Source organism: Flavobacterium sp., assembly GCF_031409475.1.
Lineage (GTDB): Bacteria > Bacteroidota > Bacteroidia > Flavobacteriales > Flavobacteriaceae > Flavobacterium.
This window is the reverse complement of sequence record NZ_JANNXH010000062.1, coordinates 115,344-161,123: the sequence shown is the minus strand read 5'-3', so window position 1 is coordinate 161,123 and position 45,780 is coordinate 115,344. Positions and strand designations below refer to the sequence as shown.

At 32.6% G+C, this 45,780-nt stretch carries 45 protein-coding genes and 1 tRNA gene (1 of these 46 cut by a window edge); 18 read left to right on the top strand and 28 right to left on the bottom strand.

Annotated elements, in window-relative coordinates:
• The 6 genes from RMO53_RS11570 to groL all read left to right on the top strand — a co-directional run.
• Positions 1 to 1,092, top strand: a 1,092-nt coding sequence (locus RMO53_RS11570; RefSeq protein ID WP_310380827.1) for a sigma 54-interacting transcriptional regulator, incomplete at its 5' end; no start/stop codon positions are given.
• A 93-nt stretch (positions 1,093 to 1,185) separates the two neighbouring features.
• Positions 1,186 to 1,689: an LptE family protein gene (locus RMO53_RS11565; protein WP_310380824.1), complete on the top strand. Its 504-nt coding sequence runs from the start codon at positions 1,186 to 1,188 to the stop codon at positions 1,687 to 1,689.
• A 78-nt stretch (positions 1,690 to 1,767) separates the two neighbouring features.
• Positions 1,768 to 2,616, top strand: a complete 849-nt coding sequence (locus RMO53_RS11560; protein WP_310380823.1) for a tetratricopeptide repeat protein — start codon at positions 1,768 to 1,770, stop codon at positions 2,614 to 2,616.
• Between the two features lie 3 nt (positions 2,617 to 2,619).
• Entirely contained in the window at positions 2,620 to 2,961 is a 342-nt protein-coding gene (gene secG, locus RMO53_RS11555) for a preprotein translocase subunit SecG (RefSeq protein WP_310380820.1), read from the top strand.
• A 108-nt stretch (positions 2,962 to 3,069) separates the two neighbouring features.
• A complete protein-coding gene (gene groES / locus RMO53_RS11550; protein WP_310380817.1) occupies positions 3,070 to 3,345 on the top strand; it encodes a co-chaperone GroES in 276 nt (91 codons plus the stop codon).
• A gap of 136 nt (positions 3,346 to 3,481) precedes the next feature.
• Entirely contained in the window at positions 3,482 to 5,110 is a 1,629-nt protein-coding gene (gene groL / locus RMO53_RS11545) for a chaperonin GroEL (protein WP_310380815.1), read from the top strand.
• A 90-nt stretch (positions 5,111 to 5,200) separates the two neighbouring features.
• Here the strand turns inward: groL and RMO53_RS11540 are convergent, their stop codons facing one another.
• From RMO53_RS11540 to xrtF, 6 genes are all read right to left on the bottom strand, one after another.
• Positions 5,201 to 5,881: a VTT domain-containing protein gene (locus tag RMO53_RS11540; protein WP_310380812.1), complete on the bottom strand. Its 681-nt coding sequence runs from the start codon at positions 5,879 to 5,881 to the stop codon at positions 5,201 to 5,203.
• Positions 5,882 to 6,013: 132 nt separating this feature from the next.
• Positions 6,014 to 6,358: a cation transporter gene (locus RMO53_RS11535; RefSeq protein WP_310380810.1), complete on the bottom strand. Its 345-nt coding sequence runs from the start codon at positions 6,356 to 6,358 to the stop codon at positions 6,014 to 6,016.
• Positions 6,359 to 6,414: 56 nt separating this feature from the next.
• Positions 6,415 to 8,442, bottom strand: a complete 2,028-nt coding sequence (locus tag RMO53_RS11530; RefSeq protein ID WP_310380806.1) for a TonB-dependent receptor domain-containing protein — start codon at positions 8,440 to 8,442, stop codon at positions 6,415 to 6,417.
• A gap of 74 nt (positions 8,443 to 8,516) precedes the next feature.
• Entirely contained in the window at positions 8,517 to 8,918 is a 402-nt protein-coding gene (locus RMO53_RS11525) for an HYC_CC_PP family protein (protein ID WP_310380803.1), read from the bottom strand.
• Positions 8,919 to 8,963: 45 nt separating this feature from the next.
• Positions 8,964 to 9,413 (bottom strand): exosortase F system-associated membrane protein, encoded by a 450-nt coding sequence (locus RMO53_RS11520; RefSeq protein ID WP_310380801.1) that lies wholly within the window; start codon positions 9,411 to 9,413, stop codon positions 8,964 to 8,966.
• The gene (xrtF, locus tag RMO53_RS11515; protein WP_310380798.1) at positions 9,388 to 9,936 is read right to left on the bottom strand and encodes an exosortase family protein XrtF; all 549 of its coding nucleotides are present in this window, start codon (positions 9,934 to 9,936) and stop codon (positions 9,388 to 9,390) included. Before xrtF ends, RMO53_RS11520 begins: the two co-directional genes overlap by 26 nt.
• Before the next feature lie 73 nt (positions 9,937 to 10,009).
• On the opposite strand from xrtF, the gene RMO53_RS11510 reads away from it, so the two are divergent.
• The 7 genes from RMO53_RS11510 to rpe all read left to right on the top strand — a co-directional run bounded on the left by RMO53_RS11510 (position 10,010) and on the right by rpe (position 17,970).
• Positions 10,010 to 10,465 carry a GAF domain-containing protein gene (locus RMO53_RS11510; protein ID WP_310380796.1) on the top strand — a complete coding sequence of 152 codons (456 nt, stop codon included), beginning with the start codon at positions 10,010 to 10,012 and terminating at the stop codon, positions 10,463 to 10,465.
• 36 nt (positions 10,466 to 10,501) lie between these two features.
• A complete protein-coding gene (locus tag RMO53_RS11505; protein WP_310380793.1) occupies positions 10,502 to 11,446 on the top strand; it encodes an energy transducer TonB in 945 nt (314 codons plus the stop codon).
• Between the two features lie 149 nt (positions 11,447 to 11,595).
• The gene (locus tag RMO53_RS11500) at positions 11,596 to 13,194 is read left to right on the top strand and encodes a hypothetical protein (protein WP_310380791.1); all 1,599 of its coding nucleotides are present in this window, start codon (positions 11,596 to 11,598) and stop codon (positions 13,192 to 13,194) included.
• Between the two features lie 114 nt (positions 13,195 to 13,308).
• Positions 13,309 to 13,575, top strand: coding sequence for a 30S ribosomal protein S15 (rpsO, locus tag RMO53_RS11495; protein ID WP_310380790.1), 267 nt, complete (start codon positions 13,309 to 13,311; stop codon positions 13,573 to 13,575).
• 141 nt (positions 13,576 to 13,716) lie between these two features.
• A complete protein-coding gene (locus RMO53_RS11490) occupies positions 13,717 to 15,843 on the top strand; it encodes a polyribonucleotide nucleotidyltransferase (protein WP_310380786.1) in 2,127 nt (708 codons plus the stop codon).
• A gap of 157 nt (positions 15,844 to 16,000) precedes the next feature.
• Positions 16,001 to 16,864, top strand: a complete 864-nt coding sequence (locus RMO53_RS11485; protein ID WP_194312649.1) for an RNA polymerase sigma factor RpoD/SigA — start codon at positions 16,001 to 16,003, stop codon at positions 16,862 to 16,864.
• A gap of 443 nt (positions 16,865 to 17,307) precedes the next feature.
• Positions 17,308 to 17,970 (top strand): ribulose-phosphate 3-epimerase, encoded by a 663-nt coding sequence (rpe, locus tag RMO53_RS11480; RefSeq protein WP_310380782.1) that lies wholly within the window; start codon positions 17,308 to 17,310, stop codon positions 17,968 to 17,970.
• Between the two features lie 83 nt (positions 17,971 to 18,053).
• On the opposite strand, the gene RMO53_RS11475 is transcribed toward rpe, so the two are convergent.
• The 8 genes from RMO53_RS11475 to murC form a co-directional block, all read right to left on the bottom strand.
• Positions 18,054 to 20,447 carry a T9SS type A sorting domain-containing protein gene (locus RMO53_RS11475; RefSeq protein ID WP_310380780.1) on the bottom strand — a complete coding sequence of 798 codons (2,394 nt, stop codon included), beginning with the start codon at positions 20,445 to 20,447 and terminating at the stop codon, positions 18,054 to 18,056.
• 6 nt (positions 20,448 to 20,453) lie between these two features.
• Entirely contained in the window at positions 20,454 to 20,927 is a 474-nt protein-coding gene (locus RMO53_RS11470) for a hypothetical protein (protein WP_310380778.1), read from the bottom strand.
• Between the two features lie 172 nt (positions 20,928 to 21,099).
• Positions 21,100 to 21,173: transfer RNA gene (locus RMO53_RS11465), tRNA-Arg, on the bottom strand.
• A gap of 72 nt (positions 21,174 to 21,245) precedes the next feature.
• A complete protein-coding gene (locus RMO53_RS11460; protein WP_310380775.1) occupies positions 21,246 to 21,695 on the bottom strand; it encodes a GatB/YqeY domain-containing protein in 450 nt (149 codons plus the stop codon).
• A 369-nt stretch (positions 21,696 to 22,064) separates the two neighbouring features.
• Positions 22,065 to 23,993 (bottom strand): cell division protein FtsZ, encoded by a 1,929-nt coding sequence (gene ftsZ / locus RMO53_RS11455; protein WP_310380773.1) that lies wholly within the window; start codon positions 23,991 to 23,993, stop codon positions 22,065 to 22,067.
• Between the two features lie 58 nt (positions 23,994 to 24,051).
• Positions 24,052 to 25,422: a cell division protein FtsA gene (gene ftsA / locus RMO53_RS11450; protein WP_310380771.1), complete on the bottom strand. Its 1,371-nt coding sequence runs from the start codon at positions 25,420 to 25,422 to the stop codon at positions 24,052 to 24,054.
• 6 nt (positions 25,423 to 25,428) lie between these two features.
• Positions 25,429 to 26,151, bottom strand: coding sequence for a cell division protein FtsQ (locus RMO53_RS11445; RefSeq protein WP_310380769.1), 723 nt, complete (start codon positions 26,149 to 26,151; stop codon positions 25,429 to 25,431).
• Positions 26,138 to 27,487 carry a UDP-N-acetylmuramate--L-alanine ligase gene (murC, locus tag RMO53_RS11440; protein ID WP_310380767.1) on the bottom strand — a complete coding sequence of 450 codons (1,350 nt, stop codon included), beginning with the start codon at positions 27,485 to 27,487 and terminating at the stop codon, positions 26,138 to 26,140. Before murC ends, RMO53_RS11445 begins: the two co-directional genes overlap by 14 nt.
• Before the next feature lie 28 nt (positions 27,488 to 27,515).
• Between murC and RMO53_RS11435 the strand changes: the two genes are divergently transcribed.
• A complete protein-coding gene (locus RMO53_RS11435) occupies positions 27,516 to 27,701 on the top strand; it encodes a hypothetical protein (RefSeq protein WP_310380764.1) in 186 nt (61 codons plus the stop codon).
• A gap of 271 nt (positions 27,702 to 27,972) precedes the next feature.
• Here RMO53_RS11435 and murG read toward each other — a convergent pair whose 3' ends face one another.
• The 10 genes from murG to mraZ form a co-directional block, all read right to left on the bottom strand.
• Positions 27,973 to 29,088, bottom strand: a complete 1,116-nt coding sequence (murG, locus tag RMO53_RS11430) for an undecaprenyldiphospho-muramoylpentapeptide beta-N-acetylglucosaminyltransferase (RefSeq protein WP_310380761.1) — start codon at positions 29,086 to 29,088, stop codon at positions 27,973 to 27,975.
• Between the two features lie 48 nt (positions 29,089 to 29,136).
• Positions 29,137 to 30,450 carry an FtsW/RodA/SpoVE family cell cycle protein gene (locus RMO53_RS11425; protein WP_310380757.1) on the bottom strand — a complete coding sequence of 438 codons (1,314 nt, stop codon included), beginning with the start codon at positions 30,448 to 30,450 and terminating at the stop codon, positions 29,137 to 29,139.
• An 80-nt stretch (positions 30,451 to 30,530) separates the two neighbouring features.
• On the bottom strand, positions 30,531 to 31,868 hold the full coding sequence (murD, locus tag RMO53_RS11420; RefSeq protein WP_310380755.1) for a UDP-N-acetylmuramoyl-L-alanine--D-glutamate ligase: 1,338 nt from the start codon (positions 31,866 to 31,868) through the stop codon (positions 30,531 to 30,533).
• A 120-nt stretch (positions 31,869 to 31,988) separates the two neighbouring features.
• Complete coding sequence (locus RMO53_RS11415) at positions 31,989 to 32,342, bottom strand: four helix bundle protein (RefSeq protein WP_310380752.1); 354 nt, start codon at positions 32,340 to 32,342, stop codon at positions 31,989 to 31,991.
• Positions 32,343 to 32,383: 41 nt separating this feature from the next.
• On the bottom strand, positions 32,384 to 33,613 hold the full coding sequence (gene mraY, locus RMO53_RS11410) for a phospho-N-acetylmuramoyl-pentapeptide-transferase (RefSeq protein WP_310380749.1): 1,230 nt from the start codon (positions 33,611 to 33,613) through the stop codon (positions 32,384 to 32,386).
• Positions 33,614 to 33,693: 80 nt separating this feature from the next.
• Complete coding sequence (locus tag RMO53_RS11405; protein WP_310380745.1) at positions 33,694 to 35,157, bottom strand: UDP-N-acetylmuramoyl-L-alanyl-D-glutamate--2,6-diaminopimelate ligase; 1,464 nt, start codon at positions 35,155 to 35,157, stop codon at positions 33,694 to 33,696.
• Positions 35,154 to 37,160, bottom strand: coding sequence for a penicillin-binding protein (locus RMO53_RS11400; protein WP_310380742.1), 2,007 nt, complete (start codon positions 37,158 to 37,160; stop codon positions 35,154 to 35,156). Before RMO53_RS11400 ends, RMO53_RS11405 begins: the two co-directional genes overlap by 4 nt.
• A complete protein-coding gene (locus RMO53_RS11395) occupies positions 37,151 to 37,498 on the bottom strand; it encodes an FtsL-like putative cell division protein (RefSeq protein WP_310380740.1) in 348 nt (115 codons plus the stop codon). The genes RMO53_RS11400 and RMO53_RS11395 overlap by 10 nt, the downstream gene beginning before the upstream one ends.
• Positions 37,499 to 37,511: 13 nt before the next feature.
• Positions 37,512 to 38,420 carry a 16S rRNA (cytosine(1402)-N(4))-methyltransferase RsmH gene (rsmH, locus tag RMO53_RS11390; protein WP_310380737.1) on the bottom strand — a complete coding sequence of 303 codons (909 nt, stop codon included), beginning with the start codon at positions 38,418 to 38,420 and terminating at the stop codon, positions 37,512 to 37,514.
• Entirely contained in the window at positions 38,395 to 38,868 is a 474-nt protein-coding gene (gene mraZ / locus RMO53_RS11385; protein WP_310380735.1) for a division/cell wall cluster transcriptional repressor MraZ, read from the bottom strand. Before mraZ ends, rsmH begins: the two co-directional genes overlap by 26 nt.
• A 375-nt stretch (positions 38,869 to 39,243) precedes the next feature.
• Here mraZ and RMO53_RS11380 point away from each other — a divergent pair, with 375 nt between their 5' ends.
• On the top strand, positions 39,244 to 40,017 hold the full coding sequence (locus RMO53_RS11380; protein ID WP_310380732.1) for an alpha/beta hydrolase: 774 nt from the start codon (positions 39,244 to 39,246) through the stop codon (positions 40,015 to 40,017).
• Positions 40,018 to 40,039: 22 nt separating this feature from the next.
• Positions 40,040 to 40,660, top strand: a complete 621-nt coding sequence (gene yihA, locus RMO53_RS11375) for a ribosome biogenesis GTP-binding protein YihA/YsxC (protein ID WP_310380727.1) — start codon at positions 40,040 to 40,042, stop codon at positions 40,658 to 40,660.
• A 76-nt stretch (positions 40,661 to 40,736) separates the two neighbouring features.
• Here yihA and gldC read toward each other — a convergent pair whose 3' ends face one another.
• Together gldC and gldB are read right to left on the bottom strand one after the other, a co-directional pair.
• Positions 40,737 to 41,072 (bottom strand): gliding motility protein GldC, encoded by a 336-nt coding sequence (gldC, locus tag RMO53_RS11370; protein ID WP_310380724.1) that lies wholly within the window; start codon positions 41,070 to 41,072, stop codon positions 40,737 to 40,739.
• Positions 41,072 to 42,028 carry a gliding motility lipoprotein GldB gene (gldB, locus tag RMO53_RS11365; protein WP_310380721.1) on the bottom strand — a complete coding sequence of 319 codons (957 nt, stop codon included), beginning with the start codon at positions 42,026 to 42,028 and terminating at the stop codon, positions 41,072 to 41,074. Before gldB ends, gldC begins: the two co-directional genes overlap by 1 nt.
• Positions 42,029 to 42,124: 96 nt before the next feature.
• Between gldB and nadE the strand changes: the two genes are divergently transcribed.
• Positions 42,125 to 42,919, top strand: a complete 795-nt coding sequence (nadE, locus tag RMO53_RS11360; protein ID WP_310380720.1) for an NAD(+) synthase — start codon at positions 42,125 to 42,127, stop codon at positions 42,917 to 42,919.
• Between the two features lie 101 nt (positions 42,920 to 43,020).
• On the top strand, positions 43,021 to 43,650 hold the full coding sequence (locus RMO53_RS11355) for a response regulator transcription factor (protein WP_310380717.1): 630 nt from the start codon (positions 43,021 to 43,023) through the stop codon (positions 43,648 to 43,650).
• Here the strand turns inward: RMO53_RS11355 and dnaG are convergent.
• Entirely contained in the window at positions 43,647 to 45,635 is a 1,989-nt protein-coding gene (gene dnaG, locus RMO53_RS11350; RefSeq protein WP_310380715.1) for a DNA primase, read from the bottom strand. The genes RMO53_RS11355 and dnaG overlap by 4 nt on opposite strands.
• Before the next feature lie 118 nt (positions 45,636 to 45,753).
• Positions 45,754 to 45,780, bottom strand: partial view of a hypothetical protein gene (locus RMO53_RS11345; protein WP_310380712.1) — the end only. It continues 1,005 nt past the right edge of the window; 27 of the gene's 1,032 nt are visible here — the last part of the coding sequence; its start codon lies off the right edge, out of view — the gene reads right to left on this strand; it ends in the stop codon at positions 45,754 to 45,756.

Sequence of the window (45,780 nt, the reverse complement as noted above, 5' to 3'; positions counted from 1 at the left end):
CTTTCGCACCGAAAACACGGGAAATACATTGCAGTAAACTGTGGCGCCATTCCCGAAGGAACAATAGACAGTGAACTTTTTGGACATGAAAAAGGCGCTTTTACAGGCGCAACATCTACACGAGAAGGTTATTTTGAAGTTGCTGATGGCGGCACCATTTTCCTAGATGAAGTGGGTGAATTACCGTTAACTACCCAAGTACGTTTGCTTCGTGTTCTTGAAAACGGAGAGTTTATAAAAGTGGGATCGTCGCAAGTTCAAAAAACAAATGTAAGAATCGTTGCAGCAACTAATGTAAATTTATTTGATGCTATCGAAAAAGGAAAATTTCGGGAAGATTTATATTATAGACTAAGCACTGTTGATATTACATTACCTCCATTGCGAGATAGAAAAGAAGACATTCATTTGTTGTTCAGAAAATTCGCCTCAGATTTTGCTCACAAATACAAAATGCCACCATTGAAATTAGACGACAATGCGGTTTTGATATTGCAAAAATTTCGTTGGAGTGGTAACATTAGACAGCTTAGAAATGTGGCCGAGCAGATTTCAGTATTAGAAACCAACCGCGATATTTCGGCAATGACTTTGCAATCGTATTTGCCAACCGAAGGCAGCAATTTACCCTCTGTAATTAAAGATAAAAAATCCGAAAGTGATTTCTCAACCGAGCGTGATATTCTCTACAAAGTACTTTTTGACATGAAAAGTGATTTGCACGATTTGAAAAAATTAACTTTGGAATTAATGAAAAATGGCTCTGCAAAAGTACAAGAAATCAATACCAATCTGATTCAAAAAATATACGGCTCCAAGGAAACCGAAAGTGAAATTTCGTTTGAAGAAGAACCAAGAAATCCAATTTATTCAAACCCGAATGAAGAAGAAATTTTTCAGGAAGAGGAAGATAATTATCTTTTTGAAGAAACCGCTGAAGAAGAGGAGGAAGTGTTACGTTTAGAGCAAAAAGAAATCGAAATGATCAAAAAATCTTTAGAAAAAAACAAAGGAAAACGCAAAGCCGCAGCCGATGAATTGGGGATTTCCGAAAGAACCTTGTATCGAAAAATTAAACAATTTGATTTGTAGTCTAATTGATAATTAAAAATTGAAAATTCACAATTGAAAAATATATCTTTGACACGAGCATTAGCGAATTAGCGAAGCCTATTTATACAGAAAATGAAATACACAAAATACATACTTCTTACAATTTTCGCTTTCAGCATCAACAGTTGTTCTGTTTACAACTTTACAGGAACAGGAAAAATCGATGCTAAAACCTTTCAAGTGAATTATTTTCAAAATAATGCCGAGTTAATTGAGCCTGGTCTAGACAGGACATTTACACTTGAATTACAAGATTTAATTCTGAACCAAACCAATTTAAATCTAGTTAAAAGTGGCGCAGATTTAACTTACGAAGGTGAAATTACAGGGTACAGAATTAGTCCAATGACAGCAACTGCAGATCAAAGAGCTTCACAAAATAGATTGACAATTCGTATAAATGTGCGATTTACCAATAAAAATAAAGAAACCGATGATTTTGAAAAACCTTTTGATTTCTATTATGATTATCCCGCAGAACAACAGCTCACAGGATCTACATTAAATGCTGCCATAAAAGAGATTTTTGAAAGAATCACACAAGATATATTTAATGAATCTCTTGCAAAATGGTAATTATTGTTGGTTCGGGAATTTGATAATTCGGTAAATCGAAACACAAATAAACGAATAACACATAAACGAATAACCTTCATGAACGTAACCGATTATACTTATTTACTAAACAAACCTGATGCTATACAGGAGAAACAAACCGAGGCTTTGGGTCAAGTCTTGGATGAATTTCCTTATTTTCAGAGTGCCAGAGCATTACGATTAAAAGGGCTTTACAATCAAAACAGTTTTAAATACAATTATGCCTTAAAAGTAACTGCTGCACATACAACTGATAGAACCGTTTTGTTTGATTTTATAACTTCGGATACTTTTACAGCCATCCAAAAGGGATTGTATGATAAAAAAATACTAGAGCTTTTAGATATTCGTGTCGTAGACAGTGAAATTATAGAGTCCGAAATAAAACTTGAGCCAAAAATAAATACCATTGAAGAATCGATTATAACATCTATAAAGGAATCGGAGCAAATAAATCAAATTGAAAACTCAAAAACAGCCGAGGAAAATCTTGAAATTGGAAAACCACTAGATTTCTCCCTAACCGAGAAACATTCGTTCCAAGAATGGCTTCAACTTTCTAGAACACAACCCATAAATAGAACGGCTGAAAATGGCGATGACACCGTTTCTAAATTTGATGAGAAAAAAAAGAAAAAATTGGATTTAATAGATAAATTTATTGAAGCTAGCCCAAAAATTTCAGCTTTAAAACAAGAAAGCACATCGAATTTAGTATTTGAAAACAATAAAACAGACCACACTTATTTAATGACCGAAACACTTGCAAGAGTATATCTCGAACAAAAAAAATACCAAAGAGCAATTCAAGCCTATGAAATATTAATTTTGAAATATCCAGAAAAAAGTAGTTTCTTTGCAGACCGTATTTCGGATATTAAAATTTTACAACAAAATAATAATTAAACAATGAGCACATTTTCAATTTTTTTAGTACTAATAACAATAGTTTGTTTCCTACTTATCGTAGTAATAATGGTTCAAAACCCAAAAGGTGGTGGACTTTCTTCAACTCTTGGTGGATCGACTCAAATAGGCGGTGTACAAAAAACAACTGACTTTTTAGACAAAAGTACTTGGACATTGTCCGCAATATTAATTCTATTGATATTACTTTCCAGTTTAAGTTTTGGAGGATCACTAAGCGATACCGATTCTAAAATTATAGAAAAAACGGAAGCTGTTGCACCAAAAACAGAAACTCCAGCATCAACAATACCTGCTCCAGTAAAGGAACCAGTGAAAAAATAATTTTACTTAATTAAATTAAGAGCGTTAGCATTTTGTTAACGCTTTTTTTGTGCAAAAACGTCAATTTTTAATTACTTTTGCACAACAAAAATTTAAAAATTACAAACTATGGCTTTAAACATAAAACCACTTTCAGACCGAGTACTTGTTGAACCAGTTGCTGCTGAAACAAAAACGGCTTCTGGAATTTTTATTCCTGATACCGCAAAGGAAAAACCACAAAAAGGAACTGTTGTTGCTGTTGGGAACGGAACAAAAGACCATACAATGACTGTGAAAATAGGTGATTCAGTACTTTACGGAAAATACGCTGGAACAGAATTAAAACTAGAAGGAAAAGATTATTTGATTATGCGTGAAGATGATATTCTTGCAATTATCTAAATAGTATTAAGTCCGAAGAATTAAGTATCAAGACAGCTTGACTTGAGAGCTTTGCTCTAACTGGCGAAGCAAACTTTAAACAAATTAAACTAATAATGAGGATGCGATTGCTTCGTACCTCGCAATTACAACAAAAATGGCAAAAGATATAAAATTTGATATTGAAGCACGTGACGGATTAAAACGTGGTGTTGATGCACTAGCAAATGCAGTAAAAGTAACTCTTGGACCAAAAGGTCGTAATGTAATTATAGGAAAATCTTTTGGTGGACCAACTGTTACTAAAGATGGAGTTACGGTTGCAAAAGAAATAGAATTGAAAGATCCATTAGAAAACATGGGCGCTCAAATGGTAAAAGAAGTAGCGTCAAAAACTAATGACTTGGCTGGTGATGGAACTACAACTGCTACAGTTTTGGCGCAAGCCATCGTAAAAGAAGGATTGAAAAACGTGGCTGCTGGAGCCAACCCAATGGATTTGAAACGCGGTATCGACAAAGCAGTAGAAGCTATTGTTGCTGACTTGGCTAAACAAGCCAAAGTTGTTGGTAGCGATTCCGAAAAAATTAAACAAATTGCCTCCATCTCTGCAAATAATGACGAAGTAATTGGTGAATTAATCGCTAATGCTTTTGCAAAAGTTGGAAAAGAAGGAGTTATTACTGTGGAAGAAGCAAAAGGAACTGATACTTATGTAGATGTTGTGGAAGGAATGCAGTTTGACAGAGGTTATCTTTCTCCATACTTTGTTACCAATCCTGAAAAAATGGAAGTAGAACTCGAAAGTCCATACATTCTATTATACGACAAAAAAGTTTCTTCATTAAAAGAATTGCTTCCCGTACTTGAACCAATAGCACAATCAGGAAAACCCTTGTTGATAATCGCCGAAGATGTTGATGGTGAAGCATTATCAACACTGGTTGTTAATAAATTACGTGGTGCATTAAAAATAGCTGCTGTAAAAGCTCCTGGTTTTGGAGACCGAAGAAAAGCCATGCTAGAAGACATCGCTATTTTAACTGGCGGAACAGTAATTTCAGAGGAAAGAGGATTCACACTTGAAAACACCACTATCGAAATGTTAGGCACTGCAAAAAGAGTGACAATCGATAAAGACAACACTACAATTGTAAGTGGTGCTGGCGAAGCGGATATGATTAAAAATAGAGTGAACCAAATCAAAGGTCAAATGGAAGCTACGACTTCTGATTATGACAAAGAAAAATTGCAAGAACGCTTGGCTAAATTAGCTGGTGGAGTTGCCGTTCTTTATGTTGGTGCTGCTTCTGAAGTGGAGATGAAAGAGAAAAAAGACAGAGTTGACGATGCGCTTCATGCCACTCGCGCCGCTGTCGAAGAAGGAATTGTTGCTGGTGGAGGAGTTGCGTTATTACGCGCAAAATCAGCTCTAACATCAATCAAAGCAGACAATGCTGATGAAGCAACTGGAATACAAATTATATTTCGTGCCGTAGAATCTCCGTTGCGAACTATTGTAGAAAATGCCGGTTTGGAAGGATCTGTTGTTGTAGCAAAAGTAGCCGAAGGAAAAGGTGATTTTGGTTACAATGCCAAAACTGACGAATATGTTGATATGCTAAAAGCTGGAATTATTGATCCTAAAAAAGTAACACGTGTAGCGCTTGAAAATGCAGCATCAGTTGCAGGAATGATTCTTACTACTGAATGTGCTTTAGTCGATATTAAAGAGGAAAGTAATGGCGGACATCAAATGGGTGGTGGAATGCCAGGCATGATGTAAAGGTTAAAATTCCAAAAAATAAATTCCAAATCTCAAATTGGGTAAATAAAAATCCGTCTTGTTCTGTAAACAAGACGGATTTTTGATTTATTAGACTTTATCAGCTGGTCGTTTTTTTAATAATTTAAGAAAAACTGGAATGGTTGAGATTAGTATTATCCCAATAACAATAAATTCAATGTGTTCTTTTAAATCAATTCCTTGTTTTAAAAAGACACCATATAAGTAATGTCCGGAAAAAACCAAAATAAAAGACCAAAGAAAGGAGCTTAAAATATTATAGAACATAAATTTCTTTTTATCCATGGATACAATTCCTGCTACAATAGGAGCAAATGTTCTAAAAAGCGGAAGGAAACGTGCGAAAATTATAGCCTTTCCGCCATATTTTTCAAAAAAATCTTTTGACTGTAATAAATATTTTTTCTTAAACCAGAAGGTATCTTCTTTTTTAAATAAATAATAACCCCCTTTTTGTCCAAACCAATAACCCGCCATGTTACCAAAAATCCCTGCGATAGCAATTAACAAAGAGAGCAAAGTAACGTTTATAAAATCGCTTTCAATAAACAAAACGTTTTGGATTAAATCACGACTGTAAATTCCGGCTAAAAACAGCAAACTGTCTCCAGGGAGAAAAAAACCAGCAAAAAGCCCAGTTTCGGCAAAAATTATAAATAAAACAATGTACAAGCCAAATTGAATTCCACCAATTTTTAATGTTATATAAAACTCTGGGTTCAATAACTGTGTCCAATCAAAATTATTCATATAAAAAATTAAAGTTAATTTTTAGATTTTTTGTCGTTTGACTTTATGTCTTGGGTGTGAAAATAACTATAATTTCTGGTACATCATAAAATTTTGTGGCATTTAATAAATAAATAACATTTGCAGAATTTATTATTCTTTCCTTTCATATTTACAACAAAAGTGCAAATTTTCATAAACATTATCTGTTGCTTTTACTAAATCAGTGTCATGTCCTACTTTTGCGACAGCTTTTTTTACAGACAATAAATCTGTTTTTTCTTCATTCAGTAACAAACTCAATTGATGCGTTTCTATGTTCCAATTTGCAGTTTTTACACCATTGACTGAAAAAGCTGCTTTCTGAATTCGTTTTTGACATTGCTCACAATTTCCATTGACTTCAATGGTGTGTTTGGCGTTTTTATTCTTTTTTGCTTGTGCTTGTGCTGAAAGTGTTACAATAAGTAACACCATTCCTAAAAATACATTTTTCATAATTATTATTTTTATTGTTATTGTCCCGACGTTTCGGGATTGCAAATTAAATTGCCTTATTTTATTTTAAATCGTAATCCTGCATAATACATTTGGCCGAAAATTGGTGCATAAACAATTGAAGCATCAAAAGTCGCTCCAAAAGGATTATCACTTCCTAGAATTGCTTTTTGTTGCGTGTAATTTCCAATATTCTCACCACCAAGATACATTTCAAAAGTAGATGAGAAAGTTCTAGTGATTTGTGCATTCATCAAAGAAAACGAATTGGAATACCCCCGTAATCTATCATTAATAGGATTTGTGGCAGTATTTGGCAACTGCTGTTTTCCAATCCAATTGAAAGTGTAATCAAATTTCCATTGTTTTCCTTTATCAACAATATGTGTTTCGTATTCTAAATTACCAAAAAATCGATGCTTTGCTTGCAATGGTCGTTGGAATTTACCTGATAGATAATCCGTTTGAATGTCATAGTATTTATAAGCAGAACGCAAATTAAAATGGGTGAAAAATTCATAATTAAACTCTACTTGTAAACTATTAGCATACGAAATACCTTTTAAATTATAAAACAATACTTGTTGCGGCGATTGCATTAGATCTACAACTGCTTGATTCTGAAAATCAGTTCTATAGAAATCAAAACCAACATCCGCTTTTTTTCCTAAAATAAGAAATTTTTGATTAAAACTTAAACCATAATTCCATGCAATTTCAGGGTTTAAGCCATATATTTTCCCGTTTGTATCAAAAATGTTCAACGTTCTAGAACTTGCAAAAAGCTGCTGATTTTCGGCAAAAATATTAGCTGCACGTTTTCCTCTCCCAGCCGAAAAACGTAAAACAGATTGTTCCCAAGGGTTGTATCGAAGGTGTAATCGAGGTGTAAAAAAAGTGCCCAATCGATTGTGATTGTCCATTCTTCCTCCGAGAATCACACTGAAATCATCATCATTATCATAGGTGTATTCAAAAAAAGCACCGACTGAATTATCAATCCTACTATAATCATTCACATTGACAAACTCTTGATATTTATCGTAAGTGAAATTCAAACCCGTAGCAAATTTATGCATGGTATTATCAATAATTGAATTGAAAATCAGGTTCGAGTAATAGCTGCTTTGTTTTATGTTGTATTGATTTAAACCAAAATAGGAGTTTTGATTGTGGCTGTTAAATGCATTTTGAAAACCAATACTTTGATATGGCATATCCTTAAAAACATAACCTATTTTTGTAGAAACATCAAAGCGCTCCGTATTAATTTCAGAACCCCAAAAGTTAGTCGTGCCTTTGTCTTTGTTTGGATCAAAATCAATTTCACCTGTTTGCTTTTTATCATTCATATATCTGAAATTGACAAAGCTAACCAATCCTTTATCAGCATTATAATATTGATATCTATTCAAAATATTAATTTGTTTGGCTAGTGGATTATCAAGAAATCCATCGTCGTTCATGTCTTTTTTTGAAATACGAGTATTGCCATGAACAAACAAGCTTGAAGCCCATTTATCTGAAATTCTCTTGTTGAAATGAGTGTTTAATTCAAACCGAGAATCCGAAGAACTGTAGGCATTTAGAAAAAAAGGAATGTCGCTAATGGGTTTCAATAATTCGGTGTTTATTTGTCCAGAAATACTTTCGTAACCATTTACGACACTTCCTGCGCCTTTTGTGATTTGAATGCTTTCTACCCAAGTTCCGGGCGTAAATGACAATCCATAAGCTTGAGATGCGCCACGAACCGACGGAATATTTTCTTCGGTAATCATCAAATACGGACTAGTAAGTCCTAACATTTTGATTTGTTTTGTTCCTGTCAAAGCATCCGAAAAATTAACATCGATTGATGGATTGGTCTCGAAACTTTCGGCGAGATTACAACACGCTGCTTTGAGTAATTCCTTGCTCGTAATTATTGTTGTGTTTGCCGTAACCGAATATGATTTTTGCAATCCTTTGCGTTTAGACTGCACTTTAACTTCCTCTAATTTGACTTTTTGTATAGTGTCCTGTGAATACGTAAAAAAAGTACACGACAACAATATTAAAAGTATTGAAATGTGTTTTTGCATAATTAAAATTTAATGTTTTATAAAATGAAATTTTAAACCGCATAGGCGATTTAACTTTTATTAAACATTAAAAATCAAGCGTAAAAAATGTATTGGGAATATAATTTAAAAAGAGGCGGTGCATTTGCATCACAAAAATAAGTTGTGATTTTGTCGCTGCTAAATTGTTGAAATGCAGTTGTAACAAAGGAATTCCATTCTTGAAACACAAAAGATGCAACTGCCTGAAAAGAAAAACCTTTTTCTATGAAATTATCTGATTTTTTTTGAAAATTAACAACCTTATCTTTACAACAAGAGTTTTCTTTTTCATCAATTCCACAACAATTTTCTTCAGTTTTTGGGGGTGAAAAATTAGATTTCAATGAAACCGAAGCGATTTTGTCACCACAATAATGCACATTAAAAGCCAACCCTGTATTGGAAACCAACAGGAAAAAAGCTAAAAATAAACTAATGTGTTTTTTAAATTTCATAATACAAAATTAGTTAATCTATTGGTTTAAAGTCACAATAACTTCTTAATTTTTAGAAATTTGTTTCTGGAAATAAAAGCCTGGCAAAAACAATAATAAAAAAATAGGCTGGATTAGAAACCGACGAATGTAGAAAAGCAATAAATTATTTTGTTCCTGGTAAATATAAATGGTCAAAAAGAAAGCTATAATTAAGCCCAAAAAGAAAATAACATATAGAATTGAGGCAAATTTAACCATTGAAATATCTTTAAAAAGCACATAAATAATTCCTAATGAAAATAGTGTGTTTACTAAATAACGCAACAAAAGTCCAAAAAATAACTCTACAGAGTTATATTCGGGCAAAGGCAAAGAGTTAAAATCTGATTTGAAATAATTTAAGAAAGGATCATAAAACAAGGTGTCTTCATAAGCTCTAATCAAAGCTAACAAGAGAACAAACAGCAATACTAATACTATCTTAACCTTATGATTTAATAGTTTTTGTAGCATATTTTGAAAATTTATTGACCCAGACTACCCACAAAATAAATACAACTCCATAAATAACCAAAGGAAAAATAACTCCGTGAAGAATGTGTTGAAGCTCTTTAAAATGATACAAGGCAACGGCTAAAAGCGCAATCCTTAATACATTTAAAAAATAAATTATTGCACTTCCACAAAGTATGAATAACAGAGTAGTCTTAAATTTTCCTGAAAATGCAACTACAAACGAAATAAATAAAATAATCACACTCATCGCATTGCAGCCTTCAATAATTCGGGCAACATATTTTTGCTTATAAAACAATTTGATGTAGGGTATTGCTTTGTCTTCTTGAATAGTGCCTTCGGAAAATAATTGCAATATTGAGGCCGTATTTCTGGCAACTAATTTTGTTATTGAATCAATTTTTAAGTCTCCAAAACTATTGAGATAAAACTGATAAAGTACCATTAACAAAACATATACCAAGAAAAAAGTTCCAATAAATAATAAAAAGGGTTTGTACTCAATAAAATATTTTTTCAAAATCTTAATTTTTAACAAATTTATATAAAAATAAACAGACTCATTTAAATACTTTTACAAAAAAAATACGATAATGACTTTCGAAGAATTAAAACCAAAAGTAACCCAAATAATCTCCAATACATCCTTTTCAAGAGATGAAAAATTACTTAAAATTTGTGAATTATTAGAGCAAAATATATCCTATTACACATGGGTTGGGTTTTACTTTGCAAATCAAGAAACCAAAACTTTACATCTTGGACCTTATGTTGGTGCAGCAACTGATCATACTGTTATTCCTTTTGGAAAAGGCATTTGCGGACAAGTGGCGGTTTCAAACCAGAATTTTGTTGTGCCAGATGTTGCTGCTCAGGACAATTATATTGCGTGTAGTTTTACTGTTAAATCAGAAATTGTGGTGCCTTTGTTTGTAAACGGGGAGAATATTGGACAAATCGATATTGACAGCCACGTCCTAAATCCTTTTACAGTGGCTGACGAAAGGTTTTTAGAGTTTGTAAATAGTGAAGTTGCGAAATTGTATTAATATTATTACATTCGCTTGCTAATTTATCCTGATTTTATGAAATCAATTCTGTTTGCTATTTTATTTCTTTTTATTCCAAAACTCTGTTTTTCTCAAACTTCTGCCATTGACAGGAAGATATATTTAGATTCTACCAGCAATGAAACCACTTCAGAAAATTACAAATATTATAGAATAATCAAAGATTTTTATTCTGATAAAGATTTTTACTTGATCAAAGATTACTACAAATCTGGTGTATTACAAATGGAAGGAACATCAAAAACAAAAGATGCTAATTCAAAAGAAGGTGAGTTTGTTTTTTATTATGAAAATGGAAATAAAAAAGCAGTCACCAATTATCTAAAATCTCGTCCGATTGGAAAAAATTCGGAATGGTACGAAAACGGCAATAAAAAATTAGAAGGAGAATACATTGAAAATGAAAAAACATTTGTGGGTGTATTAAAAGTCTTTCAATTTTGGAATTCGAAAAATGTCCAAACAGTACTTGACGGCAATGGAGATTTAGAAGAGATTTCAGAATTTTTCTTTGCCTCTGGAAAAGTCAAAAATGGTTTTAAAGATGGTAATTGGGAAGGGTACGACAAAAAAATAGGATATACATTTAGCGAAATTTATGAAAATCAAAAATTATTTTCAGGCGTTAGTGTGGATTCAAATAAAGTTTCACGGACTTATAAAATGGTAGAAGTAAGGCCAGAGCCAAAAAAAGGTTATACAGATTTTTATAAACACGTAGGTAAAAATTTCAGAACACCTGATATAAAAGGATTACAAGGAAAAATTATTATTGGGTTTACAATAGATAAAAACGGTTCAATTATAAAGCCTAAAATTCTAAAAAGCATAGGATATGGTACTGATGAAGAAGCCATTAAAGTGGTAACCACTTATAAAGATTTTGCTCCTGGTGAGATTAGAGGTATAAAAGTAAGCTGTGCATTCACTTTACCTATTTCAATTCAAAGTGCTAATTAAAAAAATATAATTCATAATTCACTATTTACAATTATTTTCTAGCTTTTCGCCCGTACTAAAAAAGTGTGTTATATAAACAATAGTTTTTTTATAAAATACAAATTTAAAATTCACCTAAAATAAATACCAAACAAAATTAAATCTAAATCGTGAAAAATTACATCAAAATTATCATTGTTCTCCTAATTTGCTTTAAAGGATTTTCTCAAGAAATCCCACTTCCTAAAATCACCAAAAGTATAATTTTTAAAGATGAGTATAAAAATTCCTCAATTCAGTCCATTAATAGCGATGGAAAAGGAGGAGTTATTGTAATCAGAATACAGCTCAGTAAATTTCAACAAGAAAAAATTTATACGATCGAAACTTACGATAAAAATTTAAATTTAGTGAATCAAAAGGAATATGATATCGAAGATAGACCAAAGGAAATAAGACGATATTTGGTTTTGGGTGTTATAACAAAGGATGATAAAGTTAATATTATCGATTATTTTTACAATAATAACAACAAAAAATTTGTGTGCACTGCGAAAACTTTTTCAGCAAATACACCAAATTTCATTGAAAAGGAATTATTTTCTTTTGATGGTGAGGAAAATTTTGAAAGTAATGGAAAGATGGTTTTGAAAGCCTATGGTTCATTATTTGGACTTGGAGGCAACAAAGACTTATACGAGAATTACGCAAAAATGATGATAAATAACAAAAAAAGCGCATTTGCGGTATCTATTAAAATTAAAGATAAAAAAAGTGAGAAATTCAAAATGTATACTTTTTCTAGTTCTTTAGAAAAGAAATTAGAACACGATTTTGACACTAAGGTCAAAAACAGAAACTTCACATTCGATGACTTCGATCTGTCTCCCGATGGTAATTCGATTTATTTATTATCAAAAGTTAAAAACGAAAACTCAAAAGACAAGAAGAAAGGCGGAAAGTATGAGTTTGTTTTATCTGAAATCACATCTACAACTGAGAAAAATTTAAATATTGATACTAAGCTGCAGTATTGCCAAAGTTTAACCCTACTTACTAATGAGAGCTTTTTGAAATGTGTTGGTTTTTATTCTGAAAAAAACGACTTTAGATATAAAGGAATTGTGGTTTATGATATCAACGTAAATGGTTTATCGATAAATAAATCAAGTTTTAATCCTTTTACAAGTCAATTTCTTACGGATAAATACGGTAAGATAAAAGATAAAGAATTGCGAAATTTGGAAATCAACGATTTTAAAATTTCAACGGACAACGAAATTATTATTAATGCCGAAGAGCGTTTTGTACAAATTGTAACATCGTCTACTGGAACTGGCGGAATGTATTCCTATCCGATTTTTCATTTTAATGATATTGTTTCGACTAAAATAAATGCCGAAGATGGTTTAGTTTGGGCAAGAAATATTAATAAAAAACAATCAACAACTGGACAAGGTCAATCTCAATTTTTTTATTCTTTCACTTCTGCTTCTGTAGGCAAGAATAATTATCTGTTCGTCAACGCATCTGAAAAGCCAAAAAAGATAAGCAACGATAGAATAGAATTCAAAGATACTTCTAAAAATAGCTCCAATATTAATATGATTCGTTTTGACGAGAATGGGAATTTTGATTTTATTGAAATTTTAGATAATAAGCAAAATGAAATGCCTTTTTTAGTAGGACAAGGTATTCAAGTTGATAATAGCATATATTTTTTAGGCAGAGATGGAAAGAAAAAACAGTTATTAAGAGTTTCAATTTAAATAGTTGGCTTCATTTATTAAAGAAATATTGTTTTTACAAGAATACTATGTACCTTTGCACACGAATTAGGAAAAACTTAATTCATACATAAAAATCATTTAAATAATATTAGCATGTATTTAACAAAAGAAGTTAAAGAAGAAATCTTCGCTAAACACGGAGAAGTAACAAACACAGGAAAGTCAGAAGCACAAATCGCTTTATTCACTTTCAGAATTTCTCACCTTACTGAGCACTTGAAAAAAAATCGTCATGATTACAACACAGAGCGTTCATTAGTATTGTTAGTAGGTAAAAGAAGATCATTGTTAGATTACTTGAAAAAGACAGAAATCAACAGATATCGTGAGATAATCAAATTATTGAATATTAGAAAATAATCAATTAAAAAGAGGTGCGCAAGTGCCTCTTTTTTTTATACATATTGCAGAAAAAGTTTGGTTTTTCATTGGGTTTTAGGCATTAACTACGCAACAACAACACAACTAACTCCCATGTTTAACATTTATAATTAAAAATTTATGATTCCACAATTATTTGTAGAAAGTATCGATTTAGGTGATGGAAGAAACATCACAATCGAGACAGGACGTTTGGCTAAACAAGCTGATGGATCTGTAGTAGTAAGAATTGGAAATACTGTTATTTTAGGAACAGTAGTTTCGTCAAGAAAAGCAAGTCCAGGTATTGATTTTTTACCTCTAACGGTAGATTATCGCGAAAAATTTGCGGCAGCAGGTCGTTTTCCTGGTGGTTTCTTCAAGAGAGAAGCACGTCCAAGCGACAACGAAGTATTAACAATGAGATTAGTTGACCGTGTTTTACGTCCGCTTTTCCCAAGTGATTATCATGCAGAAGTTCAGGTTATGATTCAGTTAATGTCTCATGATGATGACGTAATGCCAGATGCATTAGCAGGATTAGCCGCTTCGGCAGCACTAGCTTTGTCTGATATCCCTTTTGAAACTTTAATTTCTGAAGCTAGAGTAGGAAGAATTGACGGAAAATTTATCATCAATCCATCTCGCGCTCAATTAGAATTATCAGATATTGATATGATGATTGGCGCTTCGACTGATTCTATCGCAATGGTAGAAGGCGAAATGAAAGAAATTTCAGAAGCAGAAATGTTAGAAGCAATTAAATTTGCTCACGAACACATCAAAAACCAAATTGCGGCACAAGAACGTTTGCAAACCGCTTTTGGAAAAAAAGAAGTTCGTACTTACGACCAAGAAAGAACAGACGATGCTATTCAAGCAAAAGTAAAAGCAGCGGCTTACGATAAAATTTATGCTATTGCAAGTAAAGGTTCTGCTAAACAAGAACGCACAGCTGCATTTGCAGAAGTAAAAGAAGAAGTAAAAGCCTTATTTACAGAAGAAGAATTGGCTACAGATGGCGATTTAGTTTCTAAATACTTTTACAAAGTAAACAAAGAAGCAGTTCGTAATGTAACTTTAGATTTAGGAACACGTTTGGACGGAAGAAAAACTACAGAAATTCGCCCAATTTGGTGTGAAGTAGATTATCTACCATCAGTTCACGGTTCGGCATTGTTTACTCGTGGAGAAACTCAAGCTTTGGCTACAGCTACTTTAGGAACCTCTAGAGAAGCAAACCAAATAGATTCACCGTCTGAACAAGGAGAAGAAAAATTCTATTTACATTATAATTTTCCACCGTTTTCTACAGGAGAAGCGCGTCCGTTAAGAGGAACTTCTCGTCGTGAAGTTGGTCACGGAAACTTGGCTCAAAGAGCGTTGAAAAACATGATTCCTGCTGATTGTCCTTATACCATTCGTATTGTTTCTGAAGTTTTAGAATCGAACGGTTCGTCTTCAATGGCAACCGTTTGTGCTGGAACATTATCATTAATGGATGCTGGAATTCAAATGATTCGTCCCGTTTCTGGAATTGCAATGGGATTGATTACGGATGGCGATCGTTATGCGGTTTTATCTGATATTCTTGGTGATGAAGATCACTTGGGAGATATGGATTTCAAGGTAACTGGAACTTCAGAAGGAATCACTGCATGTCAAATGGATATTAAAATTGACGGATTGAAATATGAAATTATGGAAGCTGCTTTAGCTCAGGCTAGAGACGGTCGTTTGCATATTCTTAATATACTTACTGAAACTTTGGCACAACCAAAAGAAGACGTAAAAGCGTATGCTCCCAAAATTATCATGAGAACTATTCCTGGTAACTTCATTGGTGCATTAATTGGACCTGGAGGAAAAGTAATTCAAGAATTACAAAAAGCTACAGGTTGTACTATCGTTATCAACGAGGAGAACGATATGGGAATTGTTGAAATTCTTGGAACTGATCCTGCTGGAATTGCAGCAGTATTAGCGAAAATTGAGTCTATTACTTTCAAACCACAAATGGGTGAAGCTTATGAAGTTAAAGTAATTAAAATGTTAGATTTTGGAGCAGTTGTTGAATATACAGCAGTTCCTGGAAACGAAGTTTTGTTACACGTTTCAGAATTAGCATGGGAAAGAACAGAAAATGTTGCCGATGTTGTCAATATGGGTGATGTATTCATGATTAAATACCTAGGTTTAGATCCAAAAACTCGCAAAGAGAAAGTTTCTAGAAAAGCTTTATTACCAAGACCTCCGAGAGAGTCTTAATTAAAAAAAGCTAGGATTTTATATTTATAAAACGTCGTTTCATTTCTTTGAAACGGCGTTTTTATTTTTAATTAAAAATATTTTTCGTTTTTTGTAACTTTTTTGAAACTTTAAACGTATAATCAATTGTATACTTATAATAAAGGACAAACCTACAATGAGACAATTAAAAATCACCAAGCAGGTAACAAATCGTGAAACTGCATCATTAGACAAGTATTTACAGGAAATCGGAAAAGTGGATCTTATCACTGCCGATGAAGAGGTAGAATTAGCACAAAAGATAAAAGCCGGTGATCAAGCAGCACTCGAAAAATTGACAAAAGCCAATTTGCGTTTCGTAGTTTCGGTAGCAAAACAATACCAAAATCAAGGACTAACTCTTCCCGATTTGATTAATGAAGGAAATTTAGGATTGATAAAAGCAGCACAACGTTTTGATGAAACCCGTGGTTTCAAATTCATTTCGTATGCAGTTTGGTGGATTCGTCAATCGATTTTGCAAGCCTTGGCAGAGCAATCTCGTATCGTACGTTTGCCTTTGAACAAAATTGGTTCTATTAATAAAATCAATAAAATGTATGCATTGTTAGAGCAATCTAACGAAAGACCACCAACAGCAGAGGAAATTGCCAAAGAATTGGATATGACCGTAAATGACGTAAGAGAATCTATGAAAAACTCAGGTCGTCACCTCTCAATGGATGCGCCACTTGTTGAAGGAGAAGATTCAAATCTTTACGACGTATTGCGTTCTGGTGAATCTCCAAATCCTGACAGAAACTTAATCCAAGAATCTTTGCGTACTGAAATTGAGCGTTCATTAGAAACATTAACACCAAGAGAAGCGGATGTGGTTCGTTTGTATTTTGGTTTGGGCGATCAACATCCAATGACATTAGAAGAAATAGGAGAAACTTTCGACCTGACTCGCGAACGTGTTCGTCAGATTAAAGAAAAAGCAATCCGAAGATTAAAACATACTTCAAGAAGTAAAATATTAAAAACTTATTTAGGCTAGTTCTCGATACTTTCGCAAAAGCGAAAACTCGAACTGATGCTAATAACTTTAACGACGGTCTGATTAACTGTTCGTTTTTTGATTGATGATTGAAACCTCGGCTGATTACCGAGGTTTTATTTTTTGCAGGGCAAATAAAACCTCAGTCTGTTCGCTATCGCTCGGGTGTCCGAGGTTTTATTTTTCTATGTCATTGCGAGGCACGAAGCAATCTCATTTTTTATTAGGGCGTGACCCTTTGATTGCTTCGTGCCTCACATCATCGGGTCAGGCTGTACGCTTCAATCTTTTTTCTCCCGAAGTTTCGGGATCAAAAAGGATTTTCACTTCCATCCTTCACGCAAAAAACATTAAATTAAAAGATAAACCTTGTGAACTTTGCGAAAAACTTTGTGAACTTTGCGGTTAAAATTATACTTTTGCCAAAACAATTCAACTACATAATGAAGAATACAATTATTGCCCCTTCAGTTCTAGCCGCTGATTTTGCCAATTTGCAACGAGACATCGAAATGATTAACAATAGTGAAGCCGATTGGTTTCATATTGACATTATGGATGGTGTTTTTGTTCCCAATATTTCGTTTGGCATGCCCGTTTTGGCAGCGATTACAAAACACGCCAAGAAAACAATCGACGTACATTTGATGATCGTTGATCCTGATAGATACATTAAAACTTTTGCTGATTTAGGAAGTAATATCCTTACGGTTCATTATGAAGCTTGTCCACATCTTCACAGAACCTTGCAAGCCATTAAAACCGAAGGCATGAAAGCTGGAGTTGCCATAAATCCACATACGAGTATCGATTTATTAGAAGATGTCATCAATGATATTGATATGGTTTGCATAATGAGTGTAAATCCAGGTTTTGGAGGGCAATCATTTATTGAAAACACGTATTCAAAAGTTAGAAAATTGAAAGATTTAATCAAACTTAAAGGAGCCAATACCATTATCGAAATTGATGGTGGCGTAACGAGTAAAAATGCCAAACAATTAGTAGAAGCTGGCGCTGATGTTCTCGTTGCTGGAAACTTTGTTTTCAAAGCAGAAAATCCAACTAAAACTATTGCTGATTTAAAGAAGTTGACTGCTTTATAAAGGTTTAATAAATAGCTTAGAAACAAAAAATCCAAAGACAAAATCTTTGGATTTTTTTTGACCTAATACGATTCACTAATAAATTATTTCTTAATAAAATTCTTAACGACTGTTCCCTGATTTGTAAATATTTTCATCAAATAGGTTCCAGTTGGAAGAAAGTCAACTGAAAACTCCTTTTCTTTAAAAAACTTAATTGATTGACCTAAACTATTATATATTTCTATTCCGTTTAATTCTAATGATTCAGGAATTTTTAAAAACACTTTTGAGAAAACTGGATTTGGATACAAAATAATTTCAGAAGAAAGCTTATTTGCATCAATTGAAAGACTATTTCCTAGCTTCTGACGATTTGATTTAATTGCTGAAACTCCTTTTATTTTGCCTGCAACATTTGTCGAACAAGAGTTAACATCAATAGCAACATAATATTCGTATTTGTTACTAGTTATATTGGCTGTTTGATCATTATAAGCATAATCAGTTGAAGGTATTGAACCAATAAGTTCAAAGAGGCCTAAATTTGTTTTTCTATAAATATTATAAGTTCCGTAAGAAATCCCTTCATAAGGTGTCCAACTTAAACTTACTGAATTATTTATGGCAACAGTACTTTGCAATAAAATTGTTTTATGAAATCCCGAATTTGAGGAAGCATTTCCACAGTTATCAACTAATCGTACTTTGTATCTATATGACTTTGAAGTATTGTCTGAATTCAAATCTAAAAATGAATTTTCAGATGCAGTAATGGTTCCAATAGAAGTATAATAATTTGAAATATTTGTTTCTCTTAAAATTTCATAAAAGCCGACATTGTATGCACCTTGGTTATTAATGTAAACCCTGTTTTTTAATACTTCCGCTTCGTCACTTGAAACAAAACATACATTTATGTTCTGGAATTGAGGTAATAATGTTATAATAATGTTTTGGGAGTAATTAAAATAATCATCGGTAATGTTGATAGTATAGGTTCCCGCTGATAAATTAGTTAAATTGGGACTGTTTTTTTCTGCAGTTTGAATAAGTCCTCCATTAGATGCTGTCCAAAAATACTTTACTATTCCTGAAGTATTAGTCACAGTATTTATCGAAATACTTCCAGAACAATATAAATTTACAGCACTGTAGGTAATAGCAATCTCATTTAGATTAACTATACTTATCGCAAATGTTTTTTCAAAAGTATTTCCAGCATTATCTCTTACTTGAAGTCTAATAGAATAAGATGATTTCGTTTCGAAATCAAAAGGCACAACATTTTGAAGTTGATTCCCATTTACAATGACAAAGTTTGCATTATTAGTATCTCCATTTCCAGAAACGAATTGAAACGTATGAGTATCTATAATATTTATATCTATTACTGAAAGATTTCCAATAACTTTATTATTTAAATTTTCAGGTACTGAATTTGCGGAGAGAATAATATCCGTAGGTGTGCTATTGACAATAACAGTGAAAGTTCTAACTATAATATCAATTCCGCCATCTAAAACGCCTCCATTATCATGAACAGTAACAGTTATGATAGCTGATCCAGATTCATCTGAAACTGGGGTAAATTGTAAAATCCCAGTTGTTGTGTTTGAAGAATAAATCACAGCCGGATTTGGAATCAAGTCCTTATTATTACTAGTTGCCGTAATTGTTATATTTTGTGAAGCAGATATGTCGCCATCACTTATTCCAGATAAGTTAACCGTTTGTTGAGATACATTTTGATTAACATAAATATCACTAATTTGATTTAAAGTAGGTGATTTGTTGGTAGGTAAACCCAATGCACTTTCAAAAGGACCTACATCAGGATTCGATCCATAAGGATTTGGCCTGGAATTTCCTAGAATATCATTGACAACTCCAATTGAGGAAAATCCATAACCAATAGCTGGTGAGTAATTGGTCAATGAAAAATTTTCATTGACATAATCCGTAAATTTTATTGCTTCAACATTGGGAACTTTAACATAAGTCCCTACGTAATTATCGTTGTTGACTGAGGTAATTAAAACTTTATTAAAACTATACTTTATTCTATCATCCTGAAATATTGGGCTCAATAAAATAATAGAATTATTAAAAACCCCTGTATAATAACTATTTGTCCCACTAAATATAGGATAGCGAGTATTTAAAAACAAAGAATTATTAATAACAATGTTGTTATCAATACAGTCCATTCCATAAAAACAATAAGAATTATTTTTAAATATCGAGTTATATACTTCGACATTAATACCTCTGTAGAAATATACTGGCGCACTATTGTCATTAAAAAAACACCTATCGATTATAATTTTACTCATCCCAAAACTTGCCGCAATACCACCGTTTGTACCGTCATCATTTGCACAGTCGATTGTGAAGCCTTTAACAAGAATATTAGAGTTGCAATTTATGATGTATGTTCCATTACTATATTTGGGAATTAAAAGAGATGTATTTTTATATCCATTAACCGATAGCAAATCAATTTATTTATTTATTTGTAATTTTTCTTGAAAAATTCCATCACCTACTAAAACAGTTTCTCCACTTGCAGATAAATCAATCGCAGATTGAATTAGCAACAAAGGCGATGTTGATGAACCAAACCCGTTAGGTGTTCCTGATTTTTCAACATGCCATACTCCAAGTGGAGTACCAGAAACATCTGTGCTATAATCGGTTTCTGAGTCATCCGCTTTTACCGCTGTTATACGATAATAATACCTAATTCCATTGTTCAAGAATAAATCAATATACGAAACAGTAGTTGTTGTAGCCAATAAACTAGTTGGACTAGGGTTAAGTCCTCTATATATTTTATAATTTTTTATGCCTATAATCGTGCTTGCATCCCAAGACAATTTTACTTTTCTAGGAGCCGCATCTATGGCTATATTAGTTTGCGAATTCACAATCAACACTGACATAAAAAATAAAAGTAGAAATAAATATTTTTTCATGATTAATTCTTTAAACGTAAATGCATAATATTAATAATGATTTTTAGTGAAATAAATTTTACTTTTTCGGAATAAATATAATCTTTTAATTAGCAATTTTCGTGTTAAAATTAAACTTTATCAAAAAAAATAACTCCAATAAAAAAAGCTAGAATTTATCTAGCTTTTTTTGTGACCGCGACAGGGTTCGAACCTGTAACCCTCAGAGTCGAAATCTGATATTCTATCCAGTTGAACTACGCAGCCAATATGATTTTAGATTGCTGATTAACGAATTTAGATTTTAGATTTAAAAACGGTAATCAACAATCAAATATTTTATGTCAATAGTTTCTTGACTAGTGTTGAAATTGTTTTTCCTTCGGCGGTTCCGCCTAATTGAGCCGCAGCTAATCCCATTACTTTTCCCATAGCGGCAATTCCTGTTGCGCCAGTTTCGGCAATGATTTTTGCTATTACTGCTTCTACTTCGGATTCACTTAATTGCGCTGGGAGGAATTTTTCGATTACAGCAATTTGTGCCAATTCTGGTTCCGCTAAATCCAACCTGTTTTGTTCCGTGAAAATCTTGGCGCTGTCCTTACGGGTTTTTACTAATTTTTGGAGTAATTTGATTTCGTCTGCTGCAGAGATTTCTTCTTTTGATCCTGTTGCTGTTTGTGCCAGTAGAATCTCAGATTTTATAGCTCGCAATGCTTCTAGTGCTACAGTATCTTTGGCTCTCATGGCGGTTTTTATTTCCTCCATGATTTGTATTGATAAACTCATTATAGATTTTTGATTTTAAATTAACGATTTATGATTTTCGATTTGCGTTAGACCTGAAAACTGAATACTTGTCTGCCGACAGGCAGGCTGCAAACTGATTACTTTTTTTATTGCCCCAGATGGAAGTGGAAAGCTTTTTGTGAGAAAATGTATTTTTTCCTGAACTTAAAAAGCGACCAAAGGAAGCTCTTTTAGGTTCTTGGAAAAAAGCATTTTCGAAAAAAACTTGCAACGAACAGCTGGATTAAGGCCCGACAAATTTAAAGAATTTTAATGGAAATTGCAATAGTTTACTTTACTCTAGTCTTGGTAAAAAAAACCCGAAAATTGAATTCAATTTTCGGGTTTAGTAACTTTGGTTTGAATTAGTTAATCTACGTTATCATGCAAATAGGAATTGTTAGATCGCAACTGTAGATCATCGTTGCTGTCTGTTCCTACTGATATTCTTGAATTTGTATTATTTGTTTGAGTGTTTGTAAGATCTATTCCTGATCTTTTATAGGCTGGCTCTCTTTCGAGTTCATCAATTTTAGAGATATTATTATGAAATTTATAATTGAAGTCTTTAAGTTTTTTACGTCTTTCGTCGGCTCTGAACTTCAATGTATCTTGAATTGTCATTTCGATTGGAGAAATATTTTCGAATTCTGATGTTGTATTTGTGGCCAAATCTACTTGTTTCATAGTAATATTCAACTCTTCTGGAATTAGTTCCTCAACTGCTTTTACCTCTGGTTTTGAATCTAAAAAATTATTTTCGATTTCCATATACTCTTCTAAAGAATATTTGATAACGCCATTATCCGAAAGTTCTGTTACGGGTACAAATTGAACCGGTTCGTTAACATTTATATTACGGGTTTCTTCTGTAAGGTCAAATACAACTTTAGTTTCTTGTTCTTCAACAACTGGAATTGATTTAAAAAGAGGCAAATCAAAAGAGAAAGTTGCTTGCTCTTGTTTTTCAAAAACTTTTGCTTCCACCACTTTTATGTCTCTAACTTTTGGTGATGAAACTACAAAATCAATATCTTTTATTGGAGAAACAATTTCAAAAGTTACGTCTAAATTTTTAATAAATTCAGACATAACCATAAGTTCTTCTGAATTGATTATTACTTGTTCTGGTTCAGCATCGGTATCTTCTAATAATTCGAAAACGATTCTTTCCTCAGTATTTGATGCGGTTAATTCGCTATTATAATTAAAGGTATCAACTGTTTTTTTTGTTAAATCATAAACATTTTTCTGTTCGTCTTCGAGTGTATGAATTATCTTTTTGGGTTCTGTGTTTACAATTTCGTTTTGTTGTTCAACGTCAAATCCTGTGGCAATTATAGTAACTGATATTGCGTTGTCGAGAGTTTCATCTTCTCCAACACCCATAATTATATTTGCATTATGCCCTGCTTCTGATTGAATAAAATCATTTATTTCACCTATTTCATCAATAGTAATTTCGTCAGAACCAGAAACGATAAGCAACAATACGTTTTTGGCACCTGTTATTTTATTATCATTTAACAATGGGGAATCTAATGCAGCCATGATGGCTTCTTTAGCTCTATTATCACCGGACGCAACTGAAGAACCCATTATGGCTGTTCCGCTGTTTGACAATACGGTTTTAGCATCTTTCAAATCGATGTTTTGAGTATAGTGATGTGTAATCACTTCGGCAATTCCTCTTGAGGCAGTTGCTAAAACTTCATCTGCTTTTGAAAATCCTGCTTTGAAACCAAGGTTGCCGTATACTTCTCTTAATTTATTATTATTGATAACAATTAATGAGTCTACTTGTTTGCGCAATTTATTGATTCCTATAAGTGCTTGTTCTTGACGCACTTTTCCTTCAAACAAGAAAGGTAATGTTACAATTCCTACGGTTAGAATATCACGCTCTTTGGCAAGTTGTGCAATTACTGGCGCAGCACCAGTTCCTGTTCCTCCACCCATTCCTGCAGTGATAAATACCATCTTGGTATTGCTGTCAAGCATTTTTTCAATATCGGCAATACTTTCTATCGCAGATTGTTGGCCTATATCAGGGTTTGCTCCAGCTCCAAGTCCTTCGGTTAAGTTTACACCTAACTGAATTTTATTGGGCACTGAACTGTTTTCAAGTGCTTGAGAATCGGTGTTACAAACTATAAAGTCTACGCCTTTTATACCTTGTTTAAACATGTGGTTTATGGCGTTACTTCCGCCACCACCTACTCCAATTACTTTTATAACATTAGATTGGTTTTTAGGTAAATCGAATGAAATACTTCCAAATTCTGAGTTGCTCATCATTTTATTTGGTTTTTGATATTTTTATTTATTTTAATTTTCTGCTTCTGTTTTGTATGCTTTATTCTGCGTTGTCTAAGAAATCTTTAATTTTATCTACATATCTGTCAAAAAAGGATCTTCGTATTTTGGTTTCTGTAGATTCTTCGTTGTTACTATTGTTTTGAGCTTCGACTTCCGTTTCCGGTTCCACCATTTCTGGGGCTTTATAAACGGGTACTTTGATTGCTGTAAGCATACTTACTTGGTCTATTTTAATAGCACTTTGCGAATTATTTTCGATGCTATTCATTACTAAACCTACTGCTGTAGCATATAAAGGACTTGATATTTCTTCGTCAGAATTTCCTGCTAAATGTTCGTTAGGATATCCTATTCTCGTATCCATTCCGGTGATGTATTCAACTAATTGTTTTACGTGTTTTAATTGAGCTCCACCACCTGTAAGTACTATTCCAGCAATTAATTTTCTGCGTGGATCTTCGTGTCCATACTCTTTTATTTCGGTGAAAACTTGCTCAATAATTTCAACAACACGTGCATGAATTATTTTTGATAAATTCTTTAACGAAATTTCTTTTGGCTCTCTTCCTCTCAATCCAGGAATAGAAACTATTTCGTTGTCTTTATTTTCTCCTGGCCATGCTGAACCAAATTTTACTTTCAATAATTCTGCTTGTTTTTCTATAATAGAACAGCCTTCCTTTATATCATCGGTAATGACGTTTCCTCCAAAAGGAATAACGGCAGTGTGTCGAATAATTCCATCTTTAAAAATGGCTAAATCTGTTGTTCCGCCACCAATATCAATCAATGCAACTCCAGCTTCTTTTTCTTCTTGACTCAAAACTGCATCAGATGATGCTAGTGGTTCTAGTGTCAATCCGGATAATTCTATTCCAGAACTTTGAATGCATCTGCCTACATTTCGAATTGATGATGCTTGTCCTACAACGACATGAAAACTGGATTCTAATCTTCCGCCATACATACCTATTGGTTCCTTGATGTCTGATTGTCCATCGATTTTAAATTCTTGTGGCAAAACATGAATTATTTCTTCACCCGGAAGCATTGCTAATTTATTAACCTGATCTATCAAAAGTTGTATGTCGTTTCCACCAATTACTTCCTCGGCATTGCTTCTAATGATGTAATCACTGTGTTGAATACTGCGAATGTGTTGTCCTGCAATACCTACAACTACATCTTTAATTTTATATCCAGACTTTGTTTCTGCTTCGAGTACTGCTTGTTGAATGGATTGTATGGTTTGTGTAATATTATTTACAACACCTCTTGCCACACCTAAACTTTTGGATTTACCAACACCTAGTATTTCCAGTTTTCCATACTCATTTTTCTTGCCTATCATGGCAACAATTTTTGTTGTGCCTATGTCAAGACCTACCGCAATATTCTCTTTTTCCATTATCTATTATTTAGTACACACCACTTGTTGTGAAAACCTGAGGTCAATTATTTTATATTTGTATAGCGAACTATCTAAAACTGCTTTTTGAAAAAAAGCTTTGTAATTTTTAAATTTATGCTCTAGGTTCATTATTCTTCCAAAATCGATTTGATAATTGAAATTTCTATTGAACATTAACAAGCTTCCATTTGGCATAATTTGAGCGCCAATGATGTTTTTTTTCAAAAACGCATCGTCATAGATTATGCGAAATAAATCGGCTAAATCTTCTTTATTTTTTTTATTAATTTCCCCCGAAACAAGTGGAACTCTAGCTGTAAAATTATCCGATAATGGCATTGTATTTCCTTCATAATCAATATAAAAAGAGTGCCCATTATTAAAAACTCTAGCTATAGGAGTTTTTTGTTTTACTACTGCTTTTAGAATGCCATCAATGCTAACAAACACATCCGATTTCTCAATCATTTCATGTCCGTTCAACGACTTTTCCAATTTATTCAAATCTAATTTATCTTTACCTATACTTTGTGGGTCTTGATTATTTTCTATTAACAATTTATTAACCGTTTCCTGATTGATAAATGGGTCAATATTTCCTACAAAAATAACTGTTGATTTCGCGACTTTTCTTTGACTATTTCGATTTGAAGTAAAGGAAAAAAGGAAAACTACCAATGAAAACATTAGTACAAGTCGAATATTTGGCCAATTAAATAGTTTCATTTAATGCTTTTTTAATGAATTGTACCTGCTCTCCAATATCTCCTGCTCCAATGGTAACAATCACGGATGCTTTACTTTGCAATATTGAAGGAATTAACTCCTGTTTTGAAACTAATTTTTTATTATTATGCTTCATTTTGTTTAATAACCATTGTGAGGTTATTCCTTCCATTGGTAATTCACGTGCTGGATAAATATCTAATAAAATTACTTCATCAAAAGCGGAAAGACTTTTGGCAAAATCATCGGCAAAATCTTTGGTTCTACTGAACAAATGCGGCTGAAAAATAGCCAGCACTTTCTGGTTTGGATATAATTCTCGTACTGCTTGATTAACTGCATCTATTTCGGTTGGATGGTGTGCATAATCATCAATATAAATCAGATTGTCTGTTTTAATTTGGTATGAAAATCTGCGTTTTATTCCTTTGAATGAATGCAAAGCACTAGCAATGTCTCCGTTTGGGATGCCGAAAGTTTTTGCCATCGCCAGTGCCATTAAAGCATTCATTAAATTATGTTTTCCTGGTAAACTAAATTCTAAATTTTTTATTGTTTCTAAAGGTGTTTTTACATCAAAAACATAGTGGCTGTTTACAATTCTGATATTAAAAGCGGAGAAAAAAGCTTCTTCGTTTACGGCACAAGTAACGCCTTGAATTGGCAAATCTCGGGTTATGAAAAGTTTGGTTTTGTCCTCTACCTTATCTGCAAATTCCACAAACGAAGCTTCAATTGCAGCACTGTCTCCATAAATATCTAAATGATCCGCATCCATTGAGGTTACACATGCAATATTTGGATGCAAATGAAGGAAGGAACGATCGAATTCATCTGCTTCGACTACGGTAATTGTTTTACCATTTCCGATCAAATTCGAATTGTAATTTTCGACAATTCCGCCAATAAAAGCCGTAACATCAGCGCCACTTTCGTAAAGAATATGTCCTAGAATACTTGATGTTGTTGTCTTTCCGTGAGTTCCAGCAACTGCGAAACAAAAAGTGTCTTTTGTGATAATTCCTAATACTTCGGCTCTTTTCTTTACTACATAATCACGTTCTAAGAAATAATTCCATTCAGAATGTTGCATTGGAACTGCTGGTGTAATAATTACCAATGTGTTTTCTATGTAATAATCAGCTGGAATTAAATCAATTTTGTCCTCAAAATGAATCGCAATATCTAATTGTTTTAGCTCTCGAGTAAGTTCAGTTTGAGTTTTATCATAACCCGATACATTCTTGCCAATGGCTTTGAAATAACGTGCCAAAGCACTCATCCCAATTCCTCCGATTCCTATAAAATAGACGTTATGTATTTGATTTAGATTCATTTTATCAATTAAAAATTACGAATTAAAAATGAATGAAGATATATATTTTGAGATTTCTGATAGTGGTGACTCTATTCGAATTTGTATAATTGATGTAGAAAATTCCCAAGCCGAAATAGAGTGCGATACATATTGGTTAAAATCAAAAATTATTGCAAAAGCGGGTTGCTTTTCAGGAAATTTCAATGCTCATTTAGAGAAATATGATTTTTAAGATTTTTTGATACAGTTAAAATTACTTTATAATAAATTAGATGGTAGCGCAGTATTTAATACAATTGAAAATCAAGTAAATATAAATATAGTTGGCGATGGAGTCGGTCATTTGACTGCTAAGTGTGAACTTATGGATTTTGCAGGAAATGGTAACGTTTTACTATTTACAATAAATTTCGACCAATCTCATTTACCGAAAATAATAAATCAACTTGAAATAATTACAAATAGGTATCCATTAGTAAAACATTCAAATTAAATATAAATTTTTAATTTTTAATTAAAGAAACGATTTCGTCAACTATTTGTTTTGTTGCGTTTGGCAAAGCCAATGATTTTATATTCTCACTTAATTCTTTTTGCAAATTTTGGTTTACAATTAAATCCGAAAAAACGGTTGTAAAATTTTCATCTAATTCGTTTTCTTTTAAAAGAATTGCGCCTTTTTTATCGACTATAGATTTTGCGTTTTTGGTTTGATGGTCTTCGGATACATTGGGCGATGGAATAAAAATCACAGGCTTTCCTACAATACAAAGCTCCGAAACCGATGATGCTCCAGCTCTTGAAATCACAAAATCTGCTGCTGCATAAACCAAATCCATCTTTTCGATAAAAGCAAGAACAGTTATAAGTTGTGAGTTATGAGTTATGAGTTTGTCCGAATTGTATTTTTTATAATCTTCGAAATATAATTTTCCGCATTGCCATATTACCTGAACTTCTTGCGAAACAATATTATTTAATTCCTTTTCGATTAATTGGTTTACTCTTCTTGCGCCAAGGCTTCCGCCAAGAACCAAGAGTGTTTTTTTATTGGCGTCTAAATTGAAATACTGAAGTGCTTCTGCCCTTTTGCTTTCGATATCTATTAAATCTTGACGCACTGGATTTCCTGTCAAAATAATTTTCTCTTTTGGAAAAAAACGCTCTAGATTTTCGTATGCTACACAAATTTTATTTGCCTTTTTACTTAATAATTTATTAGTAATTCCCGGAAAAGAATTTTGCTCCTGAATCAACGTTGGAATATGCATCATATTCGCCATTTGTAATAATGGGCCAGACGCAAAACCACCCGTTCCAATAACTACATTGGGCTTAAATTGTTTTATTATCGATCGAGATTTCCATAAACTATCCAATAATTTTATTGGAAATAATGCGTTTTGAAAAGTTAATTTTCGTTGTAAACCAGCAATCCAAAGTCCTTTGATTTTGTACCCTGATTGTGGCACTTTTTGCATTTCCATTTTATCTTTGGCACCCACAAATAGAAACTCTGCATCAGGAAAACGAGATTTTAATTCATTTGCAATAGCAACTGCAGGATAGATATGTCCACCTGTTCCGCCACCACTTAATATGAATTTGTATTTTGTCATTTTTCTAAATTGTAATTTGTAAACTGAAAAGCGATTTCTACTAATTGCTTACTTATTCAAAACTGCTTTCATTGGATTTGTATTAGTTTCTCTTATAGAATAATTTTTTTCGTCTAAATATTCTGGAACTAATTCTTCTGATTCATCCTCTTCGAGTAATTGTTTGTCAATTATTTTCTGGAGTGCCGCTTCTCTTCTGGCTTTGTCTTTGTTTTCGAGTGCAATTTCATCCTCTTTTTTAGTGACATTTATTATGATTCCGAGTGCAATACAAGTCATCCAAATGGAACTTCCTCCACTACTTATTAACGGTAAAGTTTGTCCTGTTACAGGCAATAATTCTACAGCTACTGCCATATTAATCATGGCTTGAAAAATCATGGGAAATCCAAGCCCAACAACCAGTAATTTTCCAAACAATGAATTTGCTTTATGTGCCGCAACTATGAATCTAAAAAATAATAATAGATATAAAAACAACACTCCAAAACCACCTATTAATCCCCATTCTTCGACAATAATGGCATAGATAAAATCTGATGATGACTGCGGTAAGAAATGTTTTTGCACACTTTTTCCTGGTCCTAAACCATAAACTCCGCCAGTAGCGATTGCTATTTTTGCTTTTTCTATTTGATAATCGTCTTCGCCTGGTTTATCGCTTGTAAAATTTTCTATCCTAGAAATCCAAGTGTCAACCCGGTTTGGGAATGCATCTGGAAAAGCTTTTGCCAACAAAACAAATAATAATAATGACGCTATTCCTGCGCCAACTATGAAACCAATATATTTTAATGGATATTTTCCAATAAAAGTTAGCATTAATACCATTGAAAATAGTAATGCTGCTGTAGATAAGTTTGAAGGTAAAATAAAAATTAATGTAATGAAAACGGGCAGCCAAAGTTCGATTAATGAGGCTTGAAAAGTGATTTCTTCCTCTCGTTTTTTAGACAAATATCTAGCAACAAATAGCATAAGAACTATTGACGCCACTGTCGAAGTTTGAAATGTAATTCCAATGAATGGCACTTGAATCCATCTGCTGGCATTAGCTCCAGCGATAACAGTTCCTTTTATCATTGTATAAGCTAACAAAATCCAAACTATAGGTAAAGCAATTTTAGAAATTCCTCTGTAATAATGAAATGGCACTTTATGAACCCAATAAATTATTACAAAACCAATAAAAATATGAGCCAAATGCTTGAGTAAATAACTAATCGTATTTCCCGTTCCATGGTTCATGTATGCCAAATTACTACTTGCGCTAAAAACAGGCATAAACGAAAACAGCGCTAATAAAGCCACGAATGACCATATTACTTTATCTCCTTTTAAGTTGTTTATTAGTTCTTTCATTTATTAAGTTATGTGTTATAGGTTTTGGGTTATGGGTTTTAGTCGTAAGACCTAACACCTTTAACCTAGTGCCAATTTATTTACAGATTCCTAACCGCTTGTTTGAATTGATTTCCTCTGTCTTCGTAATTTTCGAATAAATCGAAACTCGCACAAGCTGGTGATAATAAAACGGTGTCTCCTTTTTCGGTCAATCGCTGCGCCATTTTTACTGCATCATCCATGCTATTGACTTCGATCATTATATCGACTACATTGCCAAAAACATCAATAATTTTTTTATTATCTACGCCAAGACAGATGATCGCTTTTACCTTTTCACGAACCATAGACATCAATTCCTGGTAATCATTTCCCTTGTCAACACCACCAACAATCCAAACTGTTGGAGTAATCATGCTGTCTAGTGCAAAAAAAGTAGCGTTGACATTAGTCGCTTTTGAATCGTTAATGTATTGCACATTTTGGATTTTCAACACTTTCTCGAGGCGGTGTTCCACTCCTTGAAAATTGGATAAACTCTCTCGAATTGTAGCATTTCTAATTTTCATTAATTTTGCTACAGAAGTTGCTGCCATTGCATTTTTCATATTGTGTTTTCCTTCAAGTGCAATGTATTCTGTCTCCATGATGAATTCTTCTTCGTTGATGATGTTTATTTCCATTTTTTTGTTTTTTATAAATGCTCCCTTTTCAAATGTTTTTGTTAATGAAAAAGGAATTAATTGGGCTTTTGTTTTATTGTTTTTGAACCATTCTACGATTGCTTCATCATCTGCATCATAAATGAGAAAATCATCTTCGGTTTGGTTATTTGTTATTCTAAATTTTGAGGCAATGTAATTTTCATATTTGTAATCGTAACGGTCTAAATGATCTGGACTTATATTGGTAATAATAGCAATGTGTGGTTTGTAATCTATGATTCCATCTAATTGAAAACTGCTTAATTCCAGTACATACGAATCGTATTTATCATCTGCAACTTGCCAAGCAAAACTCTTTCCGATATTTCCTCCCAATCCTACATTCAATCCCGCTGATCGTAGCAAATGATAGGTCAACATTGTTGTTGTTGTCTTGCCATTACTACCCGTTATTCCAATCGTGATTGCCGTTGTAAATGGTGCTGCAAATTCTATTTCTGAAATTACAGGGATTCCTTTTTCGACCAGTTTTATTACTATTGCGGATTTTTTTTCAGGAATTCCAGGACTTTTCATGACTACATCGGCATTCAAAATCAATTCCTCTGTGTGGGTTTCTTCTTCCCAAGCAATACCATTATCTATAAGAACATTTTTGTAATTTTCTTTTATTTTTCCAAAATCGGACACAAATACATCATATCCTTTTTTCTTACCAAGAATTGCTGTACCTACACCACTTTCGCCACCACCTAAAACTACTAATCTCATATCTTCTAATTAAAAATTGAGAATTAAAAATTAAAAATTTCGAAGAGTGATTAACTGAATTTGAGAAATTCATATTCCTCGTTTACAATTTTAATTCTCAATTTTTAATTTTTAATTTATTTATATTTTCCCTTTTAAGGTTATTATGATTTTTGCTAAAATTTTACAAATTTCCTCAGCTTCAACAAAAACACTTTTAAATTCAGTAATTGTAATATAATCGGTTTCTTTTAATAGTTTCAACCAATAAATCGTTTCTCTTGCTTCTTTATATGAAAGCTCTAGTTTGAATAAAAACTCTTTATCAGAACGCCCACCTATTGATTCTTCTATGTTTGCACCGATTGAGGTTCCACATCTTAAAATTTGCTTACTCAAAACAAATTCCTTTTTTTTTGCTGTTAAATGTTTGTATAAATTAATTATCCTTATTGCGAAAAGAAATGATTTTTGTTGAATAATATTTTCTTTCATTTTCGAAAATTTTTAATTTTTAATTCTCAATTTTTAATTGATTATCGCAGTTTTAAAGTCACGATTGACAATATGGCGAGCATTATAGACACAATCCAAAATCGGGTTACAATTTTACTTTCGTGATAGCCTTTCTTTTGATAATGATGATGCAAAGGCGCCATCAAGAAAATTCTTTTGCCTTCGCCAAAACGTTTTTTGGTATATTTAAAATACGCTACTTGCAAAACCACTGAAAAAGTTTCGGCAAAAAATATTCCGCAAAATAAAATAATGAGCATTTCTTTTCGAACCGCAATTGCCAGAACCGCAATGATTCCCCCAATTGTTAAACTGCCTGTGTCGCCCATAAAAACAGATGCTGGATAAGAATTGTACCAAAGAAATCCTATTAACGATCCAACAAATGCGGCTATAAAAACAGTCATTTCTCCCGAATGAGGTATATACATTATGTTCAAATAATTAGAGAAAATAATATTACCCGATACGAAAGTGAAAATACCCAACGCCAAGACAGAAACCGCCGATGTTCCTGCGGCCAATCCATCAATTCCATCGGTCAAGTTTGCACCATTTGAAACTGCAGTAATAATAAAAATAACTATAGGTATAAATATTAACCAAGCCCATTTTTCGTAACCTTCGCCTGTCCAAGCTAATAATTCTGCGTAATCAAATTCATTATTTTTAAAAAATGGAATTGTAGTTGCGGTTGATTTTTCTTCAAATGGGGTTTGAGAAGTTACATTCTCTGTAGTAGTTTTAAAAACATCACTATTGCCAATATCAGTTCTTATGGTAACACCTGGATGAAAATAGAGAACCGAGCCAACAATTAATCCTAATCCTACTTGCCCAAAAACTTTGAATATTCCTTTTAATCCTTGTTTGTCTTTTTTGAAAATTTTAATATAATCGTCTATAAATCCGATAGTTCCCATCCACAAAGTGGCCACTATTAATAGCACAATGTAAATATTATGTAGTTTTGCAAAAAGCAGAACTGGTATTAGAGTTGCAAAAATGATTATCAAACCTCCCATGGTAGGAGTTCCAGCTTTTTCTTTTTGGCCTTCTAAACCAAGTTCACGAACTGTTTCCCCGATTTGTTGTTTGCGTAAAAAACCAACTACTCGTTTTCCATAAATGGTGGACAAAAGCAAGGATAACATTAATGCCAATGCCGATCTAAATGTGATGTATTGAAAAACTCCCGTTCCCGGCACATCCATTATTTTGTCTAAATATTCAAATAAGTAGTAGAGCATATTTTAGATTTTAGATTTTAGATTTTAGATTTTAGATTTTAGATTTACGTTGAAATCAAAAATTCTAAATTCTAAATCGGTTATTTGTTTAATTGATCTAACAGTTCTTTTACGATTTCCATATCATCAAAATCATGACGAACACCTTGAATTTCTTGATAGGTTTCGTGCCCTTTTCCGGCTATTAATATAATGTCATTGGGTTGGGCAAGTTGACAAGCGGTTTTTATTGCTTGTTTTCGGTCTGTTATTGATAATGATTTTTTATAATTTTGAGCTTCAACTCCTTGCTCCATTTCATTGATAATTGTCTCCGGGTTTTCATTACGAGGATTATCCGAAGTCAATATTGCTTTATCACTTAATTCAGTAGCAATGCTTGCCATTATTGGTCTTTTAGTTTTATCTCTATTGCCACCACAACCTACAATGGTAATTAATTGTTCGTTTTTAGATCGGATATCGTTAATGGTTTTTAGCACATTTTCTAATGCATCCGGTGTGTGTGCATAATCTACAATTGCCGTAATATTAGTTTTGGAAACTATAAATTGGAATCGTCCTGAAACACTTTCTAAATTTGACAATAACCTGAGCACGTCGAGGCTTTCCATACCTAATTGAACTGCCGTTCCGTAAATTGCCAATAAATTATAAGCATTGAAAGTACCAATAAGTTTTACCCAAACATCGTTTCCGTTAATTTTGAGTAATAAACCCGATAATTGATTTTCGAGTATTTGAGCTTTATAATCAGCGTATGATTTTAGCGCATAGGTACATTTTTTAGCAGCCGTATTTTGTAGCATTACTTGCCCGTTCTTGTCATCAATATTTGACAACGCAAAAGCAGTTTTTGGTAAATTATCGAAAAATGATTTTTTTACATCGCGATATTCTGCAAAAGTGGGATGATAATCTAAGTGATCGTGGGATAAATTTGTGAAAATACCACCTGCAAAATGCAATGCTTCGGTGCGTTTTTGATGAATTCCGTGCGAACTTACTTCCATAAAACAGTATTCTACTCCAGCATCATTCATTTCATTTATATAATGATTTATTGTAATAGAATCGGGAGTTGTATGTGTGGCTTTGTACTCGATATCGTCAACCATTATTTTGACTGTTGAAAGAAGTCCTACTTTATAACCTGCTTTTTTGAATAATTGATACAATAAAGAAGCAACGGTAGTTTTGCCATTAGTTCCTGTAATACCCACTAATTTCAAGTTTTGAGAAGGGTTCCCAAAATAATTTGCAGCCATAAAAGCCATTGCTTTATTGGTGTCTTTTACTTGAATGTATGTAATTCCTGGAATCGTGTTTTCTGGAATTGAATCACAAATAATAGCAACTGCCCCAAGATTAATCGCTTTTTCGATATAATCATGACCATTAGAAACTGAGCCACGAATGGCTACAAAAACGTCATTTGCCACAATGTTTCTGGAATCAAAATCCAATTTATTGATAGCAATATCCGTTGAACCTTTTACGGCTTCAATAGCTACTTTGTATATTATTTCTTTTAAAATAATCACGTTAATTCGAGTATAATGGTTGTGTTTTTACCTAATAATTCTCCTGCTTGAATGGATTGTGTTTTTACTTTTCCGTTCCCAATTATTTTTACTTTTACTCCAAGATTTCCAAATAAGGCTACGGCATCCATTGCAGACATTCCTCTTACATTTGGCACCACCGATTTTTGTTGTTTTTGAGATTTGACAAAATAAGTATCGTAATCCTGTTCTTGTTTTTGTATTTTTCGGTTTACATTTTTAATTTCATTTGTCGATGGTGCATCGGTAAAAATCTTTTGAGCTATACGTTTGAAAACAGGTCCAGCTACATCAGCACCATAATAATTATTATTTGCTGTGCTGGGTTTATGAACTACTACGATGCAAGAATATTTAGGATTATCCGCTGGAAAATAGCCCACAAATGAGGAAGCATAATATTTTGCAGAACCTCCATCTTTAGCATAATTTACTTGTGCAGTTCCGGTTTTTCCTGCCATTGAAAAGTCTTTGGAATAAAGCTTATTCCCTGTTCCTTTTTTGACTGCATTGAGTAAAACGGCTTTTAATTTTAATAAAGTTTCTTGTGAGCAAACCTTTGGATTAATAATTTCTTTATCGAATTTTTTGATGGTTTTATTCCATTCTTTAATTTCAGAAACAAACTGTGGTTTAACCATTTCGCCATTATTTGCAACAGAATTATAAAAAGTTAAAGTTTGTAATGGCGTTATAGAAACACCATAACCAAAAGCCATCCATGGGAGCGAAATATTAGACCAATTTTTATCACTAGGTTGTGGCACAAATGGTTTTCCTTCTCCTTTTATTGGTAATCCTAAACATTTATTAAGACCATAACTATTGATGCGATTTACAAATTTTGACGGATCATTTTTGTAGTTATTATAAACCGCTTGAACCATAACGGTATTTGATGAAACCTCGAATCCACGTGCCAAAGATATTTTTCCGTAACCTCCTTTATGAGAATCTCTTACGTGTTTTCCTGAATACATAATATCACCACCTCGTGAATCAAAAACAGTACTGGTATCGACTTTTTTATCTTCAAGAAGCGTCATTAAATCTACTAATTTGTATGTTGAACCTGGCTCATGCGACTCAGCGATTGCATAATTTGTAGTTTCATAGTAAGAACCGTCATGATCTCTTCCTAAATTAGAAATTGCTTTTATTTTACCAGAATTGGTTTCCATGACAACGACGCAACCATGATCTGCTTCATACAATTCGAGTTGTTTTAACAAAGCATGATGTGCAATATCTTGGATGAAAACATCAATTGTCGATATTACATCATATCCATCTTGGGGATCAACTTCGTTAACATCACGTATGGGTTTCCATTGTCCTTTAGCAATTTTTTGCTTTACTATTTTACCATCTTTGCCATTTAGATATTTTCTAAAAGCCCATTCGATCCCTTTGCCATCAAGAGTTCCATTAGGATTTGTTCTTTCATAGCCAATTGTTCTTTCGGCGATTTTGCCTATTGGATGTTCCCTTACCGTTTCTTGCTCAATGATAATTCCACCTTTATATGTGCCTAAATTAAATAGTGGAAATCCTTTGATTTTTATAAAATCGGTATAACTCAAATCTCGTGCGACAAGATAATATCTGTTCTTGTTGGCTCTGGCTTTTCTAAATTCGTTCAAGTAAAAATAACTTGGCTTTCCTAAAACTAATGCTAACGAATCTGACAATAATTTTACATTTTTATCAAAAGCTTCATTTTTAGGCGCAACTGCATCAAATCGAATTTCATAATTTGGGATAGATGTTGCTAGAAGGCTTCCGTCTGCGGAATAAATATTTCCTTTATTGGCGGGAATAACAAAATTTTTAACGGTTCTTTCTTTGGCTAATTTTCTGTAATAATCGCCTTCAACCCACTGGATATTTGTTAATTTGACGGCAACAGCTATTGCCATCATAAAGATGAAGAAAGCAACCAGAAAAATTCTGTAGGATGTTTGTTTATCTTCTATTGCCATATTTTTTTTAAAAAACTTTTTTCTACTACTTTTTTAACTTTTATTTTTGTTGGAGGAACTGTTGATGGAAAAATTTGTTTTTCTACCATTTTATCAGAAACAGTCGATTCCATTTTTAGTTTCATTAATTCTGAACGTCTGTCTACAAACTCCGAGCGTAATTCTTTAACCTGGTTTGTTAGATCCGTAATTTTAAATACTTTTTGTTCGTAACGTTGTGTATTTGCAATCATTATAATTGCTAAAACAATAAGAAATACAATGAATCGCCAGTTTTTTATGGCATCATCTTCTATAAGAAACCTTGCTTTTAAAATACTGTAAACTCCTTTTTTCATTTATTCTCAAAAATTATATTTTTTCGGCTATCCTCAATTTTGCACTTCGTGCTCTATTATTGATTTTTATTTCGGCACTATCTGGCACAATTAATTTACCAATAGTTTTAAATGGAACCGAGAAGTTTCCGTAAAAATCTCTCTCGGGTTCTCCTTCAAACATTCCGTTTTTGATAAATCTTTTCACCAATCGGTCTTCTAATGAATGATAGGATATGACACTTAATCTTCCGGAAGGATTTAATATATCTAATGATTGCTCGATAAATTCTTTCAAGACATCCATTTCGTGATTCACTTCAATTCTAATGGCTTGATAGATTTGGGCTAATACTTTATTGCGAACTCTTTCGGGTAAATATTTTGCCAAAACTTCCTTTAACTCATCGGTTGTTTTTATTGGGTTAAGCTGTCTAGCTTCTACAATTGTTCTTGCTAAAACTGGTGCATTTTTTAATTCTCCGTAGTCCAAAAAAACTCTTTTCAAATTTGCATCATCATATTCATTGACAACTCGATAGGCATTCAAATCATTTTTCTGACTCATTCTCATATCCAACTCTGCATCAAAACGAGTTGAGAATCCTCTTTCTGGCACATCAAATTGATGGGAAGAAACTCCTAAATCTGCCAAAATTCCATCGACACTTTTCACTCCATAAAAACGTAAAAACCTTTTTATAAATCTAAAATTTTCATTGATGAGTGTAAATCTTTCATCAAGCAAAGCATTAGACAATGCATCTTCATCTTGATCAAAAGCGAATAATTTACCGTTTGGACCGAGTCTGCTCAAAATTTCTTTTGAATGTCCGCCACCACCAAAGGTTACGTCAACATAGATTCCGTTTGGATTAATATTTAAACCATCTACTGATGCTTGAAGCAAAACTGGATTATGATATTCCATTGTCTCCATCATTTATATTTCCCATTACATCTTCGGCTAAGTCCGCAAAATCTACATCTTGTCCATCAATAGATTTTTCGTATAAATTTTTATCCCAAATTTCTACAATATTAACAGCAGATGAGAATACAACATCTTTTGAAATACTAGCAAAAACAACTAAATCTTTAGGAACTAATAATCTTCCAAGCGCATCAATTTCTACCACTTTTACACCTGCAGTAAACCGGCGAATAAAGTCATTATTTTTCTTTACAAATCGATTGAGTTTATTGATTTTTTGCATCATTAAATTCCATTCTTCCATGGGATATAATTCCAAACAAGATTGAAAAACAGAACGCTTCAAAACAAAGCCGTTTTGAAGTGATGTAGCCAATTGCTTTTTTAAAGGTGCCGGCAATAAGAGCCTTCCTTTAGCATCGACTTTACATTCATATGTTCCAACTATTGTATTCAAGTAAAATTATTTAATGGTACAAAGCAAAAATATAAAAATTATTACCACAATTTACCACAAAATACCACTTTGTTAATAAGTTTTACCACTTTTGATTTATTACCTCTAATTTAAGGACAGTCAAATTGTTAGCACTACTTATAAATAAAACAAAAAGCCCTAAAATATTTTAAAACAATACTTACATTTTAGACCATGTAAGATTAAAAATTAAGAATAATTACAAGAACATATTTTAAAAAAATTGTTCTAAAAAAACACTGTTTTTAAGTCTTTATTAAATTTATGGAAATAAATAAAAAAATATTTTTCAAAAATTCATTTCTATTTTAATAATCTTATATTTGTGAAAATTGAAAACAAGCTATCAAATAGATGGAAAAAAACTATAAAAAAGAAGGTAGATATTCCTTTGTTGAAATCGGAGAAGGAACTCCAATGGTGGTACTTCATGGTTTGATGGGAGGATTAAGTAATTTTGATGGTGTCGCCGAATATTTTTCTACAAGAGGATACAAAGTAATTATACCCGATTTACCCATTTATACTCAAAACATATTAAAAACTAATGTGAAAAGTTTTGCGAAATATGTTAAGGATTTTATTACTTTCAAAGGGTACGATAGGGTTATTTTATTAGGAAATTCTTTGGGCGGTCACATTGCATTATATCACACTAAAATGTACCCAGAAAAAGTAGCAGGTCTTGTAATTACAGGAAGTTCAGGTCTTTACGAAAGCGCTATGGGAGATAGTTATCCTAAAAGAGGCGATTATGAATATATAAAAAGTAAAGCTGAAGATGTTTTTTACGACCCAAAAATTGCCACTAAAGAACTTATTGACGAGGTTTATGCGTCTGTAAATGATAGAATTAAATTGATTAAAACTCTGACAATTGCTAAAAGTGCTATTCGACATAACATGGCTAAAGATTTGCCTAAAATGCATGTTCAAACCTGTATTATTTGGGGAAAGAATGACAAAGTTACTCCTCCATCAGTAGCCGAAGAATTTTATAAATTATTACCTAATTCGACTTTATATTGGATAGATAAATGTGGTCATGCTGCTATGATGGAACATCCAGATGAGTTTAATCGTTTGTTAGATGAATGGTTGACAAAAACACATTTTGTACCTCATTAATACTATTTAGACAAATAAAATCATGAAAATAAATACAGCCGAATTTATTATCAGTAACTCTGATGTGGCTAAATGTCCGCAAGATTTTTTGCCAGAATATGCTTTTATCGGAAGGTCAAATGTGGGAAAATCGTCTCTAATTAACATGCTGACCAATCATAAAAATTTAGCAAAAACTTCAGGAAGACCAGGGAAAACTCAATTGATAAATCATTTTAAAATTAACAACAATTGGTTTCTAGTCGATTTACCCGGTTATGGATATGCAAAAGTTTCAAAGAAAACCAAGTCTGTTTTTCAACAATTTATTACGGATTATTTTGAGACCAGAGAACAACTCGTTTGCGCTTTTGTTTTAATTGATATTCGCCATGAAGCACAAGCAATAGACATTGAATTCATGTCGTATATGGGTGAAAGTGAAATACCCTTTTGTATCATTTTTACGAAAGCGGACAAGATTAGTAAGGTAAAAATTGATTCTCACATTGCAGCTTACAAAAAGAAAATGTTTGCTAATAATTGGGCCGAAATGCCTCACTATTTTGTAACTTCTGCTACAGAAGCCACTGGAAAAGAAACTGTTTTAGATTATATTGACGAAGTAAATCAAGAGGTTTTTAAAAACAATAATCAGTTTTAGTAACTTTATTTTATTTGTATGAAAAATTCCAAAACTAAAATTTAGTCTTGGAATTTTCTGTTTTCGGCAGTTCTAATTATTTTTTCAAATCCAATTTTTCAGCAAAATAATCACAGAAATCCTTCATTGTATCTGCCATTTTCTCATCGTCTGTAGCACGTTTAAAAGTATCCGACATGGCGACTAATGTTTGATGAAAAAATATTTTCATTTCGTCAACCGGCATATCTTTGGTCCATAAATCAATACGCATGGTTTCTTTTGCTTTGCTGTCCCAGATGGATAACATGATTGCTTTTGCTTCTTCTAATTCAATTCCTCCATCTTTTGCGGTCCACATTAATTTTTCGGGAACACGGTTGTCATCTAATCCTATGAGAAATTTTATTTCTGATGTATTGTTATTTGGCATTACTTTTTTGGTTTGTATTTAGATTTTTCAAATAGTTCTTTGGCATTTGTTTCTAATAATTGTGTCAAAGATACTTCATTGTTATTCATATAAGAGCGAACAATTTGCCAACCTATCCAAGCACCAACTCTACCCGGAGATTCCGTATCAATTTCGAGGTAAAATTTAGAGAAAGGGGCAGGATTTATGAATCTATTCATTAGTTTTTGATCGTCGCTATACAACATTTCTTTTTCAATAAAATAACGCCACATATAACTTTCGTTTTCCTCGCACCAAGTAATCTGAGCGGTTGAATATCCCATTTTACCTGAATCGCTGTAATCTGGCAAAAGCAGGTCTTTTAAATACAATTGCTTACCATAATATATCATTTGGCTCAATAAATTTTTTTCTAAAAAGGGTGGGATTTTTCGAGCAGAAAAACTAGAAACAATATCTGGCATGATTTGTTTTTGCTCAAAATTTTGTTTTAAATAATCCGGAAATTGATAAAATTTATGACTTTTTCCCAAGTATAATTCGAGCGAAATTATCACTAAACTATCCGCGTAAATCGCTTTGTTGTTATAATCCATTTCAGAGATAACAGTGATAATTTTTGGTGTTTTGGTATTTGGAAAATAGTTTTTTATATGGTTAAAAAGTACTTCAAACTCAGTTTTAACAGGCTCAATATTTGCATACTTTTTTTGCACTTCGCTGTATAATTCCCTCCAAAGCGGATCTTGCATTTTGTTTAACCATATACTATCATCATTTCCTGGAGGAAAAAAAAACGGAAATTCATTTTTAATTTTATTCAGGTCTTTTGGCGAAGTTTCAAAAAAAACTTTATCAAAACGAATTACTTCTATTTTTGAGGTAGTTAATACGCTAGCATCAGCTCTATTATCTTTTTTATTACAGGATATAAAAAAGAGATAAATAAAAATTAAATAGAGGTATGTTTTCATGTTATTTATAAAATTTAATTATATGTATTGGGATATTAAAGTATAATTTTTTATTTTTACAAATATACATTCCTACTTCGTAAAACATAAACATTCATGGCAAAAAAAAGTACAATTGAAGTCGAAAAAGTTAATTTACATATTGTGAATTGGTTAAAATCGTATGCTGAAAACGCAAAAGTTAATGGTTTTGTTGTTGGAGTTTCTGGCGGAGTAGATTCGGCCGTGACTTCAACTCTTTGCGCACAAACTGGACTTTCTACTTTATGCGTTGAAATGCCAATTCATCAAGCTCCAAGTCATGTAAGTCGTGCTCGGGAACATATAGAACAATTAAAAAAAAGATTTCCAAACGTAACAACTATTGTTGCTGATTTGACTCCGGTATTTGAAACTTTCAAAAATCAAGTGCCTCATGATGCAAATATTGATAAAGTAAACTTATCACTTGCAAATACTCGAGCGCGTTTACGAATGACCACTTTATATTATTTTGCTGGTATTCATGGATTATTAGTAGCTGGAACAGGAAATAAAGTGGAAGATTTTGGGGTAGGTTTTTATACAAAATATGGTGATGGCGGTGTAGATTTAAGTCCAATTGCAGATTTAATGAAATCTGATGTCTACGCTTTGGGACTGTATTTAAAAATTCCCGAATCGATTCTTAATGCAGCTCCAACTGATGGTTTATTTGGCGATGATAGATCAGATGAAGACCAACTTGGAGCTAGTTATGATGAATTAGAATGGGCAATGATTGAAGATGAATCTGGAAAGAAATCAAGTGATTTTTCAGGAAGAGAAAAAATCGTTTTTGACATTTATAAGAAATTAAATACAATCAATCAGCATAAAATGATAGAAATTCCAGTTTGCATCATCTTATGATAGATAAAACAGCTATTTCTTGATTTTTTAACGCTTTTTACAGAATTTATTTATTAACTTTACAAGCCCCAAAATTAAACAATTCTTAAAAAATTAACATTATGATAAAAGTTTGTGTAGCGGATAATTTTCCGGTAACTCATTTTGGAGTGAAATCGTATTTCAAAGATCATGACGACATCTCAATAGTTGCAAACGTTGGGAATCTAACGATGGTTAGAGATATTTTGCATACTAAAGATATCGATGTATTAGTAATTGATCTGGAATTAGAAGGGCTTGCAAGTATTTTTGAAGTTAAAAATATTTTGAAAAATTTTCCTAAAACAAAAATTATTATTTACAGTGGTCTTTCTGAACAGATTTATGCTCCAAATGCTATTAAAGCGGGAGTTTCGGGATTTATTTCTAAAAGAGAAAAACTGGAGACTTTAGGACAAGCTATTGTTAAGGTCAATCAAGGAAAAATAATAATTAACGAAACCGTTAAGAAAAATATGGCTTTGATTGCAAAACAAAGTAAAAGCGAACGGTTGTATAGAAAACTATCTAATCGTGAAGTTGAAGTGTTGCGTTATTTAAGTGGCGGTAAAAAGAACAATGAAATTTCAGAAATTCTAGGCTTAAACGAAAAAACAATCAGTACCTATAAATTAAGATTGTTGCAAAAATTGAATGTTACTAATTTAGTAGATTTAGTAAACAAAGCTAAAACTCTAGAGATAGTTTAATTATGACGAGACATTACTCTTCCTAATTTTTTTGAGAAAGAATTGATTAGTTTGTAGTAATCTATTGCCATTGACAAAGGTTCTGTGTTATCTGAATTAGGTTCAGATGATACAGAACTTTTTAATTCTTCAATAATTTTATCCACTAAATACCATCTTAAAGTCAAAATAGTTTCGGAAACATATTGACTTATCGAATCGTTTTTGGTTTTTGGAAAAATATTTTGCCCTTCCCAGTTGTGCAAAACAACCCTCTCATCTTCCATTAAAATATCAGTCACTTCTTGTGCAAATTCTGATTCTAAATGCATTAAATAGTGCTCAATACTGAAATTTTCGTTTTGATGGTAATAATTGATCAAATTATTAAAAATATCACGAAATAAAGGATTTGCTAATTCAACTTCATCTTCTTGTAAACTCAAATAAATACGCTCAAAAACTTTGTATTCTTTCTTTTCGATACTATTTTCAATTTCGCCAACTTCATTGGTTTTTAAAAGCACATCTTCAAAGATTTCCGTTTTATTCCCATAAAGCAAAAGAATTTCAATAATTTTTCGTTCTAATCCATAAAGTATATCAATTTTTACGACTTCAATTGGATTATCGCTTTTTACAACATCAAAGGTTTTTTGTCCCGAAGTTTCAGGATTTTTTTGCCTTTTTCCTTGTTCTGCAATGTCTTTTTTGACCAATTGCGCGAGCGTACTTATCAAAACCTGTTCCGATATATCCATAATTCTGGAACATTCCTGAACGTAAATTTCTCGTTGAATCCGATCTGGAATTTTAGAAATACTCACCACCATGTCTCGAATTAAATCGGCTTTTTTGATGGGATCATTCTTGGCATCGTTCATTAAAAGTGATGCTTTGAACTGAATAAAATCTTTAGAATTATTTTCGAGATATAAAACTAATTCTTCGTAAGGCATTTTCTTGGCAAAACTATCTGGATCTTCTCCATCAGGAAAAGCACAAACTTTTACATTCATTCCTTCCTCGAGAATCAAGTCGATTCCTCGAATAGAAGCGCGAAGTCCAGCTGCATCACCATCAAAAAGAACCGTTATGTTTTTTGTCAATCTATTGATTAATCTAATTTGGTCAGGGGTTAATGCTGTTCCTGACGAGGAAACCACGTTTTCGATTCCAGCTTGGTTGAACTGGATTACATCAGTATAACCTTCGACTAAATAACAATTATTTTGTTTGGCAATGGCTTGTTTGGCTTGAAAGATTCCATACAAAACTTTGCTTTTATGATAAATATCACTTTCGGGTGAATTGAGGTATTTTGCAGCTTTTTTATCATTGCCCAATATTCTTCCTCCAAAACCCAAAATTCTTCCAGACATGCTTTGAATAGGAAACATCACGCGGCTTTTGAAACGGTCAAATGGTCTGTCTTCTCTAGCAATTGTTAATCCTGTGCTTTCGAGAAATTCTAATTTATAGCCTTTTCCGAGTGCTTCTTTGGTAAATGCATCCCAAGTTTCGGGAGAATATCCGAGAACGAATTTCTTGATAGTTTCACTGGTAAAACCTCGTTCTTTAAAATAAGACAGTCCAATGGCTTTGCCTTCTTCGGAATTTAATAGTGTGTTGTGAAAATAATCTTTTGCGAATTCCGAAACCAAATACATGCTTTCGCGAACATCGGTATTGGCTTTTTCTTCATCGGTTTGTTCGGTTTCTTCAATTTCGATAGTGTACTTTTTGGCGAGATATCGAATGGCTTCTGGATAAGTAAAATGCGAATGTTCCATTAGGAAAGCCACAGCATTTCCGCCTTTTCCCGAGCTAAAATCTTTCCAAATTCCTTTAGCAGGCGAAACCATGAATGATGGAGATCGCTCGTCAGAAAAAGGGCTCAATCCTTTAAAGTTGCTTCCGGCACGTTTCAATTGTACAAAATCTCCAATAACTTCCTCAACTCGAGCAGTTTCGAAAACAGTATCTATGGTGGTTTTTGAAATCAATTTTCGTTGTACGATTTAATTATTGGAAAGTGGTAAAAATACGCAATTCATAATTTATATAAACAAAGAGACGCAATAAATTGCGTCTCTACACAAATAAAACTAACTCAACTAAATTTTAATTAAAATCGAATCTGATTCCTAA

Excerpts from the sequence above, each read along its gene's own strand:
- gldB (WP_310380721.1), bottom strand. The coding sequence starts at position 42,028 with ATGAAAACATACCTCTATTTAATTTTTATTTATCTCTTTTTTATATCC.
- RMO53_RS11460 (WP_310380775.1), bottom strand. The coding sequence starts at position 21,695 with ATGAGTTTATCAATACAAATCATGGAGGAAATAAAAACCGCCATGAGA.
- RMO53_RS11505 (WP_310380793.1), top strand. The coding sequence starts at position 10,502 with ATGAAATCAATTCTGTTTGCTATTTTATTTCTTTTTATTCCAAAACTC.
- RMO53_RS11470 (WP_310380778.1), bottom strand. The coding sequence starts at position 20,927 with ATGAAAAAATATTTATTTCTACTTTTATTTTTTATGTCAGTGTTGATT.
- nadE (WP_310380720.1), top strand. The coding sequence starts at position 42,125 with ATGGCAAAAAAAAGTACAATTGAAGTCGAAAAAGTTAATTTACATATT.
- RMO53_RS11565 (WP_310380824.1), top strand. The coding sequence starts at position 1,186 with ATGAAATACACAAAATACATACTTCTTACAATTTTCGCTTTCAGCATC.
- groES (WP_310380817.1), top strand. The coding sequence starts at position 3,070 with ATGGCTTTAAACATAAAACCACTTTCAGACCGAGTACTTGTTGAACCA.
- RMO53_RS11380 (WP_310380732.1), top strand. The coding sequence starts at position 39,244 with ATGGAAAAAAACTATAAAAAAGAAGGTAGATATTCCTTTGTTGAAATC.
- secG (WP_310380820.1), top strand. The coding sequence starts at position 2,620 with ATGAGCACATTTTCAATTTTTTTAGTACTAATAACAATAGTTTGTTTC.
- RMO53_RS11395 (WP_310380740.1), bottom strand. The coding sequence starts at position 37,498 with ATGAAAAAAGGAGTTTACAGTATTTTAAAAGCAAGGTTTCTTATAGAA.
- murG (WP_310380761.1), bottom strand. The coding sequence starts at position 29,088 with ATGACAAAATACAAATTCATATTAAGTGGTGGCGGAACAGGTGGACAT.
- murC (WP_310380767.1), bottom strand. The coding sequence starts at position 27,487 with ATGAATCTAAATCAAATACATAACGTCTATTTTATAGGAATCGGAGGA.
- ftsA (WP_310380771.1), bottom strand. The coding sequence starts at position 25,422 with ATGGAAAAAGAGAATATTGCGGTAGGTCTTGACATAGGCACAACAAAA.
- RMO53_RS11510 (WP_310380796.1), top strand. The coding sequence starts at position 10,010 with ATGACTTTCGAAGAATTAAAACCAAAAGTAACCCAAATAATCTCCAAT.
- RMO53_RS11445 (WP_310380769.1), bottom strand. The coding sequence starts at position 26,151 with ATGAAACTATTTAATTGGCCAAATATTCGACTTGTACTAATGTTTTCA.
- murD (WP_310380755.1), bottom strand. The coding sequence starts at position 31,868 with ATGAGATTAGTAGTTTTAGGTGGTGGCGAAAGTGGTGTAGGTACAGCA.
- mraY (WP_310380749.1), bottom strand. The coding sequence starts at position 33,613 with ATGCTCTACTACTTATTTGAATATTTAGACAAAATAATGGATGTGCCG.
- RMO53_RS11560 (WP_310380823.1), top strand. The coding sequence starts at position 1,768 with ATGAACGTAACCGATTATACTTATTTACTAAACAAACCTGATGCTATA.
- RMO53_RS11485 (WP_194312649.1), top strand. The coding sequence starts at position 16,001 with ATGAGACAATTAAAAATCACCAAGCAGGTAACAAATCGTGAAACTGCA.
- ftsZ (WP_310380773.1), bottom strand. The coding sequence starts at position 23,993 with ATGATGAGCAACTCAGAATTTGGAAGTATTTCATTCGATTTACCTAAA.
- RMO53_RS11400 (WP_310380742.1), bottom strand. The coding sequence starts at position 37,160 with ATGGCAATAGAAGATAAACAAACATCCTACAGAATTTTTCTGGTTGCT.
- RMO53_RS11530 (WP_310380806.1), bottom strand. The coding sequence starts at position 8,442 with ATGCAAAAACACATTTCAATACTTTTAATATTGTTGTCGTGTACTTTT.
- gldC (WP_310380724.1), bottom strand. The coding sequence starts at position 41,072 with ATGCCAAATAACAATACATCAGAAATAAAATTTCTCATAGGATTAGAT.
- rpsO (WP_310380790.1), top strand. The coding sequence starts at position 13,309 with ATGTATTTAACAAAAGAAGTTAAAGAAGAAATCTTCGCTAAACACGGA.
- rpe (WP_310380782.1), top strand. The coding sequence starts at position 17,308 with ATGAAGAATACAATTATTGCCCCTTCAGTTCTAGCCGCTGATTTTGCC.
- RMO53_RS11490 (WP_310380786.1), top strand. The coding sequence starts at position 13,717 with ATGATTCCACAATTATTTGTAGAAAGTATCGATTTAGGTGATGGAAGA.
- RMO53_RS11520 (WP_310380801.1), bottom strand. The coding sequence starts at position 9,413 with ATGCTACAAAAACTATTAAATCATAAGGTTAAGATAGTATTAGTATTG.
- RMO53_RS11435 (WP_310380764.1), top strand. The coding sequence starts at position 27,516 with ATGAATGAAGATATATATTTTGAGATTTCTGATAGTGGTGACTCTATT.
- groL (WP_310380815.1), top strand. The coding sequence starts at position 3,482 with ATGGCAAAAGATATAAAATTTGATATTGAAGCACGTGACGGATTAAAA.
- RMO53_RS11535 (WP_310380810.1), bottom strand. The coding sequence starts at position 6,358 with ATGAAAAATGTATTTTTAGGAATGGTGTTACTTATTGTAACACTTTCA.
- RMO53_RS11525 (WP_310380803.1), bottom strand. The coding sequence starts at position 8,918 with ATGAAATTTAAAAAACACATTAGTTTATTTTTAGCTTTTTTCCTGTTG.
- RMO53_RS11540 (WP_310380812.1), bottom strand. The coding sequence starts at position 5,881 with ATGAATAATTTTGATTGGACACAGTTATTGAACCCAGAGTTTTATATA.
- RMO53_RS11355 (WP_310380717.1), top strand. The coding sequence starts at position 43,021 with ATGATAAAAGTTTGTGTAGCGGATAATTTTCCGGTAACTCATTTTGGA.
- RMO53_RS11415 (WP_310380752.1), bottom strand. The coding sequence starts at position 32,342 with ATGAAAGAAAATATTATTCAACAAAAATCATTTCTTTTCGCAATAAGG.
- rsmH (WP_310380737.1), bottom strand. The coding sequence starts at position 38,420 with ATGATGGAGACAATGGAATATCATAATCCAGTTTTGCTTCAAGCATCA.
- RMO53_RS11425 (WP_310380757.1), bottom strand. The coding sequence starts at position 30,450 with ATGAAAGAACTAATAAACAACTTAAAAGGAGATAAAGTAATATGGTCA.
- yihA (WP_310380727.1), top strand. The coding sequence starts at position 40,040 with ATGAAAATAAATACAGCCGAATTTATTATCAGTAACTCTGATGTGGCT.